Origin of the sequence: Geminicoccus harenae, assembly GCF_019800005.1 — a bacterium.
In the GTDB taxonomy this organism is placed as follows: Bacteria; Pseudomonadota; Alphaproteobacteria; order Geminicoccales; family Geminicoccaceae; genus Geminicoccus; species Geminicoccus harenae.
The window spans coordinates 1-53,999 of the sequence record NZ_JABGCL010000030.1 but is presented as its reverse complement, the minus strand read 5'-3'; the positions used below and the strand labels follow the sequence as shown (position 1 = coordinate 53,999).

At 69.4% G+C, this 53,999-nt stretch carries 59 protein-coding genes and 1 pseudogene; 35 read left to right on the top strand and 25 right to left on the bottom strand.

The genetic code is table 11. The annotated features are described in order from the left end of the window. Positions 1 to 80: 80 nt before the first annotated feature. From HLA95_RS28500 to HLA95_RS21950, 3 genes are all read right to left on the bottom strand, one after another. Positions 81 to 203 (bottom strand): hypothetical protein, encoded by a 123-nt coding sequence (locus tag HLA95_RS28500; RefSeq protein ID WP_255592154.1) that lies wholly within the window; start codon positions 201 to 203, stop codon positions 81 to 83. A gap of 95 nt (positions 204 to 298) precedes the next feature. Next, positions 299 to 1,528, bottom strand: a complete 1,230-nt coding sequence (locus HLA95_RS21955; protein WP_222184523.1) for a winged helix-turn-helix domain-containing protein — start codon at positions 1,526 to 1,528, stop codon at positions 299 to 301. Further along, complete coding sequence (locus HLA95_RS21950; RefSeq protein WP_222184521.1) at positions 1,525 to 3,057, bottom strand: FGGY-family carbohydrate kinase; 1,533 nt, start codon at positions 3,055 to 3,057, stop codon at positions 1,525 to 1,527. The genes HLA95_RS21955 and HLA95_RS21950 overlap by 4 nt, the downstream gene beginning before the upstream one ends. Before the next feature lie 255 nt (positions 3,058 to 3,312). On the opposite strand from HLA95_RS21950, the gene HLA95_RS21945 reads away from it, so the two are divergent. Beyond that, positions 3,313 to 3,756 (top strand): SRPBCC family protein, encoded by a 444-nt coding sequence (locus tag HLA95_RS21945; RefSeq protein ID WP_191062457.1) that lies wholly within the window; start codon positions 3,313 to 3,315, stop codon positions 3,754 to 3,756. 19 nt (positions 3,757 to 3,775) lie between these two features. Here the strand turns inward: HLA95_RS21945 and HLA95_RS21940 are convergent, their stop codons facing one another. Both HLA95_RS21940 and HLA95_RS21935 read right to left on the bottom strand, forming a co-directional pair. Next, positions 3,776 to 4,210 carry a hypothetical protein gene (locus tag HLA95_RS21940; protein ID WP_222184519.1) on the bottom strand — a complete coding sequence of 145 codons (435 nt, stop codon included), beginning with the start codon at positions 4,208 to 4,210 and terminating at the stop codon, positions 3,776 to 3,778. Between the two features lie 58 nt (positions 4,211 to 4,268). Further along, positions 4,269 to 5,237, bottom strand: coding sequence for an ABC transporter ATP-binding protein (locus tag HLA95_RS21935; protein WP_191062061.1), 969 nt, complete (start codon positions 5,235 to 5,237; stop codon positions 4,269 to 4,271). 120 nt (positions 5,238 to 5,357) lie between these two features. Here HLA95_RS21935 and HLA95_RS21930 point away from each other — a divergent pair, with 120 nt between their 5' ends. From HLA95_RS21930 to acnA, 7 genes are all read left to right on the top strand, one after another. After that, positions 5,358 to 5,582, top strand: a complete 225-nt coding sequence (locus HLA95_RS21930; RefSeq protein ID WP_223861777.1) for a zinc-finger domain-containing protein — start codon at positions 5,358 to 5,360, stop codon at positions 5,580 to 5,582. Positions 5,583 to 5,795: 213 nt separating this feature from the next. After that, complete coding sequence (locus HLA95_RS21925; protein ID WP_222184517.1) at positions 5,796 to 6,674, top strand: hypothetical protein; 879 nt, start codon at positions 5,796 to 5,798, stop codon at positions 6,672 to 6,674. Between the two features lie 48 nt (positions 6,675 to 6,722). Then, a complete protein-coding gene (locus tag HLA95_RS21920; RefSeq protein ID WP_222184515.1) occupies positions 6,723 to 7,721 on the top strand; it encodes a phenylacetate--CoA ligase family protein in 999 nt (332 codons plus the stop codon). Between the two features lie 8 nt (positions 7,722 to 7,729). Then, complete coding sequence (gene ccmA, locus HLA95_RS21915) at positions 7,730 to 8,320, top strand: heme ABC exporter ATP-binding protein CcmA (protein WP_222184513.1); 591 nt, start codon at positions 7,730 to 7,732, stop codon at positions 8,318 to 8,320. Continuing rightward, positions 8,317 to 8,994, top strand: a complete 678-nt coding sequence (gene ccmB / locus HLA95_RS21910; protein WP_223861795.1) for a heme exporter protein CcmB — start codon at positions 8,317 to 8,319, stop codon at positions 8,992 to 8,994. Before ccmA ends, ccmB begins: the two co-directional genes overlap by 4 nt. Positions 8,995 to 9,086: 92 nt before the next feature. Further along, complete coding sequence (locus HLA95_RS21905; RefSeq protein ID WP_191062187.1) at positions 9,087 to 9,803, top strand: heme ABC transporter permease; 717 nt, start codon at positions 9,087 to 9,089, stop codon at positions 9,801 to 9,803. A gap of 169 nt (positions 9,804 to 9,972) precedes the next feature. Continuing rightward, positions 9,973 to 12,663: an aconitate hydratase AcnA gene (gene acnA / locus HLA95_RS21900; protein WP_191061263.1), complete on the top strand. Its 2,691-nt coding sequence runs from the start codon at positions 9,973 to 9,975 to the stop codon at positions 12,661 to 12,663. 33 nt (positions 12,664 to 12,696) lie between these two features. On the opposite strand, the gene HLA95_RS21895 is transcribed toward acnA, so the two are convergent. Then, positions 12,697 to 13,473, bottom strand: a complete 777-nt coding sequence (locus HLA95_RS21895; protein ID WP_191061262.1) for a hypothetical protein — start codon at positions 13,471 to 13,473, stop codon at positions 12,697 to 12,699. Positions 13,474 to 13,605: 132 nt separating this feature from the next. Here HLA95_RS21895 and HLA95_RS21890 point away from each other — a divergent pair, with 132 nt between their 5' ends. Next, entirely contained in the window at positions 13,606 to 14,355 is a 750-nt protein-coding gene (locus HLA95_RS21890) for a class I SAM-dependent methyltransferase (RefSeq protein WP_222184511.1), read from the top strand. Here HLA95_RS21890 and HLA95_RS21885 read toward each other — a convergent pair. The 10 genes from HLA95_RS21885 to HLA95_RS21840 form a co-directional block, all read right to left on the bottom strand. Beyond that, complete coding sequence (locus tag HLA95_RS21885) at positions 14,250 to 15,791, bottom strand: MFS transporter (protein WP_191061053.1); 1,542 nt, start codon at positions 15,789 to 15,791, stop codon at positions 14,250 to 14,252. The genes HLA95_RS21890 and HLA95_RS21885 overlap by 106 nt on opposite strands. A gap of 23 nt (positions 15,792 to 15,814) precedes the next feature. After that, positions 15,815 to 16,792 carry an aldo/keto reductase gene (locus tag HLA95_RS21880; protein WP_191061054.1) on the bottom strand — a complete coding sequence of 326 codons (978 nt, stop codon included), beginning with the start codon at positions 16,790 to 16,792 and terminating at the stop codon, positions 15,815 to 15,817. Positions 16,793 to 16,799: 7 nt separating this feature from the next. Continuing rightward, complete coding sequence (locus HLA95_RS21875; protein ID WP_191061055.1) at positions 16,800 to 17,657, bottom strand: SDR family NAD(P)-dependent oxidoreductase; 858 nt, start codon at positions 17,655 to 17,657, stop codon at positions 16,800 to 16,802. Positions 17,658 to 17,718: 61 nt separating this feature from the next. Continuing rightward, positions 17,719 to 18,867, bottom strand: coding sequence for a hypothetical protein (locus HLA95_RS21870; RefSeq protein WP_222184509.1), 1,149 nt, complete (start codon positions 18,865 to 18,867; stop codon positions 17,719 to 17,721). A gap of 143 nt (positions 18,868 to 19,010) precedes the next feature. Beyond that, positions 19,011 to 20,555 carry a GMC family oxidoreductase gene (locus tag HLA95_RS21865; RefSeq protein WP_191058649.1) on the bottom strand — a complete coding sequence of 515 codons (1,545 nt, stop codon included), beginning with the start codon at positions 20,553 to 20,555 and terminating at the stop codon, positions 19,011 to 19,013. 2 nt (positions 20,556 to 20,557) lie between these two features. Next, complete coding sequence (locus HLA95_RS21860; RefSeq protein WP_222184507.1) at positions 20,558 to 21,364, bottom strand: ABC transporter permease; 807 nt, start codon at positions 21,362 to 21,364, stop codon at positions 20,558 to 20,560. A 3-nt stretch (positions 21,365 to 21,367) separates the two neighbouring features. Then, positions 21,368 to 22,258: an ABC transporter permease gene (locus tag HLA95_RS21855; protein WP_191058648.1), complete on the bottom strand. Its 891-nt coding sequence runs from the start codon at positions 22,256 to 22,258 to the stop codon at positions 21,368 to 21,370. Between the two features lie 4 nt (positions 22,259 to 22,262). Beyond that, positions 22,263 to 23,351: an ABC transporter ATP-binding protein gene (locus HLA95_RS21850; protein WP_191058647.1), complete on the bottom strand. Its 1,089-nt coding sequence runs from the start codon at positions 23,349 to 23,351 to the stop codon at positions 22,263 to 22,265. A gap of 46 nt (positions 23,352 to 23,397) precedes the next feature. Next, positions 23,398 to 24,600 (bottom strand): ABC transporter substrate-binding protein, encoded by a 1,203-nt coding sequence (locus HLA95_RS21845; RefSeq protein WP_191058646.1) that lies wholly within the window; start codon positions 24,598 to 24,600, stop codon positions 23,398 to 23,400. Between the two features lie 210 nt (positions 24,601 to 24,810). After that, positions 24,811 to 25,512, bottom strand: coding sequence for a GntR family transcriptional regulator (locus HLA95_RS21840; protein ID WP_223861416.1), 702 nt, complete (start codon positions 25,510 to 25,512; stop codon positions 24,811 to 24,813). A gap of 280 nt (positions 25,513 to 25,792) precedes the next feature. Here HLA95_RS21840 and kce point away from each other — a divergent pair, with 280 nt between their 5' ends. The 11 genes from kce to HLA95_RS21785 all read left to right on the top strand — a co-directional run bounded on the left by kce (position 25,793) and on the right by HLA95_RS21785 (position 33,868). Continuing rightward, the gene (kce, locus tag HLA95_RS21835; RefSeq protein WP_191058645.1) at positions 25,793 to 26,725 is read left to right on the top strand and encodes a 3,5-dioxohexanoate:acetyl-CoA acetone transferase; all 933 of its coding nucleotides are present in this window, start codon (positions 25,793 to 25,795) and stop codon (positions 26,723 to 26,725) included. Positions 26,726 to 26,784: 59 nt separating this feature from the next. Then, positions 26,785 to 28,077, top strand: coding sequence for an ABC transporter substrate-binding protein (locus HLA95_RS21830; protein WP_191058644.1), 1,293 nt, complete (start codon positions 26,785 to 26,787; stop codon positions 28,075 to 28,077). A gap of 36 nt (positions 28,078 to 28,113) precedes the next feature. After that, the gene (locus HLA95_RS21825) at positions 28,114 to 29,034 is read left to right on the top strand and encodes a branched-chain amino acid ABC transporter permease (protein ID WP_191058643.1); all 921 of its coding nucleotides are present in this window, start codon (positions 28,114 to 28,116) and stop codon (positions 29,032 to 29,034) included. 5 nt (positions 29,035 to 29,039) lie between these two features. Beyond that, positions 29,040 to 30,056: a branched-chain amino acid ABC transporter permease gene (locus HLA95_RS21820; RefSeq protein WP_191058642.1), complete on the top strand. Its 1,017-nt coding sequence runs from the start codon at positions 29,040 to 29,042 to the stop codon at positions 30,054 to 30,056. Further along, positions 30,053 to 30,796 (top strand): ABC transporter ATP-binding protein, encoded by a 744-nt coding sequence (locus HLA95_RS21815; RefSeq protein ID WP_222184505.1) that lies wholly within the window; start codon positions 30,053 to 30,055, stop codon positions 30,794 to 30,796. The genes HLA95_RS21820 and HLA95_RS21815 overlap by 4 nt, the downstream gene beginning before the upstream one ends. Next, complete coding sequence (locus HLA95_RS21810) at positions 30,793 to 31,491, top strand: ABC transporter ATP-binding protein (RefSeq protein ID WP_191060805.1); 699 nt, start codon at positions 30,793 to 30,795, stop codon at positions 31,489 to 31,491. The genes HLA95_RS21815 and HLA95_RS21810 overlap by 4 nt, the downstream gene beginning before the upstream one ends. A 4-nt stretch (positions 31,492 to 31,495) precedes the next feature. Continuing rightward, positions 31,496 to 32,128 (top strand): ATP-binding cassette domain-containing protein, encoded by a 633-nt coding sequence (locus HLA95_RS21805; RefSeq protein WP_191060804.1) that lies wholly within the window; start codon positions 31,496 to 31,498, stop codon positions 32,126 to 32,128. 192 nt (positions 32,129 to 32,320) lie between these two features. After that, positions 32,321 to 32,539, top strand: a complete 219-nt coding sequence (locus HLA95_RS21800) for a hypothetical protein (RefSeq protein ID WP_191060803.1) — start codon at positions 32,321 to 32,323, stop codon at positions 32,537 to 32,539. 151 nt (positions 32,540 to 32,690) lie between these two features. Then, positions 32,691 to 32,918 carry a hypothetical protein gene (locus tag HLA95_RS21795; RefSeq protein WP_222184503.1) on the top strand — a complete coding sequence of 76 codons (228 nt, stop codon included), beginning with the start codon at positions 32,691 to 32,693 and terminating at the stop codon, positions 32,916 to 32,918. Between the two features lie 97 nt (positions 32,919 to 33,015). Then, on the top strand, positions 33,016 to 33,429 hold the full coding sequence (locus HLA95_RS21790) for a GFA family protein (RefSeq protein WP_191060801.1): 414 nt from the start codon (positions 33,016 to 33,018) through the stop codon (positions 33,427 to 33,429). A gap of 28 nt (positions 33,430 to 33,457) precedes the next feature. Then, positions 33,458 to 33,868 (top strand): (R)-mandelonitrile lyase, encoded by a 411-nt coding sequence (locus HLA95_RS21785; RefSeq protein ID WP_191060800.1) that lies wholly within the window; start codon positions 33,458 to 33,460, stop codon positions 33,866 to 33,868. Here the strand turns inward: HLA95_RS21785 and pdxA are convergent. The 4 genes from pdxA to HLA95_RS21765 are packed head-to-tail and all read right to left on the bottom strand — an operon-like array spanning position 33,841 to position 38,361. Then, complete coding sequence (gene pdxA / locus HLA95_RS21780) at positions 33,841 to 34,836, bottom strand: 4-hydroxythreonine-4-phosphate dehydrogenase PdxA (RefSeq protein WP_191060799.1); 996 nt, start codon at positions 34,834 to 34,836, stop codon at positions 33,841 to 33,843. The two genes, HLA95_RS21785 and pdxA, sit on opposite strands and share 28 nt — an antisense overlap. 27 nt (positions 34,837 to 34,863) lie before the next feature. After that, a complete protein-coding gene (locus HLA95_RS21775; RefSeq protein ID WP_222184501.1) occupies positions 34,864 to 36,105 on the bottom strand; it encodes a four-carbon acid sugar kinase family protein in 1,242 nt (413 codons plus the stop codon). A 28-nt stretch (positions 36,106 to 36,133) separates the two neighbouring features. Then, positions 36,134 to 37,318, bottom strand: coding sequence for an enolase C-terminal domain-like protein (locus tag HLA95_RS21770; RefSeq protein ID WP_191059764.1), 1,185 nt, complete (start codon positions 37,316 to 37,318; stop codon positions 36,134 to 36,136). Further along, entirely contained in the window at positions 37,315 to 38,361 is a 1,047-nt protein-coding gene (locus HLA95_RS21765; protein ID WP_191059763.1) for an aldo/keto reductase, read from the bottom strand. The genes HLA95_RS21770 and HLA95_RS21765 overlap by 4 nt, the downstream gene beginning before the upstream one ends. 165 nt (positions 38,362 to 38,526) lie before the next feature. On the opposite strand from HLA95_RS21765, the gene HLA95_RS21760 reads away from it, so the two are divergent. Together HLA95_RS21760 and HLA95_RS21755 are read left to right on the top strand one after the other, a co-directional pair. Continuing rightward, positions 38,527 to 38,766, top strand: coding sequence for a BON domain-containing protein (locus HLA95_RS21760; protein WP_159715122.1), 240 nt, complete (start codon positions 38,527 to 38,529; stop codon positions 38,764 to 38,766). A gap of 86 nt (positions 38,767 to 38,852) precedes the next feature. Continuing rightward, a complete protein-coding gene (locus tag HLA95_RS21755) occupies positions 38,853 to 40,163 on the top strand; it encodes a chloride channel protein (RefSeq protein WP_191059762.1) in 1,311 nt (436 codons plus the stop codon). A 5-nt stretch (positions 40,164 to 40,168) separates the two neighbouring features. Here the strand turns inward: HLA95_RS21755 and HLA95_RS21750 are convergent, their stop codons facing one another. Further along, positions 40,169 to 40,501: a cupin domain-containing protein gene (locus HLA95_RS21750; RefSeq protein ID WP_191059761.1), complete on the bottom strand. Its 333-nt coding sequence runs from the start codon at positions 40,499 to 40,501 to the stop codon at positions 40,169 to 40,171. A gap of 179 nt (positions 40,502 to 40,680) precedes the next feature. Between HLA95_RS21750 and HLA95_RS21745 the strand changes: the two genes are divergently transcribed. Both HLA95_RS21745 and HLA95_RS21740 read left to right on the top strand, forming a co-directional pair. After that, positions 40,681 to 43,263 carry a sensor domain-containing phosphodiesterase gene (locus HLA95_RS21745; protein ID WP_191059760.1) on the top strand — a complete coding sequence of 861 codons (2,583 nt, stop codon included), beginning with the start codon at positions 40,681 to 40,683 and terminating at the stop codon, positions 43,261 to 43,263. A 47-nt stretch (positions 43,264 to 43,310) separates the two neighbouring features. After that, positions 43,311 to 43,727: a flagellar assembly protein FliX gene (locus tag HLA95_RS21740; protein ID WP_222184499.1), complete on the top strand. Its 417-nt coding sequence runs from the start codon at positions 43,311 to 43,313 to the stop codon at positions 43,725 to 43,727. Positions 43,728 to 43,987: 260 nt separating this feature from the next. Here the strand turns inward: HLA95_RS21740 and HLA95_RS21735 are convergent, their stop codons facing one another. Continuing rightward, positions 43,988 to 44,488, bottom strand: a complete 501-nt coding sequence (locus HLA95_RS21735) for a MaoC family dehydratase (protein WP_223861806.1) — start codon at positions 44,486 to 44,488, stop codon at positions 43,988 to 43,990. Between the two features lie 226 nt (positions 44,489 to 44,714). Here HLA95_RS21735 and HLA95_RS21730 point away from each other — a divergent pair, with 226 nt between their 5' ends. From HLA95_RS21730 to HLA95_RS21715, 4 genes are all read left to right on the top strand, one after another. Beyond that, a complete protein-coding gene (locus HLA95_RS21730) occupies positions 44,715 to 45,476 on the top strand; it encodes an enoyl-CoA hydratase/isomerase family protein (protein WP_222184497.1) in 762 nt (253 codons plus the stop codon). Next, on the top strand, positions 45,473 to 46,474 hold the full coding sequence (locus HLA95_RS21725; protein ID WP_222184495.1) for a Gfo/Idh/MocA family protein: 1,002 nt from the start codon (positions 45,473 to 45,475) through the stop codon (positions 46,472 to 46,474). The genes HLA95_RS21730 and HLA95_RS21725 overlap by 4 nt, the downstream gene beginning before the upstream one ends. Before the next feature lie 535 nt (positions 46,475 to 47,009). Then, a complete protein-coding gene (locus HLA95_RS21720; protein WP_191061506.1) occupies positions 47,010 to 47,771 on the top strand; it encodes an FkbM family methyltransferase in 762 nt (253 codons plus the stop codon). A 27-nt stretch (positions 47,772 to 47,798) separates the two neighbouring features. Beyond that, positions 47,799 to 48,308, top strand: a complete 510-nt coding sequence (locus tag HLA95_RS21715; RefSeq protein ID WP_191061505.1) for a GNAT family N-acetyltransferase — start codon at positions 47,799 to 47,801, stop codon at positions 48,306 to 48,308. Here the strand turns inward: HLA95_RS21715 and HLA95_RS21710 are convergent. After that, positions 48,305 to 48,490, bottom strand: a complete 186-nt coding sequence (locus HLA95_RS21710) for a hypothetical protein (RefSeq protein WP_191061504.1) — start codon at positions 48,488 to 48,490, stop codon at positions 48,305 to 48,307. The two genes, HLA95_RS21715 and HLA95_RS21710, sit on opposite strands and share 4 nt — an antisense overlap. Before the next feature lie 163 nt (positions 48,491 to 48,653). Here HLA95_RS21710 and HLA95_RS21705 point away from each other — a divergent pair, with 163 nt between their 5' ends. The 7 genes from HLA95_RS21705 (at position 48,654) to HLA95_RS21675 (ending at position 53,182) form a co-directional block, all read left to right on the top strand. Continuing rightward, a complete protein-coding gene (locus tag HLA95_RS21705; RefSeq protein WP_222184493.1) occupies positions 48,654 to 49,517 on the top strand; it encodes a universal stress protein in 864 nt (287 codons plus the stop codon). Positions 49,518 to 49,614: 97 nt separating this feature from the next. Then, complete coding sequence (locus HLA95_RS21700; RefSeq protein ID WP_191060873.1) at positions 49,615 to 49,917, top strand: hypothetical protein; 303 nt, start codon at positions 49,615 to 49,617, stop codon at positions 49,915 to 49,917. A 70-nt stretch (positions 49,918 to 49,987) separates the two neighbouring features. Beyond that, a complete protein-coding gene (locus tag HLA95_RS21695; RefSeq protein ID WP_191060874.1) occupies positions 49,988 to 50,743 on the top strand; it encodes an SDR family NAD(P)-dependent oxidoreductase in 756 nt (251 codons plus the stop codon). Positions 50,744 to 50,865: 122 nt separating this feature from the next. Then, positions 50,866 to 51,606 (top strand): SGNH/GDSL hydrolase family protein, encoded by a 741-nt coding sequence (locus HLA95_RS21690; protein WP_191060875.1) that lies wholly within the window; start codon positions 50,866 to 50,868, stop codon positions 51,604 to 51,606. A gap of 120 nt (positions 51,607 to 51,726) precedes the next feature. Further along, positions 51,727 to 52,140 (top strand): VOC family protein, encoded by a 414-nt coding sequence (locus tag HLA95_RS21685; protein WP_191060876.1) that lies wholly within the window; start codon positions 51,727 to 51,729, stop codon positions 52,138 to 52,140. Between the two features lie 81 nt (positions 52,141 to 52,221). After that, positions 52,222 to 52,647, top strand: coding sequence for an ester cyclase (locus HLA95_RS21680; RefSeq protein WP_191060877.1), 426 nt, complete (start codon positions 52,222 to 52,224; stop codon positions 52,645 to 52,647). 109 nt (positions 52,648 to 52,756) lie between these two features. Beyond that, complete coding sequence (locus tag HLA95_RS21675) at positions 52,757 to 53,182, top strand: ester cyclase (RefSeq protein WP_191060878.1); 426 nt, start codon at positions 52,757 to 52,759, stop codon at positions 53,180 to 53,182. A gap of 152 nt (positions 53,183 to 53,334) precedes the next feature. Here HLA95_RS21675 and HLA95_RS21670 read toward each other — a convergent pair whose 3' ends face one another. Both HLA95_RS21670 and HLA95_RS21665 read right to left on the bottom strand, forming a co-directional pair. Then, positions 53,335 to 53,781, bottom strand: a complete 447-nt coding sequence (locus tag HLA95_RS21670; RefSeq protein WP_191060879.1) for a hypothetical protein — start codon at positions 53,779 to 53,781, stop codon at positions 53,335 to 53,337. A gap of 96 nt (positions 53,782 to 53,877) precedes the next feature. Continuing rightward, a pseudogene (locus HLA95_RS21665) lies at positions 53,878 to 53,999 on the bottom strand (IS5/IS1182 family transposase); the annotation flags it as partial.

Genomic DNA, 53,999 nt, shown 5'->3' with positions numbered 1-53,999 from the left:
TCGGCACCATGAAGCGTCGCTACCTGTACCGACGCGTGCGCTACCGTGGCCTCCTGCGCAACCGCTGCCAGGGAGTGACTTCAAGCGGCCCGCAGGTCGAACAGCCGGTCGGGTCGGCTGGACGCACCCGGAATGTGGCAGCGGCCCGTGACCTCGCGCGACCACCTGGAGGCGCGCACGATCCCCAGACGGTGGTCGTTCATGCAGTCCACGGATGGGGCCGCAGAACGGTGCCCGGCAGGGATTCGGGGCAGAGCGAAGCTGTCCTGGCTCGCGGCAGGAGCAGGCGCCGGCATTGTCAGGCGAGCGGGGCCAGTGCAGTGCGGAGCAGGCGGTCGAACGGGTTGTCGGGCTCGACCCTGACCTGGGACAGCCCGAGCCAGCCGGCCAGTGCCACCAGTTCCTGCGCCAGCGCCGCGGCGGTCGCATCCGGTTCGCTTTGCGGCTCCAGATGGGCGGAACGGACCAGCAGGCAGCCGGTGGCGCGCTCGGCCTTGAGGTCGACGCGCGCGGCCAGCCGGTCGCCCAGGAGGAAGGGCAGGACATAGTAGCCGTGCAGCCGCTTGTGGGCGGGCGTGTAGATCTCGATCCGGTAGCGGAAGCCGAACAGCCGCTCGGTGCGGCTGCGCTCGAAGATCAGGGGGTCGAACGGGACCAGCAGCGCGCGGGCCGTCACCTTGCGCGGCAGCACCGCGTCCCTGACGAGATAGGCCTGCGGCCGCCAGCCCTCGACGCTCACCGGCACGAGGTCGCCGGCCTCGACCAGGCGGGCCAGCGCGATGCTCGCGAGATCCACGGGCAGGCGCCAGTAGTCGCGCAGGTCCCCTGCCGTGGCGATGCCCAGGGCGCGGGCCGCATGGGCCGTGAGCTTGGTCGCCGCCTCGGCTGGATCGGGAGTCGCCGCATGGACGATCTCCGGGGGCAGCACCCGTTCGGTGAGGTCATAGACCCGCTCGAAGCCGCGCCGGCCCGCCGCCGTGATCTCGCCGGTCCAGAACAGCCACTCCAGCGCGGTCTTGCTGTCCGACCAGCCCCACCAGCCACCCTGCCCCTTTTCCGGCGCGGTCAGCTCGCCGGCCGCGAGCGGGCCGCGGTCCTGGATCTCGTCGCGGATCCGCGCGACCAGATCCGGCCTGGCCTCGGCCACCGCCCGCACGCCCTGCCAGACGCCCTTGCCCGACCGGGCCCTGGCCATCCGCCAGCGCAGCAGCGGCTGCGCCGCCACCGGCAGGAGCGACGCCTCGTGGCCCCAATACTCGAACAGGCGCCGCCCGGCCGGGCGGACCGGCCGGTCGTGATGCGCCGCCAGGCGGTCCAGGATGGTGCGGTCGTAGCTGCCGAGCCGGGAGAACAGCGGCAGATAGTGCGCCCGCACCAGCACGTTCACCGAATCGATCTGCAGCAGGCCCAGCCGCTCGATCAGCCGACGGATCCGGGCCTCGCCCGTCAGGCCGGGTCGCCGCGCGGCGAAGCCCTGGGCGGCCAGGGCGATCCGGCGGGCCTCGTCCAGACCCAGCGTCCGGCTCATCGGGTGGCACCGGTCCCGTCGATCACGGCGTCCCAGTGCGGTGCGAGCGCCACCGCGAGGTCGCGCCAGACCCGGTAGCGACCGGCCAGCAGTTCCGCCAGCGCCGGGTCCGGCTGGACCTGGCCCTCCAGCCGAGTCATGGCGGCGACCGCGGCCGGCAGGTCCGGCTGCCGCCCGAGTGCGACGGTGGCCAGGATCGCGGCACCCAGGGCGCCCAGTTCGCGCCCGGCCGGCAGCACCAGCTCGAGGTTCAAGGCCGCAGCGAAGATCTCGCGCCAGGGTTCGCTGCGGGCAGCCCCTCCGGCAAAGCGCGCCGAACCGGGCCGGCCGCGCAGGGCCGCCAGCCGGTCGAGATGGCGGCGGTGCTCGAAGGCGATCCCTTCCATCATGCCGCGCACCGTGTGCGACAGGCCGTGCCAGTTGGTCAGGCCGATCAGGCTGCCGCGCGCCGAGGACTGGTCCATCGCCCCGTTCAGATAGGGCAGGAAGAACACGGGCGGGTCGCGCGGGTCGAGCCTCGCCACCGCCTCGTTCAGCATGGCGAACAGCTGGCCGTCGGCCACGTCCGGCCGCTGGCTGCGGATGAAGCGCTCGACGAACCAGTCGAGCTGACCGGCCGAGGTCGGGCTGCCCTCGATGGCGAGCCAGGTATTGGGCAGCAGTCCGTGGGTCAGGAAGATGGCACTCGGGTCGGCGGGCAATGCGTCCAGGAAGCACTGGTGCAGGCCCCAGGTCCCGGCCATCACCACGACGTCGTCCGGCGTCACCGCCGCGGTGCCGAGCATCACCGCGAGATTGTCCGAGCAGCCGGCAGAGACCGGGGTGCCCGCGCGCAGGCCGGTGACAGCGGCCGCCTCGGCGGTCACCTCCCCTGCGATGTCCATGGGTTCCAGGAGCGGCGGCATCAGCCTCGCCAGCTCGGACAGGCCGACCGCCGCCAGCATGGCCGGGTCGTTTTCCCGGCGCTCCACCGGCGCGTAGCCGCTGCTCGACTGGTCGCTGACCTCGGCTGCGACCCTGCCGACCAGCCGGGACCGCAGATAGTCCTTGCTGGAGACGGCAAAGCGCGCCCGGGCCAGCTGGTCGGGGGCGTGGCGCTGCAGCCAGGCCAGGATCGGCATGGGCTTGCCCGGCCAGGCCGCGACCTGAAGGCGCCGCTGGCGGGTGGCCTCGTCCGGCGGGTCGCGCCGCCACTCCGCGCAGATCGACGCGGCGCGCAGGTCGGAGGTCAGGACGCCATTGCCCACCGGCCGGCCCGCCTCGTCCAGCAGCCACAGACCATTGCCATAGCCGGTGATGCCGATCCCCGCGATGTCCCGGCCCTCCAGCCCGGCATCGGCGAGCACCAGGCGGATGTCCCCGGCAAGGTAGTCCCAGGTCCGTTCCGGGTCCCGCTCCGCATGGCCGGGTGCCGGGGTCAGCGCCGGGTGGGTGGTGCCGCGCACGGCCAGCTCGGTCCCGTCCGCCGCGATCACGGCCACCTTCACCGCGGTGCCGCCGCTGTCGATCCCTAGCAGAAACTCCGCCACGCCCACCCCCGAAGCCGTCCCTGGTGGCGCTGTCCGCACCCTGCCCAGGTGCCCACCTTGCCCCGAGTTGTCGTGGGGAAAGGCCGACCTGTCGAGGTCCGGCCATGCCGGCTGGGCGGCAGGACGGTGGCTCTTGTCCCTCGTGCCGGTCAATGCCGCCTCGCGGTTCCAGCCGAACGCAAACCGCGCTAGGCAGGGATGCGGCCAGCCGCCTGCCAGTGCGGCCCGGGCCAATGATCAGGGAGCAGAACGACCATGCCGAAAGCCTATGCCAGCACCGTCATCGACCTGCCCGCCGACCGGATCTGGGCGGTGGTGCGCGACTTCAACGCCCTGCCCGCCTGGGCCGGCCACATGGTGGCGCGGTCGGAGATCGAGGACGGCAAGGCCGCGGACCAGGTCGGCTGCGTGCGCAGCTTCTACACTCATGACGGCGCCCATATCCGCGAGCGGCTCCTGGCCCTGTCCGACGTGGAACGCAGCTACAGCTACAATTTCGAGACCACCCCGTTCGACGTCCAGAACTACCAGGCGACCCTGCGCGTCACGCCGGTGACGGACGGTGCGCGCAGCCTGGTGGAGTGGTGGACGACGTTCGACTGTGCACCCGATGCCAGCGCGCAATGGGTCGACACCTTCGCCAACGGCGTGTTCGGCGGCGGGTTCGCCAATCTGCGCAAGCACCTGGCGGGCGGCTGAACGCAGGGAGGCGGCTCCCTCAACGCCCAACGTGCCGTGCGCCCGGCGAAGCGCCGTGGCCGCCTGGGCCGTCGGGAAACAGTGGCAGCGGCCCGGGCGGCGGCCGAGGGTACGGCCGCCCGCTCGTGACCACGCCCGTCGACTGGTCCAGGCGGATGCTCTGGTCGGACTGGTCGATGCTGAGGCCGGGGGGCAGTTCGTACCAGTTCCCCGCCAGCTCGCCTGTCGGCCGCGGGCAGCTGCCTTGCAGCACCCCGCAGTCCCAGCGCCAGCCGGACGGCTCGCCGGTCATGAGGCCCCCTCGCGCAAAGCCGCAGCGGCAGGCTTGGCCGGCCATGCAGTGCAGCGCCCCGGCAATCTCCGGGGTGCAGCCGGGCGGCGGCTCGGCAGCCCCCGGCTGGGCGGCCAGGAGCAGCAGCAGAATGCCCAGGCAGGCACGGAGGATGCACGGCACGATTGGCCTCGTCGGGATGGCACGCCCCGATCATGGCAGCGAAACGTAAAGAAAAGGTTCAGGCCGTGCTGGTCATCGGCTCGGCGGCATGCCCGGTCAGCCGGACGAACAGGTCCTCCAGGTCGGCTTCCTGGGTGGTCAGGTCGGCGATCGTCACCCCGGCCGCGCGCACCCGGTCCAGGAGCTGCTCGACCTGCACGGCGGAGCGGCGGTAGCGCAGGACCAGGCATCCTTCCGCATCGACCGCCGCCTGGCCATCGTCGAGCGAGGCTGGGACCGCCCGCATCGGTCGGTCCGCCCGCACGATCAGGCATTTCTCGTCCAGGCGCTGCAGCAGGGCGGCCGTGGTGTCGCAGGCCACCACCCGGCCACGATCGACGATCGCGATCCGGTCGCAGAGCTGCTGCGCCTCTTCCAGGTAGTGGGTGGTGAGCACGATGGTGACACCCTGCTCGTTCAGCTCGCGCATGTAGCGCCACAGCGAGCGGCGCAGCTCGACGTCGACGCCGGCGGTGGGCTCGTCCAGCACCACGACCGGCGGGCGGTGCACCAGCGCCTTGGCGACCAGGAGGCGGCGGCGCATGCCGCCGGACAGGGTGCGGGCATAGGCGTCCGCCTTGTCGGCCAGGCCCACCGCCTGCAGGAGCTCGTCGGTGATCCGCTCACGCGCCGGGACGCCATAGAGGCCCGCCTGCAGATCCAGCGCCTCACGGGGCGTGAAGAACGCGTCGAGGTTGAGTTCCTGCGGGACGACCCCGATCGCGCGCCGGGCGAGCCGCGGCCGCTCGTCCAGGTCGATGCCGAAGATCTCCACCTTCCCTTCGGTCTTGTTCACCAGCCCGGCCAGGATGTTGATCATGGTCGACTTGCCGGCACCGTTCGGCCCCAGCAGGCCGAAGCACGAGCCGCGCGGCACGGTCAGGTCGACGGCGTGCAGGGCACGCTTGTCGGGCTGGCGGCCGGTGCCGCGGTACACCTTGCCCAGCCCCCGGACCGAGAGTGCGTGGCTGGGCGGAGCGAGCGCCATCTCTAGTTGTCTCCATGCTTCGCTAGCGACTATATCGCGCGCCGCCGCCTGCCGTGGCAAACTCGCGGCGTCGGGCGCAGCGCTGCTCGGTCGGTCTGGCTTTGCAAGAGGGGTGGTCGCGTGGCGGACCTGTTCTTGAACGTTGATGGTCGTGAAGTCGTGATCACCGATAAGTTGTATGTCCGCTGCGACGGGGGTGAAGGTCCGCTCGGCCATCCTGTGGAATACATGACCCTGGAGAAGGGCGGCGAGACCGTCTGCAAGTATTGCGGCCGCCGCTACGTCCATACCAGCGCACCCGCGGCGCAGGCACTTCATTCCGATCCGCGGCCGGCAACTGCCTGAGGCCATGCCGCAGCCATCGCGGCCCATACCGGAACTGCAGCATATCAGCCACGTAGCTCTGGCGCACCCTCCAGGAACTTCACTGTTTTGCTTGACGCCAGCGCCCGCAGCGGCCTTGCTCTCCCTCCACATGCCGGTCCAGCGCGCCATCGTTTCCTCGATCGGCAGGACGATGGCCCGGCGCAGGCTCCTCGAGCGCGGGATCCGTACACCGTGATGGACCGACGCGTCACCCCACCGCCGGGCAGTTCCGACCTCCTGTCGGGCAAGCGTCCGCCCGGGCGTCGCTCAGGGCTGGCGCAGCGTGCCGCCAGGGCGCTCGCCGCGGCCTTGCGCCACGAGCGGCCGGGCATCGAGATCGACAGCGAGGGGCGGGTCGGCCACCTCCACGACCTGCTGGTGCCGACCGCGCGGCTGCCCGCGGACCAGCGCACGATCCTGCCGGACCGGCCGCGCACGCCCGTGGACGATTCGCTGGCCCTCACGGCCAACTGCTTCCTCCCCTGGAGCCGCAACCCGGCAGGGCTGCGGGTAGGTCCGCTCGACGGGTTCCAGGGACTGCGCTTCGCCGCCCGCTGCCCGACCGGGATCCGCGGCACACCGCCGCAGACCGACCTGCTCCTGACCGGCCCGAACCGCGTGGTCGGCCTCGTCACCCGGGTCACCGAGCACCTGACCACGCCCAAGACCCGGATCGCGGAAGGCTACGACCAGCCGATGCCCGAGCCCCATCTGGGGCCCTGGCACGAGCTGCTGGTCGAGCTGCGCCAGACCCCGCAACTGTTCCGGCTCCTGGACGCGGTGGCGCTGGCCAAGCACGCGATCGGCCTCGCCCGCACCTTCCCCGGCCAGGCCACCACCCTGACCTACCTGTTCTGGGAGCCATCCGACGCCCGCTCCCACCCGGTGTTCGCCGCGCACCGGGCGGAGGTCGACCTCCTGCGCCGGCGCGTGGTGGGGTCCGGCGTACCGGTCCTGCCGTTGAGCCTGCGTGAATTGTGGGACCGCTGGCTGGCCGAGCAGCCGGGCCCGGCACTCCGCGACCACGTGACCGCACTGGAGGCTCGCTACCACGTTGCCATCGGCGAATGATCGACGGCACGATCTCCTGATCACGTCGAACGATGGGCGATGGACGTCATGATGCCTGACAGCAAGGCGCTGTTCTTCGACCGCCAGGAGGTCAGGTCATCCCAGGAGCGCGAGGCGGCGATCTTCCACGCCCTGCCCGGCCTGCTCCACCACACCATGGACAATGCGCCGGGCACGGCCGGCCATCTGGCCGGGGTCGACCCCGACCGCATCACCTCGCGCGAGATGCTGCGCAGCCTGCCCCTGCTCGACCCGGCGACCCTGGCAGCACGCCAGCAGGCCATGCCGCCGTTCGGCGGCATGGTCGCGACGCCGATCGGCCGGCTGGCCAGGCTGCTGGTCGGCAACGGGGGCCAGCTCGTGCCCGAGGGCGCCAGGGTCGACTACTGGCGCTTCGCCCGCGCCTTCTTCGCCGCCGGGGTGCGCCGGGCCGACTTGGTCTGGAACGCGCTGCCCCACCATCTGGGCACGCTGGCGGCCATGGCCGAGACGGGTGCGCGCGCGCTCAGCTGCACCGTGGTCCCGGCCGGGCCCTGCACCGAGCCCCGCCAGCTCGACGCGCTGCGCCGGCTGCGCCCCAGCGTCTTCGTGGGCGAGGCGCGGACCCTGGAAGCCCTGCTGGAGGCGCTGGGCCAGGAGCAGCCGTTCCGCTGCGCCCTGCTGACCGGCGAGGTGCCCGACCCGGCCTTCCTGGTCGCCAGCTCGGCCCTCTACGCGATCGAGACGTTCTTCGCCTATGCCACCGACGAGGTCGGCCTGATCGCGTACGAGACCAGCGCGCACGAGGGCCTGGTGGTCGACGAATCGGTGCTGGTCGAGCTGCTGGACCCGGATGGCGATGGTCCGGTCGTGGCTGGCGCGCCCGGCCGGGTGGTGGTGACCGTGTTCAACCCGGACTTCCCGCTGATCCGTCTGGACACCGGCCATCTGGCAAGAGCACTCGGCGGGGAAAGCCCGTGCGGCCGCACCAACCTGCGGATCACGCCGCCGCTGCAGCGCTCGCTGGATCCGGCCGGCAAATCCTGCCAGGCGGCCGGGAAGGGCTGAGCCTGCCCGTGCTGGCCGTCCATGATCTGGTCTCGGCGCGGGCGGGGCGCCCGGTGCATGCACCGGTGGCGTTCGAGCTGGCCGCGGGCGAGGCGCTCTTGCTGCGCGGGGCCAACGGCTCCGGCAAGTCGACCTTCCTGCGCACGCTCGCGGGCTTCCTCCGGCCGGCTGCCGGCAGTGCGTCCTGGCAGGACCGCCCGCTCGCTGACCCTGGCTGGCCGTCCGCCCTCCACTGGATCAGCCACGTCAACGCGCTGAAGGCGGGCCTGACCGTGCGCGAGAACCTGCAGATTAGTGCTGCCCTGGCCGGCGGGCCGTCCGATCCCGTGGCGGCGGCGGACGTCTTCGACCTGCGGCCGCTCCTGGACGTGCCGGCCGGGCGGCTTTCCCAGGGCCAGCGCCGGCGCGCGGCCCTGGCCAGGCTGGTGGCGGTACCCCGCTTGGTCTGGCTGCTGGACGAGCCCGGCGTGGGCCTGGATGCGGTGAACCGGCGGCACCTCGCCCGGCTGATCGACCGGCACCGGGCGGGAGGCGGCATCGTGGTGGCGGCGAGTCACGGTGACGTGGAACTGGACGACCCTCTGGTGCTCGAGCTTTGAGCGGCCTGGTCGGTGCAGCCCTCGCTTTGGCACGTCGCGACCTGATGCTGGCGCTGCGCCGGCCGGGCGAAGCCCTGCTGCCGGTCCTATTCCTCCTGACCGGCACCGCCCTGTTCCCGCTGGGCGTCGGGCCCGGTGCAGAAACCCTGGCGCGGATCGGCTCGGGCGTGATCTGGGTCCTGGCCCTGTTCGCGGTGACGGTCGGCACCGACCGGCTGTGGGCGGCCGACCTGGAGGACGGCAGCCTCGAGCAACTGGAGCTGGGCATCCTGCCGCTGGAGCTGGTGGCGCTGGTGCGCTGCCTCGTGCACTGGCTGGTGACCGGCCTGCCGCTGGTGGTGATCTCGCCGCTCCTGGCCCTGCTCATGCAGCAGCCGCCCGCGGTCCTGCTGGCACTGCCGGCCGCCCTCCTGCTCGGCACGCCCGTGCTGATCATGATCGGCGCCATCGGTGCCGCCCTGCTGGTGGGCAGCCGGCGCAGCCAGGCGCTCACCGCACTGCTCGTGCTGCCGCTGCAGATCCCGGCACTGATCTTCGGCGTGGGCGCGGTGGAGGCCACCACCGGCGGGATCGGCGGGACGGTGGCCTACCTGATCCTGGGCGCCCTCCTGCTCGGCAGCCTGGCCCTGGCCCCGTTCGCGATCGCGGCGGCATTGCGGCTGGCGCTGGAATGACCGGGCCACGCACCGCTCTCCCGCAGATGGGCCTCGCGTCCGCTGGCCGGACCGCCTAGATTGGAACGATCGTCAACAGGACCCGCCCGCCCGTGCACGCCTACGCCAACCCGTTGCGCTTCCAGAGGATCGCCGACGCCATCCGGCCCTGGACGACCTTCCTGGCGCTGGCCCTCTTCCCGGTGGGCCTGGTCTGGGCCCTGGCCGTGGCACCCGCCGACTACCAGCAGTCGGACGCCTACCGGATCATGTATGTGCACGTGCCCGCCGCCTGGATGAGCATGTTCACCTATCTGGTGGTGGGCGGCGGCAGTGCGGTGGCCCTGATCTGGCGCCACCCGCTGGCCGAGATCGCCGCGCGGGCGGCCGCCCCAATCGGCGCCTGCTTCACCGCGATCGCCCTGGTCACGGGGTCGATCTGGGGCAAGCCGATGTGGGGGACCTGGTGGGTGTGGGACGCACGGCTCACCTCGGTCCTGATCCTGTTCTTCCTCTATCTCGGCTATATCGCCCTCTACGATGCCTTCGAGGATGCCAGCCGCGGGGCCAGGGCCGCCTCGATCCTGGCCCTGGTCGGCCTGGTCAACATCCCGATCGTGAAGTTCTCGGTGGACTGGTGGAACACGCTGCACCAGCCCTCCTCGGTGCTGCGCATGGATGGGCCGTCCATGCCGCCGTCCATGCTGTGGCCGCTCCTGCTCATGGCGTTGGTGTTCAAGCTGTACATGGTCAGCGTGCTGCTCGTCCGGATCCGCACGGAGACGGCGGAACGCCGCATCAGCGCCCTGCGCGGCGCGGAAACGGCTTGACGCCGCTGCACCGCAACACGACATCCCGCCACATGGGACCGATTCTAAGGGTCGGCCTTAACCTTTCCAAAGCGCGGCATACGTACTATCCGCGCCGCGGGTCCCCCTGGGACGCCGTCCGACCCGCCGCCACGAGGAGACCGATGCAGTGCGCGTAACCGGCCATGACATGTTGAAGGTCCGCCGCACACTGGAGGTCGGCGAGCTTTCCTACGATTACTTCAGCATTCCCGAGGCCGAGAAGGAGCTGGGCGACCTGTCCCGCCTGCCCTTCTCGATGAAGGTGCTGCTCGAGAACCTGCTCCGGTTCGAGGACGACCGGACCGTGAAGGTCGGCGACCTGAAGGCGGTGGCGGAGTGGCTGCGGCAGCGCAGCTCCAAGCACGAGATCGCGTATCGTCCCGCCCGGGTCCTGATGCAGGACTTCACCGGTGTGCCCGCCGTGGTCGACCTCGCCGCGATGCGCGACGCCATGGTGACGCTGGGCGGCGATCCGAAGAAGATCAACCCGCTGGTGCCGGTCGACCTCGTGATCGACCATTCGGTCCAGGTGGACGCGTTCGGCACGCCGCGCTCGTTCGAGGAGAACGTGGCGATCGAGTACGAGCGCAACGGCGAGCGCTACCAGTTCCTGCGCTGGGGCTCACAGGCGTTCGACAATTTCCGCGTGGTCCCGCCCGGCACCGGCATCTGCCACCAAGTCAACCTGGAGCACCTGGCCCAGGTCGTCTGGACCGCGAAGGACGGCAACAAGCAGGTTGCCTACCCCGACACGCTGGTCGGCACCGACAGCCACACCACCATGGTGAACGGCTTGGCGGTGCTGGGCTGGGGTGTGGGCGGCATCGAGGCCGAGGCGGCGATGCTGGGCCAGCCCGTGTCGATGCTGCTGCCCGAGGTGGTCGGCTTCCGGCTGACCGGCCGGCTGCCCGAGGGGGCGACCGCCACCGACCTCGTGCTCACCGTCACCCAGATGCTGCGCAAGAAGGGGGTGGTGAACAAGTTCGTCGAGTTCTTCGGGCCGGGCCTCGACCACCTGCCGCTGGCCGATCGGGCCACCATCGGCAACATGGCGCCGGAATACGGCGCCACCTGCGGCTTCTTCCCGGTCGACCAGGTGACCATCGACTACCTGAAGCTCACCGGCCGCAAGCCGGAGCGGGTGGCCCTGGTGGAGGCCTATGCCAAGGCGCAGGGCATGTGGCGTTACAGCGACGCGCCGGACCCGGTGTTCACCGATGCGCTGGAGCTGGATCTGGGCGATGTCGAGCCGTCCATGGCGGGTCCGAAGCGGCCGCAGGACCGGGTGGCGCTGAAGGGTGCCAAGGCCGGCTTCCAGGCGTCGCTGCCGGCCCTGGCCGGCGACACCCCGCTCGATGCCAAGGAGCCGGTCGCGGGCATGGACCATGCGCTGGGCCATGGCGACGTGGTGATCGCGGCGATCACGTCCTGCACCAACACCTCCAACCCGGGCGTGATGATCGCCGCGGGCCTGGTGGCGCAGAAGGCGGCAGCGCTGGGCCTGGAGCGCAAGCCCTGGGTCAAGACCTCGCTGGCCCCCGGCTCCAAGGTCGTCACCGACTATCTGGACGCGGCTGGCCTGACCGAGCCCCTGAACCGGATCGGCTTCGACCTGGTCGGCTATGGCTGCACCACCTGCATCGGCAATTCCGGCCCGTTGCCGGACGAGGTGTCCGGCGCGGTCAACGAGGGCAAGCTGGTCGTGGCCGCGGTGCTGTCCGGCAACCGCAACTTCGAGGGCCGGGTCCATCCGCAGGTCAAGGCGAACTACCTAGCCTCGCCACCGCTGGTGGTCGCCTATGCCCTGGCCGGCTCCATGCAGAAGGACATCACCACCGAGCCGCTCGGCACCGGCAAGGACGGCAAGCCTGTCTACCTGAAGGATGTCTGGCCGAGCCCGAAGGAGGTCGACGACGCCGTCCGCAAGGCGGTCACCGCCGACATGTTCGCCAGCTCCTATGCCGATGTGTTCGCGGGCGACGAGCGCTGGCAGGCGATCGGTGCCGGCGAGACCGGCATGACCTATGACTGGGACGACCAGAGCACCTATGTGCGGCTGCCGCCCTATTTCGAGGGCATGTCCGCCGAGCCGGCCAGGAAGCTCGCCGACATCAAGGGCGCCCGGGTGCTGGGCATCTTCGGCGACAGCATCACGACCGACCATATCAGCCCGGCCGGCAACATCGCCAAGACCAGCCCGGCGGCGCGCTACCTGCTGGAGCACGGCGTCGAGCAGCGCGACTTCAACTCCTATGGTGCCCGCCGCGGCAACCACGAGGTGATGATGCGCGGCACGTTTGCCAACATCCGCATCAAGAACGAGATGCTGGACGGCAAGGAAGGCGGCTACACCAGGCTGATGCCCGACGGTGCGGAGATGTCGATCTACGACGCCGCCATGGAGTACCAGAAGCAGGGAACGCCTCTGGTGATCTTCGCCGGCCAGGAATACGGCACCGGCTCGTCGCGCGACTGGGCGGCCAAGGGCACCAACCTTTTGGGCGTGAAGGCGGTCGTGGCGGAGAGCTTCGAGCGCATCCACCGCTCCAACCTGGTCGGCATGGGCGTGCTGCCGCTGGTCATGTACCCCGGCACCGACCGCAAGACCCTGAAGCTGGACGGCAGCGAGGTGGTCGACGTGATCGGGCTGGAGCAGGGCCTGAAGCCGCTCATGGACCTGACCCTGCGCATCACCCGGGCCGACGGCAGCACCGGCGAGCACAAGGTGCTCTGCCGGGTCGATACGCTGGACGAGGTCGAGTACGTGATGCACGGCGGCATCCTGCACTACGTGCTGCGCCAGCTCCTGGCCCAGTCGGCACCGGCCGGCACCGCCTGAGGGCACCTGGCCGCCGCGCGTCGGCGGCCAGGCCTAGCGTCGAGGGACCGGGCGCCCCTCCTCATTGGACGGGCGCCCGGCCCGCTTTAACGGCACCAGCAACTGGAGCAGGACCAGGGCCGCCAGCAGCGGGAGGGCGAGCTCGCCCAGTTCCTCGATCGCCAGCAGCCGGGCCAGCGCCGCCGGCCCGAGCTCCATCCCGTTCTCCCGCAGGATCCTCGGCAAGGCATCGACGGTCTTCAGCAGCGGCAGCATCACCAGTACCGTGACGATGCTCCAGAAGGCCGGCGCCTTCTGCCTGGCCAGCGATCTCAGGGCCGGCAGGCTGCTGCGCACCAGCCAGACGGTCAGCACCAGCAGCCCGATCACCACCGCTGCCGCCACGAGCTTCTCGGGCAGCGGCACCTCGGCACGAAAATACTGCTTGGTGCTGAACAGGCTGTGGGTGGTGAAAGCCTTGTCCAGGTCGAGCTCGCGGGCACCCATGGCCAGCGCCCCGATGCCGACCAGCCCGAACAGTCCGCCCCGGCGCCACCACAGGGCGAACGCGACGAGCGCCACCAGGAAGTGCAGGAGGCTGGTCAGCGTCTCGACCGGCCCGTTCTCGATGAGCAGCGCGGTCGTCTCCGGCGGGGCGAGCAGGCTGGTCAGGATCAGGGCAGCCAGAACCGCAAGAACGGCGCCCGCGGCCGCAAGGCCCTTATGTTGCACGAAATCCATGGGGTTGCGGATCGTCCAGTGGTGGAACAGGGCGCTGCCATGGATCTGACGATCACGCCTCGCCAGGAGCGATGTCCAGCGAGTGTCCATACACGAACCGATCTGATGATAGTGCGTGAGACATTTCGGCAAAGGGCTCCGCTTGGCGTAGCCTCGTGACCTGGACCATCCGGAGCCGGGGATGTGCATGGGCGGTGAGGATCATCCCATGTCCGAGGGGCCATGGCGGCCGCCGCCTTCGATGCCCTGGCGGCAGGCTGGGACGGACGCCATGGGCCGTGGTCGCCACGAGGTGCCGGTTTTCGGCTGCGCGTGGCCCTGCTGCGCCACCTGAGCCGCCGGCAGCGGCCCTGCCGCGTCCTCGACGTCGGCTGCGGTACCGGCCTGCACCTGTTGGCGCTGGCCGGCCAGCTCGAGTCCGGCCTGGGCATCGACCTGGCACTCGCCATGATCGAGCGGGCGCGCCGGCATGCCCAGGCGCCCGGCCAGGCCGGACGCATCCGGTTCGACGTCCTGCCTGCCGCGGCGCTCGCCGGCTGGCCGGGCGAGCCGTTCGATCTCGTGCTGTTCCTGGGCTCACTGGAGCACATCGCGGCCCCGGCGCAGGCACTCCGTGACGCTGCCGGCTGCCTGTCGCAGCACGGCCTGCTCGTCACGCTGATCCTGCACCCCAGCCATCCGCTCGGTCGCCGGGCATGCAGGTGTGCAGGCCGGGGCTCGATGCCGCCCCTGCGCCTGATTGCGCCCGTGGAGATGGAGGCGTGGGCAGTGCAGGCGGGTGTGGAGCGGGTTCAGGCTGGCCGACCTGTCCCGGTTCTGGGGGGCCTACGGGCTGCTGGCCGCCATGCTGCTCGGCCGCCATTTCATCATCTTCCGGCGACGGACATCCGGCTGAGCAGGCGCGGCCGGGCCCGGAACGTGGCGACGACGCCCAGCAGCGCGGCGAAGGCGCAGACGAGCATGCCCGACTGAAATGCCCCCATGAAGGCGGCGGTGACGTTGCCCTCGACGAAGCGCACGAAGGCGGGGTCGGTGGCGCGGCCGGTCGCGCGTGCCAGGGCCAGGATCGCCTCGCTCGCCTGGGCCGACCCGGACAACAGGCTCGCCACGACCCGTCCCTCCGCGGGCTCCAGTGCCAGCTTCGGGTGCAGGGCCTGGAGCAGCCGGCCGGTCTCGCTCGCCTGGAACACTGCACCCGGGAGAGCGATGCCCAGCACCGAGCCCAGCAGGCGCGCGCCGTTCAGCAGCCCGGCGGCGGCATGGCCCTCCGGCACCGCGTTCACCGTGGCGGTGGTCGAGGCGTTGAACGCCAGGGCCTGGCCGATGCCGGCCGTGGCCAGTGCGGCAATCAGCCAGGGCAGCCCGCTGTCCGGGCCGATCGGGCGGCACAGCAGGAAGGCCGTCACCATCAGCACCATGCCGAGCATCATGGCCTGCCGGTTGCCCAGATGCCTGGTCCAGATGCGGGTGCCCGGCAGCGTCAGCACGAAGCAGCAGGAGAACGCCAGCAGCACCAGTCCGGCCGCCATCGGCCCCAGGCGGAGGATGTGCTGGAGGTAGAACGTGCTGAAGAACAGGAGCGCGCTGCACCCGAAATGGCTGGTCAGTGCCACCATCTGCGCCTGGACCAGCGTCTTCTGCCCGAACAGGGCGGGCTCGATCAGGGGCTGGCGCTGCCGGTTCTCGATCCACCAGAACAGCAGGATCAGCAGCGGGCCGCCGATCAGCCCCGCCAGCACGGGCAGGGACTGCCAGCCCCAGTCGTCGCCCAGCTGCAGGCCGAAGGTGAGCAGGGTCAGGCCGGCGGTGATCGTGGCCGTGCCGGCGAGGTCGATGCCGCCTTCCCGAGCCTGATCACGCGATTCCGGCACGACCCGGAGGATCAGGGCGGTCGTCAGGAGGGCGATCGGCAGGTTCACCAGGAACAGCCAGCGCCAGCCCAGCTTCTCGGTGAGCACGCCGCCCACGAGCGGCCCCGTGGCGGCGGCGCACGCAGCCACCGCCATGCAGATCCCGAACGCGATGCCACGCTCACCCGGAGCGACGCCGCGGCTCACGATCGCCAGCGACGCTGCTGAGAACAGCGCCACGGCCAGGCCCTGGATGCAGCGGCCGGCCAGGAGGGTCGCGATGCCCGGTGCCAGCCCGCAGACCGCCGAACCGGCCGCGAACAGGAGGATGCCGGCCAGCATCGTCCGTCGCCACCCGACCAGGCCACCCAGCCGGCCGAACGCGACCAGTGGGGCTGCCAGCGCCAGGTTGAAGGCGTTGACGGTCCATTGCAGGGCGGTGGTCCCCGTCCCCAGGTCCCGGCCGATCGAGGGCAGTGCGACCGTGATGCCGTAGAATTCGATGGCCAGGAGGAACAGCGGCAGCGCCGTCGCCACCACGAACCAGCGATGCCGCATGTTCCCCCCGGATCCGCGGCGGGTCAGCTGAAGCCGGTGACCGGGTGCGGGATGTAGGGCGCCTCCAGGGCAGCGACCTCTTCCGCGTTCAGCCGCAGTTGCAGGGCCGCTACCGCATCATCCAGATGGTGCGGCTTGGTGGCGCCCACGATCGGCGTGGTCATCGGCTTCTGCAGCACCCAGGCGAGCGCCACCTGGGCGCGCGGCACGCCACGCTTGGCCGCGATCTCCCCTACGGCCTCCACGACCTTCCGGTCGGCCGCCTCGCTGTTGGCATAGAGCGTGCGGCCGAACTCGTCGGTCTCCGACCGGCTGGTGCTGGTACCCCATTCGCGGGTGAGCCGGCCGCGCGCCAGCGGGCTCCAGGGCATGAGCCCGATCCCTTCCGACAGGCACAGCGGCAGCATCTCCCGCTCTTCCTCGCGGTAGAGCAGGTTCAGGTAGTTCTGCATGGTGACGAAGCGTGCCCAGCCATGCTTCTCCGACGTCGCCAGCATCTTCATGAACTGCCAGGCATACATGGACGACGCGCCGATATAGCGGGCCTTGCCGGCGCGCACGACGTCGTTCAGCGCCTCCAGGGTCTCCTCGATCGGGGTGTGCCTGTCGAAGCGGTGGATCTGGTAGAGGTCGACATAGTCGGTGCCGAGCCGCTTCAGGCTCTTGTCGATCTCGGACAGGATCGCCTTGCGCGACAGGCCGGCCCCGTTCGGCCCCTCATGCATCCGGTTGTGCACCTTGGTCGCCAGCACGATCTCGTCGCGCCGGGCGAAGTCCTTGAGTGCCCGGCCGACGATCTCCTCGCTGGAGCCGGCGGAATAGACGTTGGCCGTGTCGAAGAAGTTGATGCCGAGCTCGACGGCCCTGCGGATGAACGGCCGGCTGTCCTCCTCGGACAGCGACCAGGCGTGAGCACCCTTCCCGGGATCGCCATAGCTCATGCAGCCGAGGCAGATGCGCGAGACATCGAGGCCGGTGCGGCCGAGCTTCACATATTCCATGCCCGATTCAGTCCTTCATGAAGGCGGCGAACGCGTCACGATAGGCGGGATGCCAGCGCGACAGGGCCGGCCGGCGCAGGATCAGGTCGTCGGCTGCCCAGCGCATCCGCTTCTGGTCCGTTTCCCAGCTGGTCTCGTGGTCCTGGCAGAACAGGTAGAACGCATTGCGGTCCAGCCCATCCAGGAGCACGTCCACCACCTGGTCGGCCGTCCACGCCTCTTCCGGCCTGGGCGTGTCCGCCGTGCGGCCGGGCCTGGTCATGCCGGTGAAGGTGAAGCCCGGGATCAGCAGATGCGCGGTGATCCGCTCGCCCGTGGCCTCGCGCAGCTCATGGGCGAGTTGCTCGGTCAGCACCTTCACCCCCGCCTTGGACACGTTGTAGGCGGCATTGCCGGGCGGGGTGGTGATGCCCTGCTTGGACCCGGTCGCGACCACCGCACCGGTGCGGCCGCGCCGGATCATGCCCGGCACGAAGCACTGCAGCCCGTTGACCACGCCCATCAGGTTGACCGCCAGCAGCCGCTCCCACTGCGCCCGATCCTCGAACGCGCCGGCATCCTTGCCGGTCGCGGCGTTGTTCATGAGCAGCGCCACGTCGCCGAAGCGCTCCAGCACCGCCCCTTCCAGCCGCTCGACATCCTGGTAGAGCGCCACGTCCGTCTGCATGGCCAGGACGTCCTGCTCGCCACCCGGCGCTGCCGCGACCAGCTCGGCATGGGCGGCTTCCAGGGCGGCCGCATCGATGTCCGCGATCGCCACCTTCATGCCGAGCCCGGCGAAGCGCCGGGCGGCGGCGCGGCCAATCCCATCGGCTGCACCGGTGACCACGGCGACCCGGCCGGGGGCCAGGGCTGGATGAGGCATGCGCTGTTCTCCCGGGCTGTCGGAACGCCATCCAGCCCCTTACGGCATCCGGCTGGCCCCGTCAGCCCGCAGGCAGCCAGATCTCCAGGGTACCGGGCTGGGGCTTGGGCTGAAAATGGGTGAAGTCGGTCGGCCCGCTCCTAGCCAGCCCGGCCATTTGCGGGATCCTCCGGCTGGCCTCCACCAGTGCGTCCGCATCGCTCGCATTGTCCGGGAAGAAGTAGCGCACGCTAGGCTCGCCGATCTGGAACGGCACGGCGCGCATGCCGGTCACCTCGAAGCCCTGGTCCCGGACGAGCTGCGCCAGGACTTGCGCCCGCGCGCCGGCATCGTCGTCGAGCGCGCTGTAGTGGATGAACACCCTGGGCGGCGCGTGCACCGGCATCGGCCGGCCCGCGACCGTGGGTGCCGCCGATGGTTCCAGACGGAGCGGGCGCGGCCTCGGCGGTTCGGCCGGGCCCAGGGGTGCTGCGGCCACGGGCGGCTCCACCGGGTCGACCGGGCCGGCTGCGGGTTCGGGCAAGGCCGGCGGGGGTGCCGGAGGCGGCGGTGCCGCCAGTGGCTGCAGCGCCGGGGCGGGCTCCGGCGGCTGGAGGATCGCCGCCAGGTCCGGTTCGGGCAACGGGCCCAGCTCCGCTTCCGCGTCGAGTTTCGGCAGGGCCAGCGGTGCCGGCGTAGTGGCGGGCGGCGACGCAGGCGGCGCCACTTCCGGTGGCCGGGACAGGTCGGGCTGGAGATCGGCGACCTGCCATTCGGTCAGGGACGGGCGGTACCAGGCAGCGGTCAGCACGGCACCGGCCGCCACGAGTGCGGCCAGCCCGCCCAGCCATTTCCGGCGCGGCGCCGCCTTGGGGGCACCCTGGCGGGAGGCACCGCGGCGCCGCTCCTTCTGCCGCGGCAACATGCCGGGATCGGGCGTGTGGCGCATGACCGGGATCACGCCCGCCACCCCTTCCGGCCCGATCAGCGCGCGGGCTTCCCGGCGCGCCTCGCTGAAGACCCAGTCCTCCACCGAGCCCAGGCGCGGGTCGAAGCGGCCGTGATTGCGCGCCACCTCTGCCAGCACCGGCCGCCGCAGCCCAGCGGCCAGGGTCTCGTCGTCCAGCCAGTGGGCGAGCATCGCCTCGACCCTGGCCCCATAGCGCCGGTCCAGCTCGGCTGCGGTCGCCGGTACCGACGCGCTGGCGGTCGCATACCCTGCGGTCTGCATCTCCAAAATCCTCTCGGCCGCGCGTCGTTCGAGGAAGAATACCCTCCGGGCTCAAGCGGCCCGAGCAACATAACACGCGCGCGCACTTGTCTAACGCATGAAGCGCCGATGCGGATGCAACACCCGGGCATCCCGCGCAAGGGTCAGTCGCGCGCGATCTCCTGAATGGCATCGAACTTGCGCGCGAGGCGATGGCCCAAAGCGGCGGTGGGCAGGTTGGTGTTGGCCGTGGTGACGAACGGCATGATGGAGGCGTCCGCCACCATCAGCCCGTCCAGCCCGTGGACGCGCCCATGGCCGTCCACCACCGCGCCGGCCGCCGGGTCCCGGCCGATCGAGCAAGTCGAGGCCGGGTGGTAGTAGTGCTGGTGCGAGGCGCGGATCCAGTCCCTGACCTTGTCGTCCCCCATGCCGACGCCGGGCACGATCTCCTCCAGCTCGTCCGCGACCGGCGCATGGGACATGATCCGGCGGGCCTCCGCCACGCCCCAGGCCAGTGCCTGGAGATCGATCTCCTCGAGGTCGGTCACATGGCTGTGCTCGATGGCGAAATGGAGGCTGCCGTCCTTGCGCACCGGGCGGACCTGGCCGCGCGAGCGCGGGTTCAGGAGGCCGACATAGACCTGCCAGTACCAGTCCTGCAGGTCGGGGGTGCGGCCGCCCACGGAGAAGATGTGCATGTCGAAGGGGTTCTGGGCAAAGGGAGAGCGCACCTTGACAATGGTGCCCTCGTCATAGTTCAGGCGCAGCTGCTCGTGCGCCTGGGTCCGCCCGATCAGCCGGCCTTGGGCGCGGTAGGTGAGCGCCATGGCCGGATGGTCCTGCAGGTTGCGCCCGACACCCGGCAGGGCATGGCGCAGCTCGATGCCGGCCTCCCCGAGCGTCGCCGGGTCGCCGATGCCCGAGCGCAGCAACAGCATCGGTGAGCCATAGGCGCCCGATGCCAGGACCACATAGTCGCCCCGCAGCTCATGGGGCTCGCCCCGCCGAAAGCCGCGCACGCCCACCGCGCGCCGGCCGTCCAGGAGCAGCTCGGCCACCTCGAAATTGGCCTCGACCGAGAAATTGTCCTGGCCGCGCACCGGGTCGACGAAGCCGAACGCGGCATTCCAGCGAATGCCGCCCTTCTTGTTCATCGGGCAGATCGAGACGCCGACGCCTTCGTCGATGTCGTTGATGTCGTCGGAGTGCGGGATGCCCGCCGCGCGCGCCGCGTGGTAGAAATCCTGCTGGTAGGGCGAGAACTCCTCGAACGGCAGGGTGCGCACGTTCAGCGCCCGGTCGACTGCGGCGAAGTCCTCCAGGAACTCGTCCGGGTTCCAGAAGTCGACCCCGCCCGCCTCGGACCACTTCTCGAAGTCGCTGCGGATGCCGCGCACCGCGGCGCAGCCATTATGCGAGGAGCAGCCGCCCATCACCCGGGCGCGCTCCAGCCGGTAGGAGCGCGGCGAGCCCGGGTCCTGGTTCTCCAGGCCCCAATCATGCGTGGTCGGGATGCGCCGCGAATCCAGCAGCTCGAACGGCCAGCCATGCGCGTCGAACCGGCCGAAGTCCGGGCCGGCCTCCACCAGCACGACCTCGTGCCGGCGGTCCTGCGCCAGCCGGCCGGCGAAGGTCGCACCGCCGCTGCCGGCCCCTACCACGATCACCCGCATGACGAACCCTTCCTCGGTTGGTTGGTGGCGCACGGTCATTCCCGGTGGCCGAAGCTGACGACCCGGTAGCGCATCAGCAGATACATCACGGCGAACGCCCCCAGCACGACGCCGTTGACCAGGGCCGCCAGCGCGAACAGCTCGCCGCCGAGGCCAAAGCGCAGCGAGCCCCAGGCAATGGTCGGCAGGGTCGGGATGGCGCCCAGGTTGTAGAAGGAGATCTCGAGATTGTTGAAGGCCAGGATGAAGCTGACCAGGAACGCGCCGAGCATGGCCGGCCAGATCAGCGGCAGGGTGACCTCGAGGAAGCAGCGCAGCGGCCGGGCGCCGAACACCATGGCGGCGTCATCCAGCCGCCAGTCGTAGCGTGAGAGCTGGGCCAGCATGATCAGAAAGGCGAACGAGGTGCAGTGCACCGCGTTGCCGATCATGGCCGAGCCCATGTTGCCCGGCAGGTTCAGGACCTGGCGGTTGAACAGCAGGTTGGAGATGCCGACCAGCAGGTCCGCCACGAACAGGGGGCAGAGGAAGATCACCACCATCAGCGCCCGCCAGCGCGACCGGTACTTCAGCACCGCGATGCTGCCCATGGTCGCGACGGCGGTGCAGATCACCGCACTGCCCAGGCCCAGCAGGATGCTGTTCCACAGGCCTTCCCGATAGGTCTGGTCCGCCCCAAGGGCGGCGTAGTGGGCGAGCGTCCAGCTCGGCGGGAAGGGCCAGTTCAGGTCCTTCTGGAAGGACACGTAGATCACGTAGGCGATGGGCGCGTAGAGGAACAGATAGAGGCTCAGCAGCAGGGTGCCGCCGATAAGCCTGGCCAGGAGCTCGCCCGCCTTCACGGCTCAGCCCTCCCGCCCGGTGAAGCCGCTGCGGCGCAGGTTCACCGAGCGCCACATCAGGAAGATCACGAAGGACGAGACCAGGAACAGCACCACGCCCATGGCCGAGCCCAGCGCCCAGGTGCCGGTCTCGCCGAACTGGAGCGAAAGGACCTGGCCGAACGAGGCGGCGTTGGGCCCGCCCAGGAAACGGGCGGTGATCGAATCGCCGAGCGCCGGCACGAACACCAGCACCAGGCCGATGATCGTGCCGATCCAGTTGAGCGGCAGGGTCACCTCGAAGAACGCCCGCCAGGCCTTGGCGCCGTTGATCTTGGCGACCTCGAGCAGCTCGAAGTCGAAGTTGAGCAGCGACAGGTAGATCGCCGTCACCATGAACGGGATGAACAGATAGGCGATGCCGATGGCCGCGGCGGTGGGCGTGTACATGAGGAAGCTGATCGGCGGCAGGCCGAAATTCATCAGCCCCATGTTGATCAGGCCGACCGGCCCCATGATGCCCTGGATGCCGGTGATGCGCAGGATCACGCCGGTGAAGAACGGTGCTGCCACGGCCAAGCTGAGCAGGAGCCGGTAGCGGCCGCCATATTTCGCCATGAAGTAGGCGACCGGCCAGGAATAGATCAGCGCCACCATCGAGACCGCGACGGCCGTCAGCAACGAGCGGAGCAGGAAGGTCATGTAGGTCGGGGTGGTGAACAGGACGACGTAGTTGTCGAGGCTCCACTCAGGGATCAGGTTGTAGCTCTCGGTGCGCCAGAAGCTGAACACCAGGATCGAGAGCATCGGCAGGATCAGGAAGGTCACGACGAACAAAGCGCCCGGCAGGGCCAGCAGCAGGAAGCGTGCTTCAGGGCTGAGCTGGCCGCGGGCGGAGGCGATCTCGGTGGCCATGCGGTCAGCCCGCCGCCGCGAAGCACTGGCCGGCTTCCGGCGCCCAGGCCACGTGGACCGGGTCGTCGCGCCGGATGCTGGGCATGGTGACCGCGTCGGTCACGGTCAGCTCCACGCCGTTGTCGAGCCTGGCCAGGTAGTCTGCGTTCGGGCCCTTGAAGATCACGTCGCGCAGCACGCCCGGCACCCGGTTCGCCAGTTCCGGCTCCGGCGGATCGTTCGGGCTGCGCAGCACCATGTGCTCGCACTTGACGAAATAATCGACGCGGTCGCCCACCCCGGCACGCGCCGGGCTCGGCACGGCGATCTCGACCCCCTGCCAGTCGAGCCGCGCCCTGGACCCGTCCAATGCGGTGAGTCGACCGCTCATCTTGTTGGAATGGCCGACGAAGCCCGCCACGAACGGGCTGGTCGGGTGGGTGTAGACTTCCAGCTTCGGCGCCACCTGCTCGAAGCGACCCTTCGCCATCACGGCGATCCGGTCGCTCATGGTGAGCGCCTCCTCCTGGTTGTGGGTGACGTAGATGAAGGGCGTGGTCAGCTCGACCTGGTAGCGGCGGACCTCGACCTCCATCTCCTTGCGCAGCTCGCGGTCGAGATTGGCCAGCGGCTCGTCCAGCAGCAGGAGGGCCGGCCGCGCGATCAGGCCTCTGGCCAGCGCCACGCGCTGCTGCTGGCCGCCCGAGAGCTGGTTCGGGTAGCGGTCTTCCAGACCCTCCAGGCGCAGGAGCTTCAGCGCCCAGGCCAGCCGCTCCTTCTGCCGCTCCCTGGGTGCTCCCTGCATGCGCAGCGGGAACACCACGTTTTCCGCCACCGTCTTGTGCGGGAACAGGAGGAAGTTCTGGAACACCATGCCGACCTTGCGCGCATAGGGCGGCAGCCGGGTCACGTCCTGGCCGTTGATCAGGACACGGCCCGAATCGGGCAGCTCCAGCCCGGCGATGATCCGCAGCAGCGTGGTCTTGCCGGAGCCGCTGGGGCCCAGCAGGGCGCAGAACTCCCCCTGGGCCACCTGGAGCGAGAGATCGTCGGCCGCGGTGACGTCGCCGAAGCGCTTGGTCACCCGGTCCAGTTCGAGCACGAAGTCGGCCATGTGCGTCCGTCGGTCGCTGGAGGCGTCAGTTCGCTTAGTGCCGGCGTCAGGCCGCCTCGACCTCGGACCAGACGCGCTCCCATTTCTCCGGCGAGGACGGCTGGTCGAACATGTGCAGGCCGCGCAGCTCGGCCGTGCGGTCCAGCATCAGCAGCGAGACTTCCTCGGGCGGCAGCAGGTCGCGCACGTCGTAGCAGGGTGCCACGCCCTTCATGCCGACCCGGTACATGCTCTGCTTGGAGATGTAGTGGTTGATCCAGGCATGGGCGAGCTCGACCATGGCCGGGTCGGTCACGCCCGAGCTGACCTGCCAGCTGTCGATCCAGCCGAGGCCGCCCTCCTTGGGCTGCAGGGTATGGACCACGTCGAACTCGATCTCGCCGGCACGGCGCGCCCGGGTCAGGCGGCGATAGATCTCGGAGAATTCCGGCGAGGCCCAGACCAGCCCCGGCCGCATCAGGCGCTGCAGGGAGTCGTAGTCCTGGTAGCGGGTGACCAGCAGCGACTTCTGCTTGATCAGGAGCTGCTTGGCCGCCTCCAGCTCCTCGTCGGTCAGGTGGTAGGGATTGAACGAGCTGTCGCCGTTCGGCCGCGGCCCGTCCTTGGTGCCGAGCTGGGTGGCCGCCATGATGCCGGCCATGGCGATGTTCTCCTCGAACCGCGCCCCGGTCGCGAGATGGCCGGCATATTTCTCGTCGAACATCACCCCCAGCGAGTTCCGCTCCTCCTCGGGGATGTGCTGGGTGTTCATGGTGATGCCGTAGCTGCCCCAGCAATTATGCACCCCGATCAACTGGCCGCCCGGCTGGTCGAGCAGGAGGTCGTAGGCGCCCGGCTGGAAGTCAGGGAACAGGTTGGTGAGGTTCGGCAGCCTGGCCGGGTCCAGCGCCTGGATCAGCCCGTCACGGAAATAGAGGCGCGGCCAGAACCCGTCCGCCATGACCAGGTCGAAGTCGCCGGTGCCGCCGGCCTTCATCTTGTTGAAGGCCTCGGAGTTGCCGTCGAAGAAGGCGGGCGAGATCGTGGCGCCGTGTTCGCTCTCGAACTCGGCCACGGTCTCGGCGATATTGTAGTCCTGCCACATCAGCATGCGCAGGTTCAGGCCGGCCGCGTGCGCACGGCGCACATGGGGTGCGGCCAGCATGGCGGCAGTGCCGACGCCGCTCGCCAGCGCCGCGCGCCGGGAGAGCGTGGTCCCGGGCCGGGTGACCGGATCCTGCGCGGGAAGCTCGGGCTCGATGCTCGACATCAGCGTTTCTTTCCCAAGATATCAGGGACCGTGGTGATCGCTTATGCGCGACCTTCCACGGGGCGAAACGACCATCGATTTGGACCAGCAGTGCCCGTCAGGATTGGCGCGGAACAGCGTGTTGCACAACCGGTTAAGTGTGCGTTCCGCCGATGCCGGCGCTTTTATTTGCCCCTGCTCCTGGTGCCGCGCTCGAAAGCAGGTGCACCGTCAGCCGGTCAGGATGTCGCCCCGGGCGATGATGAACTCGGCCGCCCCCCTGATGTCGGCGGCGATCGCTTCCCTGGCGGCGACACCCTGGCCATGGTGGATCGCTTCCAGCGCCTGGGCGTGGCGGCGATAGGCGCCGCCGGTCACCAGCCGGTCCGGCTTGCCACGGGTCTCCAGGTTGATGATGGGTCCGACCCTGAGCCAGAGCTGCTCGATCAGCTCGACCAGCATGGGCATGCCGGAGCTGCGATAGAGCGCGAAGTGGAAGTCCATGTTGAGCTGCACGGCCCGCTCGAGGTCGGGGCTGGTGGCGAGGCTTTCCATACGAAAGCCGGCTTCGGCCACCGCCATCGCCTCCAGGTCGGCAGCGCTCCGGGCGGATGCGGCGCGCTCCGCGGCGAAGCCCTCGACCTCGATCCGGATCGCGGTCAGCTCGCGGAACTGCGCCACGCCGGTGCGCGGCACCCGGATCGCCCGGCTGGGGGTCACCTCCAGCGCATGGTCGGCGACCAGCCGGCTCACTGCGGCGCGGACCGGCATGATCGACACGCCCAGCGCCTCGGCGGCCGAGCGGAGCGACAGACGTTCGCCGGGTGCGAGGCGGCCGGACATCAGGAGCTCGCGCAGCCGCCGGTAGGCCCGGTCGCCCAGCGTGTCCCGGTCCACCGGGAGGAGTTCCTGCATGTTGAACGGACTGGCCACGTATTGTGATCCGTGATCACATAATTACTGCTGGCATGGTTCTGCTGCCCACTCGCTGATGCTCCACCGGGTGCGGATGAACGCTAGACAAGCCGGAAAGCCTGCACTAGGCAACCGTGATCACGGATCACAAAAGCAGCCGTGGATCAGGGATGTTCAGGTGGACGCCGGGCGCGGGTCGGCCGCTGCTCCGGCGCCATGCCAGGCAGTGGTGCCACCGGCCCGCTGGCCACCGAAACAGGCGACCAGGCCGTCCCTTTCCCGGCAGGAGCGCTCACTCATGGCGGCACGCGATAAAGTCATCATCACCTGTGCGGTGACCGGCGCCATCCACACGCCATCCATGTCGCCCCACCTGCCGGTGACCCCGGAGGAAATCGCCGACGCCGCGGTGGGTGCCGCCGAGGCGGGTGCCGCGATCATCCATCTGCATGCGCGCGACCCCGAGAACGGCATGCCGGTGCAGACTCCGGAAGCATTCGGGCGCTTCCTGCCGATCATCAAGCAGCGTTCCGACTGCGTGGTCAACCTCACCACCGGCGGCGGCATCGGCATGACCGTGGAGGAGCGGGCCAGGCCCACGGCGGTGTTCAAGCCCGAGGTCGCCTCGCTCAACATGGGCTCGATGAACTTCGCAACCTTCCCGATGCTCAACCGCTTCAAGGAGTTCAAGCACGCCTGGGAGCGCCCCTACATCGAGAAGACCAAGGACAACATCTTCAAGAACAGCTTTGCCGATATCGAGTACATCCTGAAGATGTGTGCTGGCAACAACACACGCTTCGAGTTCGAGTGCTACGATACGGCGCATCTCTACAACTTGGCCTATTTCCTCGAGCAGGGCCTGGTGAAGCCGCCTCTGTTCATCCAGACGGTGTTCGGTATCCTGGGCGGGATCGGTACCCATCCGGAGGACGTGGCGCACATGAAGCGCACCGCCGACCGGCTGTTCGGCAACCAGTATCGCTGGTCGGTGCTGGGGGCGGGCCGCCACCAGATGCGGATCGCCGCCCAGGCAGCGGCGATGGGCGGCAATGTCCGGGTGGGTCTGGAGGACTCGCTGTGGGACGGCCCGGGCAAGCTCGCGGAAAGCAATGCCGCCCAGGTGCGCCGCGCCCGCCAGATCATCGAGGGGCTGGGCATGCAGATCGCGAGCCCTGCCGAGGCACGCGAGATCCTGGAGCTCAAGGGCGGGGATCGCGTGGAGTTCTGAGCGAACGGACCTGTCCGGCGACGAATGGGGCCGGCCGCCATGATCTGGGAGCAAGCACGATGACCGACAGGATCACCAGGCGCGGCCTGGTCAAGGGTGGTACCATGCTGGCGGGTGCCGCCGCCGGCTTTGGCACCTTCTATGGGCCGTGGAAGCACAACCGCGCCTATGCGCAGGAAGGCAAGCCCATCAAGATCGGGCTGACCTGCGATGCCAGCGGCATGTATGGCGCGTCCGGCCGCGACGAGCTGCGCGGCATCACCATGTGCATCGACGAGTTCAACGCGAATGGCGGCGTGCTCGGGCGCAAGATCGAGTGGATCACCGCCGACACCGAAACGAACCCGGCGACCGCCAGCCGCGTCGCCGAGCGGTTCATCACCCGCGAGGACTGCTCGATCCTGATTGGCGCCATCCATTCCGGCGTGGCCAACGCGATCACCCAGGTGGCCGAGAAATACGGCACCATCTACCTGAACTCGAACTCCTCCGCCCCCACCGAGGCCGGCGAGAACTGCTCGCGGGTGAAGTTCGTCTGGGACGGGAACGGCACCAACTTCACCATGTCCTCGGTGAAGGCCGCGGTGGAGCGGGTCGGCAAGAAGTGGCTCCTGCTCACCAACGACTATGTCTGGGGCCACGAGACCTCGGATGCGACCCGCAAGCTGGTGGAGGCCGCAGGCGGCGAGATCATCGACAACCTGCTGATCCCGCAGAACACCCGCGACTTCACCTCCTACCTGCTCAACATCCAGCAGATGGCGCCGGAAGTGGTGGCCCCGGCGGTCGGCGGCGACGACGGCAAGATCCTGCGGGCACAGGTGGCCGAGCTCGGCCTCGACAAGCAGGCGGCCTGGGTCCAGAGCCAGCAGGACTGGCCGGATGTCTGGGCGGCTCCGGACAGCATCATCGGCATCTTCGGCACCAACTGGTACCACAAGCTGAAGCTGCCGGGCGTGGACGACTTCGTGAAGCGCTGGCAGGCCCGCGCCGAAGGGGATGCGATTCCGGTGCCTGGCAACGTGTCCTACTGCGGCTACATGGCGATGCGCGAGACGCTGCGCGCGATCGAGCGGGCCGGCACCACCAACAACATCGCGATCATCAAGGAGCTGGAGCAGCTCAAGATCCCGGCCGCCGACCGGTTGCAGGACTATGATGCCTGGATGAACCCGGACACCCACCACCTGCAGCAGACCATCTACCTGGCCCGCCGCAACCCGAACCCGGTCGACGACACCGACCTCTACGAGATCATCAGCGCGTCGAAGCCGGAGGACGTGGTCGACCCGGAGGAAGGCAAGCTGTGCAAGCTCGCTCCCTACGAGCAGATCCCGACGGTGGATGGCTGAATGAACCTCGGCGGGAGCTGTGGGTAGGCAGAGCGGATGTTCACCCTGATCCCCTTCCTCATCAATGGGTTGACTCTGGGCCTGCTGTTCGCGCTGATCGCGCTCGGCTTCATGCTGATCGTGGGCGTGATGGAGCAGATCAACCTGGCCCACGGCTCCCTGTTCGCGCTCGGCGCCTATGTCGCCTACGCGCTGCTGGGCCCGCCCTTGCCACTGCCGGCGGGGGTGGGCGAGTGGTGGGCCGGGCTGCCCTTGGGGCTGCGCTACGCCCTGGCGCTGGTGGTCGCCCCTTGCATCGTCGGGCTGCTCGGCATCCTGATCGAGCAAGGGATGCGCCGCACCTACGGCAAGGACCCGCTGTTCGGGCTCCTGCTCACCTTCGGCGCCGCCATGGTGATCGAGGACGTGATCCGGTCGATCTGGGGGACGCGCGACTATATCCTGCCGACCCCGGACGCGATCTCGGGCGGCTTCATCGCGTTGAACCTGATCTGGTCGACCTACCGGTTCTTCGCCGCCTTCGCGGCCGCCGTGTTCATCCTGCTCACTTGGCTGCTCATCGAGCGGACCCGCTTCGGCGCGGTGATCAAGGCCGGCGCCCATGACAGCGAGATGGTCCGCGCACTGGGCTATGACCTGGCCAAGCTGCGCATCGGCGTGTTCGCGATCGGCACCATGCTGGCGGCCGCCGCGGGCGTGATCATGGCGCCCATCTGGGGCATCCGCCCGCACATGGGCGTGGATGCAGTGATCCCGGCCTTCCTGATCATCGTCCTGGGCGGAGTAGGCTCGTTCTGGGGGGCGGTGATCGCGGGCCTGATGGTCGGCATGGTCATCGGCCTCACCGCCGCCTACGCGTCGGAATGGTCGCTGCTTTCCATGTACATCCTGCTGATCGTGGTCGTGACCTTCCGCTCCCGCGGGCTGTTCGGCAAGAAGAGCATCCTGGAGGCCTGACGCCGATGCAGACCCCCGCCCATGCCGGCCGCCTGATCACCCCCGTCATGGTGGGGGTGGCACTGCTGCTCCTCACCGTGCCGCTCTGGATCGCCAAGGTCGGACTCTACCAGTATATCGGCGTCGAGATCCTGATCTGGGCGATCTACGCGCTGGGCTTCAACCTCCTGCTGGGCACGGCCGGCCTGCCGTCCTTCGGGCACGGCGCCTTCTTCGGCATCGGCGCCTATGCCTTCGGGCTCACCCAGTTCCACGTGGCCGCGAACCTGTGGGTCTGCCTCCTGGGCGGGATCCTGGCGGCGAGCCTGGCCGGGGCGCTGGTGGCCGGGTTCGTGGCGCGGCGGCGCGGCATCTATTTCGCCTTCCTCACCATCGCGTTCGGCCAGGTGTTCTGGTTCATCGCCATGAAGGCGCGCGACGTGACAGGCGGCGAGGACGGCCTCCTGCCGATCGCCCGGCTGCCGGCCGACTTCGGCATCGTGTCGTTCGACCTGACCGGCAACACGGCCCTCTACTTCTTCGTGCTGGCCCTGTTCCTGGTGACGGTGGTGGCGCTGTGGCGGCTGACCTACTCGCCGTTCGGCCGGGTGCTGTCGGCGATCCGCCAGAGCGAGCTGCGCGCGGCGCATCTCGGCTACCAGGTGGTGCTGTTCAAGATGCTGGCCTTTATCGTCTCCGCGGCGTTCGCGGGTCTGGCCGGCAGCCTATTTGCCATGGCGCAGGGCGGTGCCTTTCCGGAAGTCATGGCGCTGCACTATTCCGGCTACATCGTGATGATGGTGCTGGTGGGCGGCGGGATGGTCAGCTTCTGGGGGCCGGTGATCGGCGTCGTGGTGTTCCTGCTGGCGCGCGACCTGCTGGGGGCGGTGACCCTCACCTGGATGCTCTGGTTCGGCCTCCTGTTCGTGGCGGTGATCCTGTTCAAGCCGGAAGGCATCGCCGGGGTCTTCCAGGACCTGCGCCGGCGCTTCTCCCGCCAGCCGCAGGCACCCGCTCAGCCGGCTGCCCGGAGCACGTCGTGAGCGCGCTGGAGGCCCGCCAGGTCCATGTCCGCTTCGGCGACCGGGTGGTGCTGGAGGAGATGAACTTCAGCGTCGCACCCGGCGAGCTGCACGGCATCATGGGGCCGAACGGGGCCGGCAAGACTACCTTCTTCAACGTGCTGACCGGCCGGGTGCGGCCCAGCCGCGGCCACGTGCTGGTGGACGGGAAGGACGTGACCGGCCTGCCGCCGCACCGGATCGCCGCACTCGGCGTGGCGCGCTCCTTCCAGATCATGACCCTGTTCGACGAGTTCAGCGCGCTGGAGAACGTCGCCCTGGCAAGGCCGGCCTTCCGCGCCCAGGCGCTGCATGGCCATCGCGCCGCCATCGGCGACCCCGAGGCCGACGCCGCGGCGCGCCTCGTGCTGGACGAGGTCGGGCTGGGCAGCAAGGCCCATGTGCTGGCGCGCGACCTGTCCTATGGCGAGCGCCGCGCGCTGGAGATCGCCGTGGCGCTGGCGCAGGAGCCGCGCGTGCTGTGCTTGGACGAGCCGACCTCGGGCCTGGGCAGCGACGGCATCGCCCGGATCGCGGAGATGGTCCGCCGTTTGAAGGGCCGGCTCGCCATCGTGGCGATCGAGCACGACATGGAGTTCCTGTTCGGTCTGGCCGACCGGATCTCCGTGGTCCACTGGGGCCAGGTGATCGCGCACGGCCGCCCGGACGAGCTGAAGGCCAATCCCTGGGTGCGCCGGTCCAATCTGGGGCGGTTCGGATGATCCTCGAGGTCGACGGCATCCACACTTTCTACGGCGAAACCCAGGTCCTGTTCGGGGTCTCGTTCGACGTGCGCCCGGGTGAGGTCGTGGCGCTGCTGGGCCCCAATGGCGCCGGCAAGACCACGACGCTGCGCTCGATCCTGGCGCTGACCCGCCCGTCGGAGGGCCGGGTGCGCTTCGACGGCGCCGACGTCACCGCCTGGCCGACCCACAGGATCGCCCGGGCCGGGATCGGCTGGGTCCCCGACGACCGCCGGCTCTGCCCCACGCTCAGCGTCGCCAAGAACCTGCAGATCGCGGCCAAACGCACGCGCTTCCGGGCCTGGACCGTCAAGGACTGCTGCGGGATCTTCTCGGCCCTGGACCACCTGATGCACCGCGACGCCGAGAACCTGTCGGGCGGCGAGATGCAGATGGTCGCGATCTCCAGGGCCCTGCTGGGCTCGCCGGGCCTGGTCCTGTTCGACGAGCCGAGTCAGGGCCTGGCGCCCAAGATCGTCGAGGACGTGCTCGCCACCATCCGCCACCTGCGTGACCAGGGCGTGGCCTCGGTGGTGGTGGAGCAGAACGCCGAGCTGGCACTGTCCGTGGCCGACCGGGCGCTGGTGCTGGATCGCGGCCGGGTCGCCTGGCAGGGCGAGGCGGACGAGCTGCGCCACGACCGGGCGCTGCGCCAGCGCCTCCTGGGAGCCTGACACCATGTCGGAGCCGATCCTGCGCCTGGACGGGATACGCAAAATCTACCGCAAGGGCATGCTGGACCGCACGCCGACCTTCCAGCTCCAGGCCGACCTCGTGTTCGAGCAGAGCGCCATCGTCGGTGTGGTCGGGCCGAACGGGGCCGGCAAGACGACCCTGTTCGAGATGATCACCGGCTCCAACACGCCGAGCGCCGGCAAGGTGATGGTGGCGGGCGCCGACATCCACCGGGTGCGCTATGGCGAGCGCGACCGGCTGGCGATCCATTATCACCAGTCCTACCAAGTCCGCTCGTTCCGCCGCATCCTGCCGTCCTTCATGCTGGACCGCTCGCCGACCAGGCAGCCGATCCTGCACCTGTTCGACGAGCCGCAGTTCAACACGCAGGACGGCTATATCGGCTTCATGCTCGACTTCTTCCGCAGGTTGCGCGCCGAGGGCAAGCTGGTGTTCGTCTGCCTGCACCCGACCGCGCGCTATCATCTCGAGATCCTGAACGAGATCGGCGAGAGCTTCCTGCTGGTCCATGGCGGGCGCGCGGAGCGCAAGGGGAGCTTTGCGGAACTGGTCCACGACCCCCGGGTCGAGGCCTATCTCGGCCATGAGATGACGGCGGCCGCCCACGCCCTGTAAGGCGGTGCTGCGCCCGTTCCTCCGGGCCACGCTGCAACCCGAAGGTGTGGTGGCGACGCCACGCGTGCCGGCGCGACATTTTCTGCTTTCGGGATACGGTACTCCTATACTATAGGAGCAAGGCATAATCTCATGGCGACGTTACTTCTAAACTCTAAATACAGTTATGTATCATTGCGGGGCAACCATACGATGAAAGATTCGCTGCAGACCCATCGTCGGCGCATGACGGACAACGGCATCCGGCGGGTCGAGGTATGCGTCCGTGAGCAGGACGCCGAGCTGATCCGGCGGGTGGCCCGGGCACTGGCGCCGGACGATCGCTCGTCAGAGCGCCTGCGCGCCATCATCCAGTCCTCCATGCCGAAGAAGCCGACCCTCAGCTTCAAGGAATGGCTGGAGACGCCATAGGCACATGCGCCTGCCCTCTTCGGGGGGCAGCGTCATCGTGCGCATGTCCAATAGTACGCAGCCTAGCTATTCTCCGCCGCCTGAGCGTCCCTCGCCCGCATGCATGCATCGGGCGAAGGACGATCGGGAGTCAGTGCGGGAGAATATGAAAATGGGCAGAGAATCGCCTGAACCTGAACAGTGGTCCGCGCGGAACCGGCTGGAAGCGGTCGAGGTCACGTTGCGGGCCGCGGACGTGGAACTGGTGGCCAAGCTGGCGGACATTCTGGCCGGCGATGATCTGGAATCGGAGCGGCTGCGCGAAATGATCCAGGATGTGCTGTCCCGGCCGGACGGCTTCCCGGACGATGAGCGCAGCGAAGACGAGGTCCTGCACTGAGCGCCACTGGCGCCATTCCTGTCTCCCCTGCCGGCGTGGAACCGTGCCTGCTCCTGGCCATTGAACCTGCCAGGAGCCAGGCTGCGGCGGACAGGGGATGTCGACGGGCACCGAAGGCTGGCAGGGTGGCTGCCTGTGCGGGTCGGTACGGTTCCGGCTCGCCGGCCAGCCACTCGCCCTGCTCTACTGCCATTGCCGAATGTGCCAGCGCGCCGCGGGCGCCCCGGTCGTCGCATGGGCGACGGTGCCGGTCGCCTCGCTCGCCTGGAGCGGCGCCCCGCGCCGCATCTACCGCTCGAGCCCCGAGGCGACCCGCGCGTTCTGCGGTGAATGCGGCTCGCCGCTCGCCTTCCAGAGCGATGCGGAGCCGGACCGGCTCGACCTGACGGTCGCCGCCTTCGACCGGGCCGACCTGCTGGCACCCGACCACCATGTCTGGGTGTCGAGTCGGCTGCCATGGTTCGAGACGCAGGACCGGCTGCCCCGGCATCCGACCGGTTCGGAGAACTGAGCATCCGGCCGCCAACAGGGAGTGCTGCATGGAACTGACCGCTGCCGGGAGCCAGCCGAGCATCCCGGGCAACCCCGACTATTTCACCGGCACGGTCTGGCTCGACCGGATCATCCAGGCGCCGGCACCGGCCAGGGTGCGGGCGCTGCGGGTGAGCTTTGCGCCGGGGGCGCGCACCGCTTGGCATACCCACCCGCTCGGCCAGACGCTGCACGTGCTGAGCGGGCTGGGCCTGTTCCAGACCGCGGGCGAACCGGCCGTGCTGATCCGCCCGGGCGACACGCTGTGGATCCCGCCGGGCGAGAAGCACTGGCATGGTGCTGCGCCGGCCACGACCATGGTCCATCTGGCGATCCAGGAGGGTGGCGAGGCCGGCGAGACCACCTGGCTGGAGCAGGTGAGCGACGCCGACTACGCCGCGGTCAGCGCGATCGCCTGACGCAGCGCTTCCAGCAGGCTGCGCTCGTCGGCGATGCCCTTGCCGGCCACGTCGAAGGCGGTGCCGTGGTCGACCGAGGTGCGGATCACCGGCAGCCCCACCGTGATGTTCACGCCCGAATCGATGCCCAGCACCTTGATCGGGGTGTGGCCCTGGTCGTGGTACATCGCCACCACCATGTCGAAGTCGCCGCGGCCGGCACGGAAGAACAGGGTGTCGGCCGGCAACGGGCCTTCCACGTCCCAGCCCCGCGCCCGGCAGGCCTCCACGGCCGGGACGATCTTGGTTTCCTCCTCGCGATAGCCGAACAGGCCGTTCTCGCCCGCATGCGGGTTGATCCCGCACACGCCGATCTTCTGCCGCTCGAGGCCGGCGCGCTCCAGCACCGCCTTGCCGCGCGCGATGGTCCGCTCGACCAGGCCCGGCTCGATCCGGTTGATCGCGTCGATCAGCCCGACATGGACGGTGACGTGGATGACCCGGAGCCCCGGTGCGGTGAGCATCATCGACACCTCCTCGGTGCCGGTGAGATCGGCCAGGATCTCGGTATGCCCGGGATAACGATGGCCGCCCGCGTGCATCGCCTCCTTGTTGATCGGTGCGGTGCAGATCGCGTCCACCTCCTGCGCCATGGCCAGCCTGGTCGCGGTCTCGATGAACCGGAACGCCGCGTCGCCCGCGATCGGCGAGATCTGGCCGAACGGCAGGTCGGCCGGAATCAGCTTCAGGTCGACGCAGTCGACCGTGCCATGCACGAAGCTGCCCTCCCCGATCTCCTCGGCCGTGAGCGAGCGCACCTTCAGCTCCTTGCCGACGATCTTCCCTGCCAGTTCCAGGCGGGCGGCATCGCCGACCACCACCGGCTTGCAGCGCTCGTACACATCGGCATGGGCGAGGCTCTTCATGATGACTTCGGCACCGATGCCGGCAGCATCGCCCATGGTGATCGCGATCACGGGCCTGTTCATGACGGAAATTCCGATCCACACGTTGCACTAGGGGAAGACAGGGGCTTGCCGGAGGTCCAGCAGCGCCTGGCGGCAATGGAGCATCGTCCGTTCGTCGCCGAAAGCCCCGGCCTTGGTGACGACGCCGAAGCCGTGACGGCCAAGGGCGGTGGCGAGCGGCACGCCCGGCTCGACCTCGCGGTGCAGGCTGAGCCCGGTTACGCCGCATGCATCCAGCACGGCCCGCGCGGTCTCGCCGCCCGTCAGGAACAGGCCGCCGATGCCGCCTGCCACCGACCCCGCCAGCGCGGCCAGGGCCCGGCGCAGCTTCAGGGCATGGCCGGGATCCTCCGGGCCGTCCGGCTCCGGCACCAGCACGACGTCCTCGCCGCGGGCCAGGGCCGCCTGCAGTCGCTCCTGCCAGGGTGCCAGGGTGGCTTCGCCCCCGGCGACCAGATCTCGCAGCGGCACCGGCAGCGAACGGATGCCGGGCTGCCGGCCGAGTTCCGCAGCCTGGCGCCGCGACACGCTCGACATGCTGCCGACCACGAACAGGAGCGGCAGTGCCGGGACCGGCCGGCGCCCGTCCGCAGGAACCGGTCCGGGCCGCAGGCCCAGCGCGCGGACGAGCTGGCCGGCCAGCCCGGCCGAGCCGGCGTGGATGGTGGCATCGCCAAGGGCCAGCGACGCTGTCGCCAGTGCCGCGAGGTCGGCATCGGTCTCCGTGTCGCAGATCAGCACGTCCGCGCTTTCGGCCAGCCGGACCAGGGCTTCCGGCAGTTCCCCTCTGCGGATCACCGCCAAAGTGACGGCCGCGGTAGCGAGTCCGGCCGCCTGGAACATGGCGGGCAGGTCGATCGACGCCCCGCTGCCTTCACGCCGCCACAGTTCGGTCGTTTCCAGCGGCTGGCCGCGCAGGAACGGCCGGCCGCCGATGACCGTGCGGCCGGTCGCCGGAAAGGCCGGGGCGAACAGGGCGACGGCGCGCATCCGGCGCACCGCCCGCCAGTTCCGCAGTGCTGCGGCCAGCTCGACGGCGACATGACCACGCAGGGTCGAATCGACCTTCTTGAACAGGCGCCGACCCGCCGGTGCCGCCCCGACCAGATCCGCGACCCGCTGTGCCGCGGCTTCGGCCGAGAGCGAACGCGTGTCCGCATCCACGGCGACCAGGTCGGCCGGCATGCCCAGACTCGCCGCCGACATGACGACCAGCCCGGACAGACCCTCGCGGACCCCCTGCACGGCGCAGTCGGCCGCACCGGTCAGGTCGTCGGCCACCATCAGCATCGAACGGGCACCTCGATCGGCGTAGGTCTCACGCAGTGAACACCGCGTCCGCCACCTTGTTCCGCTCGATGAACGCCCAGTCATAGCTGACACCCAGCCCCGGGCCGTCCGGAACCGGCATCCCGCCTTCGGCCGGCAGGTCCGCCTCGTCGTCCGAATAGCCGCAGGCATAGACCGGCGGCACCGCGTTCCTCATCCCGGGGCCGACCAGCGCCAGCTCGTAGAAGTGGGTGTTGCGGGTGGCCGCCATCACCGCCCGGTGCGCCGGCCCGCAGGCGTGATACTGGAGGTCGAGGCCCAGCGCCTCGCAGACATGGGCGATCTTGATCGCCCCGGTGATGCCCATGTCATATTCCGGGTCGGCGTGGATCATGTCGCCGCCGCCGGCCAGGATGAACGCGGTCTTGAGCTCGATCCCGCGGACATGCTCGCAGGTGAGCAGCGGCGTGCGCAGCTTCTCGCGCAGCCGCTTGTGGCCTTCCGGCGAGATCCCGGAATCACGATATGGATCCTCGAACCAGAAGAAGTCCGCCTCGTCGCAGGCCCGCCCGACCTGGAGCGCGTCCATCCAGGTGCGCAACTGGCAGGCCGGGTCCAGCATCAGGGGAAAGCCGTCGCCCACGGCCTCGCGCACCGCACCGATCGTGCGGATCTCCCGCCTGACATTGCCGTCGTGCCAGCCATGGATCTTGAAGCCGGCAAAGCCCCTGGCCTTGCAGGCGGCCGCGTATTCGGCATAGGCCTCCGGCGCATCGAGGCCGCCCGGCTCGTCCTGGCCATGATAGGTGCTGGCATAGGTCGGCAGCTGCGTGCGCCAGCCGCCCAGCATCCGGGCGACCGACATGCCCGCGCGCCGGCCCGCCAGGTCCCACAGCGCGATGTCGATCGGGCCATGGCCCATATGGTCGTAGGCGCGCACCTCGCGCTTCAGGTCGTCCCAGATCTGCTCGCGCGTGTCCGGGTCGCGGCCAATCAGATGCGGGGCCAGCATCTGCGCCTGGGCGAACGAGGCGGCGGTGCCGACCCAGTGCGTGACATAGGCGCCTTCGGAACCGTCCTCGCAGAAGATGCGCACCGCCCAGCGCACCGCCGGCATCCGCCCGCCTTTCAGCGCGATCAGGTTGCCGACCCCTGCCGCCCCGTGCCGCGGCAGGCTCAGCCCCTCGACCTCGAACCGGAACGAGGTGAGCTCGACGCGCGTGATCCTGGTCATGAGTGCTGCTGTCCTCCCGCTGCCGGCACCGGCGCATCGGCGCGGATCAGTCGTTCCTGCTTCAGTTCGTCCCACAGATCGGCCGGGATAGGGTGCTGCATGTGCCCGATGTTCTGGGTGACGTGCTCCGGCCGGATGCCGCCGGGGATGACCGAGCTGACGATCGGGTGGCCCAGCGGGAACTGCAGGGCCACGGCCGGCAGCGGCACGCCATGCCGCTGGCAGACCGCCTGGATCCGCCGCACCTTGTCCAGCACCTCAGGGGCCGCGTCCTCGTAATTGTACTTGGCGCCCGGCACCGGTCCGGTCGCGGTGATCCCGGAGGAGAACGCACCGCCGATGATGATGCCCACCTGGCGCCGCTCGCAATAAGGGAACTCGCTGTCCAGGACGTCGTGCTCCATCAGCGAGTAGCGCAGCGCGCACAGGAAGAAGTCCAGGTCGAACAGGTCGAGGAAGCGGGGCATCATCCCCAGCTCGTTGATGCCGGCACCGATCGCCCGGATGATCCCGGCGTCGCGCAATTCCTCCAGCGCCCGGAAGCCCCCGGTGGCGAGCTGGGCGAGATAGGCTGCCACCTTCGGCTCGGTGGCGTGGTGGCGAAAGTCCAGGTCGTGGATGATCAGGAGGTCGATCCGGTTCATGCCCAGGCGCTGCAGGCTGTCCTCGAAGGCCCGCATGATCGCGTCGTAGGAATAGTCGAACACATGGTCGAACTGGAGGCCGCCCGCCCAGAAGCCGCTCTCGAACCGGTCGGGATGGCGCGGTGCCCTGAGGATCCGGCCGACCTTGGTGGAAAGGACGAAGGCATCCCGCGGCTGACGGTAGAGGAACCGGCCGAAGCGGTGCTCGGACTGCCCCCGCCCGTACCAGGGTGCCGTGTCGTAGTAGCGGATTCCCCCATCCCAGGCCGCCTGCAGCGTCGCCTCCGCCTGCGCCTCGCTGAGCCGGTCGAACAGGTCGCCCAGCGGCGCGCCGCCGAACCCCATCTGGTTGAGCTGGATGCCGGTCCGGCCGAGCGGCCGCGTGGCCAGCGGGTCCATGGCGCCTCCCTGTTCTCGTCGCTTGCTTGTTCATGCCGCCGTCAGGTCCGGCGACCTCGTCCGCGGTCGATGATTGCATCCGTGCACCGCCGCCGCCAGTGGGGGAACGCACTCCGCCCGCTGCCGTTTTCCACGCCGAACCACAACCATCAGGATGAGGCCGACATGAGCGACGAAGACCGGATCCGCGACGAGATCGCCAGCCGGATGGCGCGTAGCCTCGATGCGGACGCGCCGCAGGTGCAGATCGACGTGGTCGGCGACCAGGTCACCCTCGCTGGCACGGTGGTCAGTGCCAAATTGCGCGCGCAGGCCGAGGCGGTCGCGACCGGGACGCCGGGCGTGAAGTTCGTGGTGAACAACCTGCGCGTGGCCCAGGAAGGCACGACCGGCGCCACGGGCTGACCGGCCGGCACGAAGCCGCTCGCCCTCGTCCTGCGAGCATGCCACCCGTCGCGGGTCGCTGTTCTGCGGCGGAGTGATGGGCAGGCATGGCAACGGGTCTCACTGGCTGGCGGCGCCGGGTGCGCCGGCAGCTCTTCCTTTGGCCCCGATGGCGCCAGCAGGCGGTGTTCTGGGGCGGGGGCGCGCTGATCGGCGTGGTGGCGGTCGTGTTCGCGAAGCTCGCGGACGGCTCCCACCGGTTGCTGCAGGTCATGACCGGCTGGTCGCCCTGGGTGATGCTGGCGTTGGCACCGCTGGGCTTCGCCCTGCTGGCCTTCGTCACGGAACGCTTCTTCCAGGGCTCCCAGGGCAGCGGCATCCCCCAGGCCATCGCCGCGCGCCAGATCGGCTCGCCCGCCCGCCGGCGGGATCTGCTGGGCCTGCGCCTGGCGCTGGGCAAGATCGGCCTGACCCTCCTGGGCATCGCCAGCGGTGCGTCGATCGGGCGCGAGGGCCCGACCGTGCAGGTGGGTGCCTCGATCATGCACGAGCTCGGCCAGACCGGCGGGCGGCGCTACGAGGGCCTGCTGCTGGCAGGCGGTGCCGCGGCGATCGCTGCCGCCTTCAACACCCCGATCGCCGGCGTGGTGTTCGCCATCGAGGAACTCGGCCGCTCCTTCCAGCAGCGCAACAGCTGGCTGGTGTTCTCCTGCGTGATCGTGGCGGGCCTGGTGTCGCTGGCGCTGCTCGGCGACTATACCTATTTCGGCCAGTCGCACGCCGCACCCGCCGGCGCCGCCACCTGGCTCGCGGTCGGGGTGTCCGGCCTGATCGGCGGCCTGCTGGGCGGCGGGTTCAGCCGGCTGGTGATCCTGTTCGCCCTCGATGAGCGGCGCGCCTGGCTGGCCGGCCTCCGGCGCCACCAGGTGGCGTTCGCGGCGATGTGCGGCCTGCTGGTCGCGGTGCTGGGCCTGCTCACCGGTGGGGCCACCTACGGCACCGGCTACGAGCAGGCGCGCGGGCTCCTGGAAGGCACCGCCGATCCCGGCTTCTGGTACGGCCCGGCCAAGCTGGCCGCCACGCTGGTCTCGACGGTCAGCGGCCTGCCGGGCGGCATCTTCTCGCCGTCCTTGTCGGTCGGTGCCGGCCTGGGCCAGCAGTTGAGCCTGCTGTTTCCCACCGTCCCGCCGGCCACCATCGTGCTGATCGGCATGACCGGCTATTTCGCGGGCGTGGTGCAGGCACCTCTAACGACGGTTGTGATCGTGCTCGAAATGACTGCGGGCACGGCGATGACCGTGCCGCTCATGACCACCGCCATCCTGGCCCTGGGGGCCTCTCGCCTGGTCTGCCCGCAGCCGATCTACCACGCGCTCAGCCGCCGCTACCTTTCAAATGCTGCCGAGCGAAACTCCTGACGAATTCATGAGTTCTTCCGGGAAGGATCCAAAATAACATAGTGCTTCAGCACGGGTTCTATCGTTTCCCAGGTACCCTTGAAACCTTTGGGGATCACGAATGTTTCACCGGCCTTGAATTCGGCCGTGTAACCGTTATGATCGGTCAGCCGGACGTGACCGGACAACAGGACGCACACCTCGTCGTAGGCAAACTCCGCGGAAAGCCTGCCGCCGGCATGCGTCCAGGTGCCTGTCGTGAGGACGCCGTCATCGGAGGCATAACCCTCCAGGGTTGCTTCGCCTTCCGGTGGAATGGCAAGATCGGGATCAAACGCCTGAGGGCGAGGATTGGTCATGACTCGTACCGCGCTGTCGTTGATATCACCGCCAGATAGCCTGGGAAATCAACGCACGTCATCCTGAGCCTGTCCGCTCGCTTGCGTTCCTCCTGCGCATGCACACCCAGACGGAGCGGCCCTGCGGCAGCGGTGGCCGGGCGGGCATGCGCGCTGCGGTCGTGGAGCGGAGCGCGCGGATGAGCGGTCCCCTCGACCCCGAGCGCCGGGACGAGTTCACGGGGCTGGGCGGCGACGACGTGCGGCTGGAGGATCTCGAGGAGAGTTTCGACCGGGTCACCCGGCTGCTCGGCACGGTCCTGCAGGTGCCGCACGTCGCCATCCTGCTCCTGGGCCGCCGCCATGCCTGGACCATGTCGAGCTTCGGCATCGAGCGGATGCACCGCATCGACCGCACGGTGTCCTTCTGCCCCCGCGTGGTGGCGGCGGGGCGGCTCCTGGTCATCCAGGACGCCCGGCAGGACCCGCGCCACGCGCACCACCCGCTGGTCGACCGGCCGGACCCCCTGTTCTTCTATGCCGGCGTGCCGCTCGTCATGCCGGGCGGTGCGGTGGTCGGCTCGCTCAGCATCCACGACCGGCGCCGGCGCCGCCTGAGCCCCCAGCAGCGCCAGCTCCTGACCGACTGCGCGGCGATCGTCGCCAGCGAGATGGAGCTGCGCCGGCAGATCCGCGAGCAGGCGCGGGCGGAAGCCGCGGTACGGGCGGAGCGCAGCCGGCTCGGCCGGGTGATCGACAGCCTGCCGTTCGACTTCTGGCTGTGCGACGCGCAAGGCCGCTACATCCTGCAGAATGCGGTCGGCCGGGCCCTGTGGGGCACCCATCTCGGCCGGACCCCGGACGAGATCGGGGTCGCCACCGAGATCACCAGCCTCTGGGCCGAGAACAATCGCCGCGCCCTGGCCGGCCAGATGATGCGCGGCGACTTCACCTACCAGATGGGCGACCAGACCATCCAGGTCGAGGAGATCGTGGCACCGGTGCGCGACGAGCAGGGCCAGATCGACGGGCTGGTCGGCGTCGCCATCGACAACAGCGAGCGCAAGGCGGCCGAGCGCGCGCGGCGGGAGAGCGAGGCGAAGCTGGCCGCGGCGATCGAGAGCCTGCCGTTCGGCCTGTGGATCCAGGATGCCGAGGGTCGCTACGTGATGCTGAACGCTCCGGCCCGGGCACGCTGGGGCGATCTCCTGGGCAAGCGGATGATCGACCTGGACATGCCGCCTGCCATGAAGCGGAGATGGCAGGCCAATGTCGAGCAGGTGCTCCAGGGCCGGCATCTGCGCCTGGACGAGACCTACGGGACGGGCAGCGATCTCTGCCATCTCGACACGATCCTGGTGCCGATCGAGATGGACGGCCAGGTGATCGGCCTGGTCGGGGTCAATATCGACGTCACCGAGCGCAAGATCGCGGAGCAGCGCCTGCATCACCTGGCGCATCACGACGTCCTGACCGGGCTGCCCAACCGCCGCGCCTTCCAGGAGCGGCTGGCCCAGGCGGTCGGGCGGGGTGAACGGCATGGCCAGATCACCGCACTGCTGCTGGTCGACCTGGATGCGTTCAAGGACGTCAACGACACGCTCGGCCACGATGCCGGCGATGCCCTCCTGCTTGAGGTGGCGGGCCGCCTCAAACATGCGCGGCGGCGCCAGGACACGGTGGCGCGCCTGGGCGGCGACGAGTTCGCCGTGATCCTGGACGCGGTGCGCCGGCCGACCGACGCTGCGGTGATCGCGTCGCGGATCCTGGCCGAGCTGGCCCGGCCGTTCAGCTTCGAGGGCCAGGAGCTGCGGCCCTGCGCCAGCATCGGCATCGCCGTATTCCCCAACGACGCGGCCACGGCCAGTGACCTGCTCAAGCATGCCGACATCGCCCTTTACCGTGCCAAGGAGAGCGGCCGGGGCCGCTGGCGCTTCTTCGATGACGAGATGCGGGTCCAGATCGAGACGCGCCGGCGCATGGAGCGGGAGCTGCGGCGTGCGGTGGGCGGGTCGGAGCTGGCGCTGCGCTACGAGCCGGTGGTGCGGCCGGGTGCGGCCGGCAAGGTCTCGTTCGACGCCACCGTCTGCTGGCTGCACCCCCAGCAGGGCAGCCTCGGGCCGGAAAGCTTCCTGCCGATCGCGGAGGAAAGCGGGCTGATGGGCCCGCTCCTGGCCGGTCTGCTGCACCATGCGCTGGAAGATGCCAGCTGGTGGCAGGGTGCCGGCCTGGCACTGGAGCGCGTCACCGTCCGCCTGGGCCCCGCCGCCGTCATGGCGGGCGAGCTGTACCGGATCGTGGATCGGGCCCTGTCCGGCAGCCCGGTGGCGCCGAACCATCTGGAGATCGGCATCACCGAGGCCATGCTGCTCGGCCGTGACGGTGCGGCGATCGGCGAGGTGCTGCAGGCCCTGCACCAGCGCGGGGTGAGCCTGTCCCTCACCGATTTCGGCGCCGGCCACGCCTCGCTCCTGCAGCTCCGGCGCCTGCCGATCGATCGGCTGCGCATCAGCGCGGGCTTCGTTCACGCCGCGATCAACGACCAGGGCGACGCCGCGATCATCCGTGCGATCATCGAACTGGCGCACGGGCTCGGGATCGAGACGGTGGCCGAGGGCGTTGCGGAGATCCGCCAGCTCGACTTCCTGCTGGCCCAGGGCTGCGACCTGGTGCAGGGGCCGCTGCTGGGAACGCCGCTGCCGGCCGACCAAGCCCTCGCCCACGCGCTGGCCCGGCCCTGGGCGGCACAGCTCCAGGCCCACCCGGCCGCTCTTAACGATTGATTCATCCAGTCTAGTTAAGATCCGGTATCAGGAGGTCGTCCACCGCCATGCCGATCCAGCCGCTCGCCACGTTCGCCGTCAGTCACAGCCGGGAGATCGGCCGCGTGTCCGCCGGCCAGTTCAGGGTGCCCGGGGAGCCGGCGGGAGCCCGCCCGCCACCCGGGCCCGGCTCCACCGCGGCCCTCGCCTCCTTGCAGACCATGCTGGCCGTGCAGGAAGTGACGCCCGGGCTGGACGAGCGGCGGCAGCGGGCGGTGCGCCGCGGCGAGGCGCTGCTGGCGGCCTTGGGCGATCTCCAGCTGGCGCTGCTCGGCGTCGGCGACGACGCCGCCTGCCTCGCCCGGCTGCGTACTGCGCTGGGCGACGAGGCACCGATGGTGATCGAGCCGGAGCTGGCGGACGTGCTGGCCGAGATCGAGGTCCGCGCGGCGGTGGAACTGGCCAAGCAGGAGCGGGACGGCTGACAGGCCCAGGCCGTCACGGCTGGGCAGCCGAGGCGAGCGGGCTCGGCAAGGCCGGAATTGTGCCTCCTGGCAGCACCGGGCCGGGCGGCAGCGACCATCGTGGTGCGTTAGGAGCGGTGGCCTGCCTGATAAGCTTTGGCCGTGCGGCTGCTGCCTCGAGCAGGGGCGGTTCAGCAGGGCCTGGATGGAACAGAAGGAGCGCTCCAGCACCGGCGGAGTTTCAGCATACGGCATGGTCGACCAGCCCGGCACGGCATCATCTAGGCGGAGCCGCCCGGGCCGGCGCGCTCGCACAGGAGCAAGGTAAACCCTTCCTGCACGACCTGGTCGTGCTGGTTATGCACCGCAAGATGGAGGGTGAGGATGCCGCGCGCCGGGTCGCGGTGCGGCTTCTTGGCGGTCACGGTGATCCGGGCGCGGATGCGGTCGCCGATCAGCACCGGGCGCCGGAAGCGCCAGTCGGTCCAGCCCATGGACGCGATCGCGCGGATCCGCGCCGCCGCGCGGTTCTTCAGGCCGTCCGCCATCGCCAGGACCAGGAGGCCGTGGACGATCCGGGCGGGGAAGCCGTGCCCTTTCGCGAACTCCTCGTCCATGTGGACGTCGAACAGGTCGCCGGACAGACCGGCAAAGCCCACCACATGCGCCTCGGTGACGTCGATCCGGCCGGTCCAGTAGCGGTCCCCGACCTGCAGCGCGTCATAGTCGTAGATACCGCCGTCCAGCTCGCGTCCCGCCGCCATGTCCATCTTGTCCACCATTTCCCGCCCCTCCCGACCTCCGGTCATTGGCCAGCAGTTTCGAGGGCGTCTGCGGCCGGGTCCAGCCTGACCGGTCGGCTACCGGAGGCGATGGTGCGCCGGCCGCTGCCGGTGTGGATGCTGCCCCGCATGCCGCACCCTGATCCATCGACAGCGGTGGAGGCCCAGCTGCGGTTCGGCTATGCCCGATCGCAGCAGTCCACGCAGATCAGGGAGCGCCAGGACGATGACCGAGCATCTTGCCGTGGACACGAACGGCCCGGTGCGGATCCTGACCATGACCGGCCGGCCCAGGCGCGGCAATCCTCTGTCCCAGGCGCTGGCCGCCGACCTCGTGCAGGCCCTGATGGCGGCCGAGGCGGATGAAGCAATCCACGCGGTGGTGGTGGCCGGGACGCCCAGCCATTTCTCCGTGGGTGCGGACCTGACCGAGGTCCACGAGCTGCGGGCGATCGAGGCGGTGCTGGGCGACTGGCTGGAGGAGTTCGACCGGTTCGCCGCCGCGCGCAAGCCGACGATTGCCGCGGTACGCGGCCATGCGGTGGGCGGCGGCTTCGAGCTGGCCCTGTCCTGCGACCTGATCGTGTGCGCCGAGAACGCCAACCTGGCGCTGCCGGAGACCGGCATCGGCGTGATCGCCGGCCAGGGCGGCACCCAGCGGCTCCTGCAGCTGGCCGGCCGGGCGATCGCCACCGACCTGATCCTCACCGGCCGCGCCTTGTCCGGCACCGAGGCCGGTGCGCTCGGCATCGCCGCGCGCGTGGTGCCCGCCGAGCGGGTGCTGGATGAAGCCATCGGCATCGGCCGGCAGATCGCGGAGCGCAGCCCGCCGGCGATCCGGTTCGCGCGCGAGGTCCTGCGGGAAGCGGCCGAGCAGCCGATCCGCCAGTCGCTGCGGCTGGAGCGCCTGCTGGCCGCCCTGGTCCTGGACACACCGGAACGGATCGAGCGGGTCGGCGCCTTCCTCGCCAGGAGGAGCGGCCGATGAGCCGGGGGCGGCGCGGCATCGCCGTGGTGGGTCTGGGCATGGCGGTCCGGCCGCATGCCCAGAGCCTGCTCGACCTGGCGGACCGGGTGGAGGTGGTGTGGGCGGCCAGTCGCTCGGCGGAGCGCTGCCAGGCGTTTGCCAGAGAGTTTCCCTTCCCGGTCACCACCGAGCTCGACCGGGTGCTCCGGGACGAGCGGGTCGAGGCGGTACTGGTCCTGACACCGCCGGCCAGCCATGCCGAACTCGGCGCAGCCGTGCTGGCGGCGGGCCGCGCGCTGCTGATCGAGAAGCCGATCGGCCTCGACACCGGCACGGCCGTGGCGCTGGCGGAGCAGGCGGCGCGGCTGGGTCGCCCGGTGGGCGTGGTGCTGCAGCACCGCTTCCGCCCGGCCGCCCAGGCGCTGGCCGCCGCCATTGCCGACGGTGGGCTCGGCCCCCTGTGCTCCGGCCAGTGCCAAGTGCCGTGGTGGCGCCCCCAGGCCTATTACGACGAGCCCGGGCGCGGCACCCTCGCCCGGGATGGCGGCGGCGTGCTGCTCACCCAGGCGATCCACGTCCTGGACGTGTTCCGCGCCCTGGTCGGCACGGTCGAGGTCCAGGCATCGATCGCTACCACCACTGGCCTGCACCGCATGGAGAGCGAGGACCATGTGGTGGCGCTGGCCAGGCTGGGCGAAGATCGAGCCCCGGGCACGATCCTCGCCAGCACCGCCTGCTATCCCGGCTTCCCCGAGCGGATCGAGCTGGTGTTCCGCCACGCCACCGTCCGGCTCGAGGGCGGCCGCCTCGACCTGTACCATCACGATGGCCGCCACGAGCAACTGGCGGGCGCTGCCGCCAGCGGCGGCGGCGCCGATCCCATGGCGTTCAGCCACGAGGCGCACCGCGCGCTCCTCACCGACTTCCTCGACGCGCTGGACGAAGATCGGCCGCCAAAGGTGGGCCTGCCCGACCTGATCGCCACCCGCCGCCTGATCGACGCCCTGCTCCGCCCCTGACGGTGAGCCGACCAGGCTTGACGGTGCCGTCTCGGGTTCGTTCGTGCAAATGTGCTCCTCCTCCTGCGCCCCCTGTGGCTTGCCGACGAACGAGGAGGTTAAGAGGATACGTGACACGTCAGGTGGGGTCGCCTGGTCTGCATTGAGCCGAGGCAGGTCACCGGCAGGATAGGCGGCCGGAGGCAACGGCTGGGAAGGCGCCGCTCCTACCTGATCACCGTCGCGGTGGCAGCATCCGCCCGAGCCAGGGACGACTGGACTTCACGCCGGCCATGCGGTGGCGTCTATCGACATCGACAGGGTGTCCCGTCGGCACGCATTGCACCACGCCTTTTCGGCCACCGACCAGCGCCAACGTCAGGCCGATGCCGCCCCGGCAGCACACTCGGCCATAATGCGACGACGCGAAGCGATCCTGCGCATCATCACCCACAAGCTGACGCTCCTGGCCGACGCAGGATGAGGCTACCAGCAAGGCAGACCGCCTTCCCGAAACCTCTGGCCTCGGGCCCGACGCCATGCTCTGGTCCGGCCCATGGAATTCAGCCTGCCCATCGGCGACCGCACCATCCGCTTCGACTGCCCGAACGACACCGTGCTGGGGCGGGCGAAATGGCTCCTGCAGAAGGAGCCGGGCACCATCGCCTGGCTGGACCGGATGGCGCCGGACGAGGTGCTGTGGGACATCGGTGCCAATATCGGGGTCTATGCCCTTTACGCTGCGATCATTCGCGGCTGCCGCGTACTGGCGTTCGAGCCGGCTGCCGCCAACTATTTCGGCCTGAACAGCAACATCGTGCTGAACGGGATCGACGGGCTGGTGCAGGCCTATTGTCTAGCGCTGGACCGGGCGGCCCGGCTGGATGCCATGCAGATGCGCGACCATCTGGTCGGCACGGCACTGCACACGTTCGGCGAGGCCAAGGACTACAAGGGCGAGCGCTTCACCCCGGCCTGGCGCCAGGGTGCGATCGCGCTGTCGATCGACATGCTGGTGGGCGAGTTCGGCGCCACCTTCCCCAACCACGTCAAGATCGACGTGGATGGGCTCGAGACCGCGGTGGTGCAGGGCGGGGCGCGGACCTTCGCCGATCCGCGCCTGCGCTCCGTGCTGGTCGAGGTCGACCTGAACGACCAGCGTGAGGTCGGGCAGATCGCACAAGTCCTGGAAGCGGGCGGGCTGGTCCGCGACGACGATGTGCCGGGCAACCATGTCCGGGCCGTCGAGGGCACCCGGATCTTCAACCTGGTCTATCGGCGTGCCGGCAGCGCTGCCACCGGGCCCCGTCCGGCCTGACGCAGAAAGTTTTCAGGGAGAAGCACCTTGCCGGCGACGATCCGTCCCTATGCCCCAAGGGATGCGCAGCTGCTGGCCACGCTCTATCTGCGCTCAGTCCGGGAGCTGGGGTCGCGCGACTATTCAGCGGCACAGGTGGCGGCTTGGGCATCGCTCTGCCCTTCTCCGGAGCAGTTGCATGCGCTCAGCGACGACGGGCGCACCCGGCTGGTCGCGGTGGATGAGGCCGACCTGCCCGTCGCGTTCGCCGACCTGGAACGGGACGGCCACATCCACTTCTTCTATGCCGCACCGGAGGTGGCCGGGACAGGGGTTGCCCAGCGACTCTATGCCGAGCTGGAGCAAGTGGCCCGGGCGCAGCATTTGACCCGGCTCCATGCCGAGGCCAGCGAGCGGGCACACCGGTTCTTCCTGCGCCTGGGATTCCAGGTCACCGCGAAGCGAGAGTTCACCGTCACCGGTGTGCCGATCCACAATTACGCGGTGGAGAAGCAGCTGGACGAAGCGGGTGCTGCGCCGGCGGGTAGTTCTCCCTAGAGCGCGTCCTCCTCCTTGTCGCGATGCAGGGCGCGGCGCTCCATGCACTTGTCGAACTCGTAGGTGTCGGGCGGGAAGCCTTCGCGCACGCAGGCCTTGTGGTCCTCGCGCGCCTCCGTGCGGGCGTTGCAGCCGAGGAGCGGCAGGGCCAGCAGGGCGAGCAGCAGGATCCGGGCGGACATGGGCGACTTCCTCGGCAAGGGGGAGCAGGGACCGATGTTCGGGCCCGGCGGGATGCGACTATGAACGGTGCGGCCGGGCCGGCAAAGTGGCACGCCGGCGCCACGGGCTGGCATCATCCGTCATCCGCCACCTTGGGCAGGCCTGCAGGAGAATGCGCGCGCGATGAGCCTGGTCGACAGCAGCGGGGCGCCGACCCTCGCCGACATCATCCACCCGACCGACCTCACCCCCCTGGGCGAGAGGGCGTTCGCCCACGCGTTGGCCCTGACCCTGGCTTGCAAGGGCCATCTCGGCATCGTCCATGCCGGCGACCCGGAGGCGGGCCAGGACCCGGACTGGACCGGCTTTCGCGGGGTGCGGTCCTTGCTGTCGCGCTGGGGCATGGTCGACCCGGCGACGCCGCGCGGCGCCATCGCTGGCGTGCTGGGCATCCGGGTGTCGAAGAAGCTGGTGCCCGGCAGCAACCCGGTGGCGGCGCTCGAGCAGTTCCTGGACGAGCATGGCTGCGACCTCCTGGTGCTGGCGACCCGCGCCCGGGGCGGCCTGGCGCGGCTGTTGAGCGGCTCGATCGCCGAGGAGCTGGCGCGACATAACGATGTGCCGGCCCTGTTCCTGCCGCCGGAGGGGCGGGGCTTCGTCGATGCGGCCACCGGGCGCGCCCGGCTGCGCAACCTCCTGGTGCCGGTGGATCACGCGACCCCGCAGCACGAGGCGGTCGAGGCCGCCTTCGCCCTGGCCGACCTGCTGGGCTGTGCGGATGCGCTGGTCCACCTGCTGCATGTCGGGCCCGCCGACCGGGCGCCCAGCGTGACGGTGGCACCCGGGCAGGAGCAGCGGCTTCGCCGGGCGAGCGCCGGGGGTGCCGTGGTGCCGGGCATCGTCGCCACGGCCGGGCGGCTCGATGCCGACCTGATCGTGATGGCGACCCATGGCCATGACAGCTTCCTGGACGGGCTGCGCGGCAGCACCACTGAGCAGGTGCTGCGCCAGGCCGGCCGGGCGGTGCTGGCCCTGCCGGTGCTGTAGGCGGGACCCGGCGGAACGCGGCCCTGCTTAAGCGGTTGCCTCGCCAGGCCCGGTGCGGCCGAGCCGCCGGCCGGGGATCTGGCAGAGGAGGCAGCCCATGTATCTTGCCCGGTTCTCCTATGACGTCATGCCGGTGGATCGCCAGCGGGCGATCGAGTTCATCCAGCGCGAGCTGGAGGCCGCGCGGAAGAACGGGCTGAACGCGCGCCTGCTGATCCCGCTGACCCGCGGCCCGGGCGGGGCCGCCCTGCAGTTCGAGGTCGAGCTGGCCAGCCTGGACCAGCTCGACCAGTTCCGCAGCCGCGGGGTCCACTCGGACCAGGAAACCAGCGACTGGATGCACGCCTTCAGCGAGATCCTGACCGCACCGCCCGAGGTCGAGCTGCTGCGGGTGGGCTAGACCAGCCGGCCACGGCAGGGCTAGTCGACCCCCTGGCCGGCAGGCGAACGGCCGGAAAGGGAGGCGCTTGATGGACACGTTCTCGCTGGCGGGGCGGACAGCATTGGTGACGGGCGGCAGCCGGGGGATCGGCGGGGCGATCGTCGAGCTGTTCGCCCGGCACGGGGCGAAGCTGGCCTTGTGCCATTACGGCGACGAGGCGGGTGCTGCGACCCTGTGCCGGAAGCTGGAGGGCCAGGGCTTTCGGGCTTCGGCTACCGCCTGCGACGTGGCGAACGAGGACGAGGTCGCGGCCATGGCGGCCTGGGCGCGGGCCGAGCTGGGCCAGGTCGACATCCTGGTCAACTGTGCCGGGATCGGTGGCGACCGGGCGTTCACCGAGCTGAGCGTGGCGGAGTGGGACCGGATGATCGCGGTCCATCTGCGCGGCACCTTCCTGGTCACCCACGCCTTCTTTCCCGACATGGTCCGGCGCGGCTTTGGCCGGGTGATCAACATCGCCTCGCAGCTGGCCTACAAGGGTGCGCCGGGTCTTGCCCATTACTGCGCCGCCAAGGCCGGCATCGTCGGCTTCACCCGGGCACTCGCCTATGAGGGGGCGCCGCATGGGGTGACGGTGAACGGGATCGCGCCGGGGCCGATCGAGACCGACCTGCTCAATGGCATGTCCGACAGCTGGCGGGCGATGAAGCAGGCGCAGTTGCCGATCGGCCGGTTCGGCCAGGTCGGCGAGATCGCGCCCACCGCCCTGCTGCTCGCCTCCGATGCCGGCTCCTTCTATGTCGGCCAGACCCTCTCGCCCAATGGCGGCGACGTGATGGTCTGACAGGGCATTTACGCTATTTCCGGAAATGATTGGCACTGGCCCGGTCCTCCGGCAGGTTGATCCTGCGTGGCGGGGCCAGGCCGGCGCCGCGCAGCCAGGTCATCGGTCAGAGGAGCAAGCTCATGACGGAACTCACCCGGCGCGGGTCGCTGGCCCTGCTCGGCGGCATGCTCGGCAGCCTGACGCTGGGCGGCCAGCCGGCTTCGGCCTCACACCAGCCGACCCTGGTGGCATTCGGCGACAGCTATACCCGCTCGATGCGCGAAGGCGTGCCGAGCTGGGCCGACCAGCTGCACAGCGACCGCAAGGCCAAGGTGCTGGTCAACATGGGCGTCTCGGGCGCCACGGCGGAAGGCTTCAACAGCTCCCGGACGCTGGACCGGCAGGTGGACGACTGGATCGCCAAGCACAAGTCCAAGGGCCTGCCCGACCGGACGGTGATCTATTTCGGCTATAACGACATCAATACGTTCCGGCCGCTGGGTGCTGCCATGAACCATTACCGGATCGCGCTGGACCGGCTGATCGCGCAGGGGCTGGCGAAGGGCAAGCGGCGGATCCTGCTCTGCCAGCTCCATGACTGGAGCCGCAACCCGATGCAGACCAGGAACTCGGTGGCACGGGTGAAGAGCTGGAACGCGTTCCTGCGCAGCCTCGCGGCTGAGCGCAGCAATGTCGTGACGGTCGACCTGTTCAACCGGTTCGAGCATGTGGCCAAGAACAAGAAGAGCTACGGCTTCACCCATGTGACGGTGGCGGACAAGAAGCGCTCCGCCTCGACCCATCTCTATTTCGACGGCAATCATTTCGGGAAGAAGGGCCAGGCGATCATCGCGAAGGAGATCGCGGCGAAGCTGAAGTAGCCGGCAGGCGGCAGCTTCACGGAACAGGGGCGCTCGGCTACCACATGTTCCGGGCCGTCCCCGCCAAGGGCTCCGGTGCCGCGGGAAGGACGGGTCGAGCCCGGACGGGGAGGGACGAGGATGGACATCGAGACCCTGCATCACATCAGCCTGCGGGTCGGCGACCTCGCGCGCTCGATGCGGTTCTATGCCGAGGTGATCGGCCTGGAGCAGATCGAGCGGCCGCCCTTCTCCTTCCCGGGCGCTTGGTTCCGGCTGGGCAACCGGGAGCTCCATCTGATCGGCGACGCGCAGGCGAACCCGGGCCGGCCGCGCACGGTGGATGCCGGCGACACCCATTTCGCGATCCGGGTCACGAGCTTCACCGCCGCGATCGAGAGGTTGCGCAGGCTGGGCTATCGCGACGACGTGGCACGGGACGACCCGCACTGCATGCTGCTGCGGCCGAACTCGATCGTGGGCTACCCGCAGGCCTATATCCTCGACCCGGACGGCCACCTGATCGAGATCAACGCGGCGCGGGTGGACGGCTGAGGCGAACCGTTCCAGCGCGGCCCGCCCATGCTATGCTCCATCCCGTGACGAGGGATGGCTGCGACCTTGGGGAGGTGCGGCATGCGGGCGACGCTGGAGACCTGGGCACGGCGGGTGTGGACGGAGCGGGACGCCGCCGCGATCGACGAGATGTGCGCGCCCGACTGCAAGGCCTATGGCCTTGGCCCCAAGCCGCTGGTGGGGCCCGAGCAGTTCAGGGCCTTCCACCAGGTCCTTTGCGGCCTCCTTCAGGAAACCAGGCTGGTCGTGCGCCAGCATATCGAGCAGGACGGCCAGCTCGCGGCCTTGTGCACCTTCAGCGGGCGGATGGCCGACGGGCGGGAAGCCAGTGCGGATGGCGTGATCTATGCGCGGGTCGCCGGCGGGAAGATCCTGGAGGCCCACAATCATTTCGACCTGCTGGGCTTCTTCACGCAACTGGGACTGGTGCCGGCCGACACGCTGGAGTGCTGCATGAGCGGACGGCCGGTCGGGGCGGATGGCTGACGAGAGCCGGCGGCGGCTTCTCCGGTAGCGGTTCCGCTCATCCACAGCACCAGCCCGTGCTATGCTGCGGCCACCAACAAGGTCCGGCCGCGGCCGAGGGAGGTAGGACATGCCGTTTTCCCTGGAGGACTGGGCGAGAAGAGTGTGGGCCGAGCGGGACAGTGCCGCGATCGACGAGATGTGCGCGTCCGAATGCTGCGTGCACAGCGCCGGCCCGCAGCCGCTGCGGGGGCCGGAGCAGTACAAGCAGTTCCATCAGCAGGTGTGCCAGCTCCTGTCGGAGACGCGGCTCGACGTGGACCACTGCATCGAGCAGGACGGCTGGCTGGCGGCCTTGTGCACCTTCACCGGGCGGATGGCGGACGGGCGCGAAGCGAGCATGCGCGGCAGCATCCAGGCACGAATCGTCGACGGGAAGGTCGTGGAGGCGTACGACCATTTCGACTTCGTGGGCTTCTTCATGCAGCTCGGTATGCTGCCAGCGGATACGCTGGAGTGCTGCATGAGTGGGCGGCGTGTCGGGGCAGGTGGCTGACCGGCGCCTACACCGGCGATTTCTGCACTTGATCAGGGTCAGGATCCGTCATGTTATCGTTCTGCTGGGAAAAGGCGAGATAGCCTGTCCTTAGGCTACCAAGCACCCTTGTATGGAACAATCATCTATTCGATTTCCGGTACATCACACCATCAAGATGACGTAGTCGCTGCCTTTACAGATTTATGAACATAGATAAACTGATTCGCGAGTATTTTTTCTGGATGGTCATTCATATCAAAGTGATACCTTTCCTGATCATCTTTATCTGTATACTTTTTTGTAAATATGTTAAATATTATTTCAGGGTCAATATAATTGGATAGCAGCTCATAATGCTCCTTATTAAAGTCGGACATATGAGACACCCCGGTCTCTACGAGAGTTGATGTTCCGATCATAGCTTTAATGAAGAGAAACGCCCCGGCGGGATCATTGTTGATGGTCCTATTGATACTGTGTGCAATTTTCGGACCGGGGCAATGTTTATGCCAGTAGTATAGCAAGCTGCGGATATCAGATTTATATTCTGACAGAAGATCAGTGAAGTCCGCAGCAGAGTCAATGCGCCGAGCAATTCTTTGCTCTGCTTCAACCAAGTCTGCATCGGATAGAATGCGGTCACCATCTCGTTTCTTTAGATACAGTGCAGATACAAAATTTGATGCAAGTGGTAAGAGCCCGTTTGAGAATGGCTATGGGTGGCTGATGCGGCGTAGCAGCAGGCTGCCCATGGCGACGTGGATGAAGGCTTCGGACACATCGAGCCTGGCCTCGTAGTCCCGCACCAGGCGGCGCCAGCGAACCATCCAGCCGA

Coding starts and splice junctions, on each gene's coding strand:
- HLA95_RS28500 (WP_255592154.1), bottom strand. CDS start 203: ATGAACGACCACCGTCTGGGGATCGTGCGCGCCTCCAGGTGGTCGCGC.
- HLA95_RS21955 (WP_222184523.1), bottom strand. CDS start 1,528: ATGAGCCGGACGCTGGGTCTGGACGAGGCCCGCCGGATCGCCCTGGCC.
- HLA95_RS21945 (WP_191062457.1), top strand. CDS start 3,313: ATGCCGAAAGCCTATGCCAGCACCGTCATCGACCTGCCCGCCGACCGG.
- HLA95_RS21935 (WP_191062061.1), bottom strand. CDS start 5,237: ATGGCGCTCGCTCCGCCCAGCCACGCACTCTCGGTCCGGGGGCTGGGC.
- HLA95_RS21920 (WP_222184515.1), top strand. CDS start 6,723: ATGATGCCTGACAGCAAGGCGCTGTTCTTCGACCGCCAGGAGGTCAGG.
- acnA (WP_191061263.1), top strand. CDS start 9,973: ATGTTGAAGGTCCGCCGCACACTGGAGGTCGGCGAGCTTTCCTACGAT.
- HLA95_RS21895 (WP_191061262.1), bottom strand. CDS start 13,473: ATGGACACTCGCTGGACATCGCTCCTGGCGAGGCGTGATCGTCAGATC.
- HLA95_RS21890 (WP_222184511.1), top strand. CDS start 13,606: ATGGCGGCCGCCGCCTTCGATGCCCTGGCGGCAGGCTGGGACGGACGC.
- HLA95_RS21885 (WP_191061053.1), bottom strand. CDS start 15,791: ATGCGGCATCGCTGGTTCGTGGTGGCGACGGCGCTGCCGCTGTTCCTC.
- HLA95_RS21880 (WP_191061054.1), bottom strand. CDS start 16,792: ATGGAATATGTGAAGCTCGGCCGCACCGGCCTCGATGTCTCGCGCATC.
- HLA95_RS21875 (WP_191061055.1), bottom strand. CDS start 17,657: ATGCCTCATCCAGCCCTGGCCCCCGGCCGGGTCGCCGTGGTCACCGGT.
- HLA95_RS21870 (WP_222184509.1), bottom strand. CDS start 18,867: ATGCAGACCGCAGGGTATGCGACCGCCAGCGCGTCGGTACCGGCGACC.
- HLA95_RS21855 (WP_191058648.1), bottom strand. CDS start 22,258: ATGGCCACCGAGATCGCCTCCGCCCGCGGCCAGCTCAGCCCTGAAGCA.
- HLA95_RS21850 (WP_191058647.1), bottom strand. CDS start 23,351: ATGGCCGACTTCGTGCTCGAACTGGACCGGGTGACCAAGCGCTTCGGC.
- HLA95_RS21845 (WP_191058646.1), bottom strand. CDS start 24,600: ATGTCGAGCATCGAGCCCGAGCTTCCCGCGCAGGATCCGGTCACCCGG.
- kce (WP_191058645.1), top strand. CDS start 25,793: ATGGCGGCACGCGATAAAGTCATCATCACCTGTGCGGTGACCGGCGCC.
- HLA95_RS21830 (WP_191058644.1), top strand. CDS start 26,785: ATGACCGACAGGATCACCAGGCGCGGCCTGGTCAAGGGTGGTACCATG.
- HLA95_RS21825 (WP_191058643.1), top strand. CDS start 28,114: ATGTTCACCCTGATCCCCTTCCTCATCAATGGGTTGACTCTGGGCCTG.
- HLA95_RS21820 (WP_191058642.1), top strand. CDS start 29,040: ATGCAGACCCCCGCCCATGCCGGCCGCCTGATCACCCCCGTCATGGTG.
- HLA95_RS21810 (WP_191060805.1), top strand. CDS start 30,793: ATGATCCTCGAGGTCGACGGCATCCACACTTTCTACGGCGAAACCCAG.
- HLA95_RS21805 (WP_191060804.1), top strand. CDS start 31,496: ATGTCGGAGCCGATCCTGCGCCTGGACGGGATACGCAAAATCTACCGC.
- HLA95_RS21800 (WP_191060803.1), top strand. CDS start 32,321: ATGAAAGATTCGCTGCAGACCCATCGTCGGCGCATGACGGACAACGGC.
- HLA95_RS21795 (WP_222184503.1), top strand. CDS start 32,691: ATGGGCAGAGAATCGCCTGAACCTGAACAGTGGTCCGCGCGGAACCGG.
- HLA95_RS21790 (WP_191060801.1), top strand. CDS start 33,016: ATGTCGACGGGCACCGAAGGCTGGCAGGGTGGCTGCCTGTGCGGGTCG.
- HLA95_RS21785 (WP_191060800.1), top strand. CDS start 33,458: ATGGAACTGACCGCTGCCGGGAGCCAGCCGAGCATCCCGGGCAACCCC.
- pdxA (WP_191060799.1), bottom strand. CDS start 34,836: ATGAACAGGCCCGTGATCGCGATCACCATGGGCGATGCTGCCGGCATC.
- HLA95_RS21775 (WP_222184501.1), bottom strand. CDS start 36,105: ATGCTGATGGTGGCCGACGACCTGACCGGTGCGGCCGACTGCGCCGTG.
- HLA95_RS21770 (WP_191059764.1), bottom strand. CDS start 37,318: ATGACCAGGATCACGCGCGTCGAGCTCACCTCGTTCCGGTTCGAGGTC.
- HLA95_RS21765 (WP_191059763.1), bottom strand. CDS start 38,361: ATGGACCCGCTGGCCACGCGGCCGCTCGGCCGGACCGGCATCCAGCTC.
- HLA95_RS21760 (WP_159715122.1), top strand. CDS start 38,527: ATGAGCGACGAAGACCGGATCCGCGACGAGATCGCCAGCCGGATGGCG.
- HLA95_RS21755 (WP_191059762.1), top strand. CDS start 38,853: ATGGCAACGGGTCTCACTGGCTGGCGGCGCCGGGTGCGCCGGCAGCTC.
- HLA95_RS21750 (WP_191059761.1), bottom strand. CDS start 40,501: ATGACCAATCCTCGCCCTCAGGCGTTTGATCCCGATCTTGCCATTCCA.
- HLA95_RS21745 (WP_191059760.1), top strand. CDS start 40,681: ATGAGCGGTCCCCTCGACCCCGAGCGCCGGGACGAGTTCACGGGGCTG.
- HLA95_RS21740 (WP_222184499.1), top strand. CDS start 43,311: ATGCCGATCCAGCCGCTCGCCACGTTCGCCGTCAGTCACAGCCGGGAG.
- HLA95_RS21735 (WP_223861806.1), bottom strand. CDS start 44,488: ATGGTGGACAAGATGGACATGGCGGCGGGACGCGAGCTGGACGGCGGT.
- HLA95_RS21730 (WP_222184497.1), top strand. CDS start 44,715: ATGACCGAGCATCTTGCCGTGGACACGAACGGCCCGGTGCGGATCCTG.
- HLA95_RS21725 (WP_222184495.1), top strand. CDS start 45,473: ATGAGCCGGGGGCGGCGCGGCATCGCCGTGGTGGGTCTGGGCATGGCG.
- HLA95_RS21720 (WP_191061506.1), top strand. CDS start 47,010: ATGGAATTCAGCCTGCCCATCGGCGACCGCACCATCCGCTTCGACTGC.
- HLA95_RS21710 (WP_191061504.1), bottom strand. CDS start 48,490: ATGTCCGCCCGGATCCTGCTGCTCGCCCTGCTGGCCCTGCCGCTCCTC.
- HLA95_RS21705 (WP_222184493.1), top strand. CDS start 48,654: ATGAGCCTGGTCGACAGCAGCGGGGCGCCGACCCTCGCCGACATCATC.
- HLA95_RS21700 (WP_191060873.1), top strand. CDS start 49,615: ATGTATCTTGCCCGGTTCTCCTATGACGTCATGCCGGTGGATCGCCAG.
- HLA95_RS21695 (WP_191060874.1), top strand. CDS start 49,988: ATGGACACGTTCTCGCTGGCGGGGCGGACAGCATTGGTGACGGGCGGC.
- HLA95_RS21690 (WP_191060875.1), top strand. CDS start 50,866: ATGACGGAACTCACCCGGCGCGGGTCGCTGGCCCTGCTCGGCGGCATG.
- HLA95_RS21685 (WP_191060876.1), top strand. CDS start 51,727: ATGGACATCGAGACCCTGCATCACATCAGCCTGCGGGTCGGCGACCTC.
- HLA95_RS21680 (WP_191060877.1), top strand. CDS start 52,222: ATGCGGGCGACGCTGGAGACCTGGGCACGGCGGGTGTGGACGGAGCGG.
- HLA95_RS21675 (WP_191060878.1), top strand. CDS start 52,757: ATGCCGTTTTCCCTGGAGGACTGGGCGAGAAGAGTGTGGGCCGAGCGG.